The sequence below is a fragment of the Pedobacter sp. R-06 genome (genome assembly GCF_049913135.1).
Classification (GTDB): Bacteria; Bacteroidota; Bacteroidia; order Sphingobacteriales; family Sphingobacteriaceae; genus Pedobacter.
In genome coordinates this window covers 346,028-403,698 of the sequence record NZ_CP183977.1, presented here as the reverse complement: position 1 = coordinate 403,698, position 57,671 = coordinate 346,028, and the positions used below count along the sequence as shown (strand labels likewise).

The window sequence follows — 57,671 nt, the reverse complement described above, 5'->3', positions numbered from 1 at the left end:
ACCTTCAGAAAGTGGCGATTTTATTGAGGAATAAGTTTTATCATAGGCCCTTTGCAAATCTGCAGGTGAGGTATAAAACCCGTAGCCCGGATGCAGTTCCCTAACTACCGACCATAAAACAGAAAGATCATCATGCATGCTTTTTACGCTAAGCATATTTTTGCCAGGGATTTCAGTAATTGCACTACTTCTTTTATTTGAAGTGTTGCCTCCACAACCGAAGGCAATGACCATTAGAAAGAAAACAAAGATTTTCACAAGATGCGTTTTCATTGCAGGATGATTATTTACATTGCAAGATACTGTAAGTTAAATAGGAACTGAAATTTTTATCGGATCCTAACTAATTTGTTGATCTAAAGAACAATTCTAAATAGCAGACGCAGCTTAGCTTAACATATACTTTAATTTCCGGAAACATAGCCCATGTAATTTTGCCTCAAACGGAAAACAAAAATTATGAACAAAACATTATTAAAGCAAAAGGCATTAGCCCTTGCTGTTGCCGCATTCGTTACTTCGGCAGTTGTGATCAGTGCCTGTAAAAAGAATAATGAGGCAGAAAATCCAGAAACCACTCCGGTTACGCTTAAAGATTATTCAGTAAACCCTTCATTGGTAAAAACAATGCCAGGTTTCGAAAGCCTGAATATTACCACACTGATCAGCTCAGACGATATACTGGCAGAATCACCGAATTTTATATTTGGTGCACAGCCTGATGGAGCAGGAATTATCAAAAATCCAGCAGGCGAAGGTTTTATCATGATTAATAACCATGAAATTCTTCAATCGGTATCGAGAGTATACTTAGATAAAAATTTCAAACCTGTAAAAGGAGAATATATTGTAGATTCTGATGGCGGTATGACCCGTTTATGTTCTGCTACAATGGTAACTCCCGAAGAACATGGCTTTGCTAAACCAGTTTTCTTAACTGCCGGAGAAAGCGGTGCAGAATCGATGATCCATGCCATCGATCCCCTTGCTGCAGCAGATAAAAAGAACAAACAAAGAACCGTTAGCGCATTGGGCAGATGGAGCGCAGAAAATGCAGTGCCGCTTCCTAAAGCATCATATGCTGGCAAAACTGTTATCATGATTGGTGAGGATGAAACCGATGGACAATTGGCCATGTACGTATCTAACACTCAAGGTGACCTGGAAAACGGAAAGTTATATGTGATGAAACGCAGCAATAACGATCCGATAGAAACCAATATGGACAAAGGACAAAGCTATGATGTGGAATTTGTGGAGCTTGATAACGTAAAAAGCAGTACAGGTGCACAATTACAGCAACAAACAATCGATAAAAAAGCACTAATGTTAGCCCGTGTAGAAGATATCGATTACAGAAAAGGCAGTGCAGCAAACGGACGTGAGGTATATTTTACCGCAACCGGTGTTAGCCAGGGTGATAAAATTACGCCAGTAAGTGGCAAAACCATGTGGGGCCGTGTATATAAACTGGTATTGGATGCAAATAACCCATTAAAAGGCAAATTAGAAGTTGCTGTTGATGGAAATGACAATCCTGGAAAAAGTATTGTAAATCCAGATAACCTTTGTGTAACCGAAAACTATGTGTACATCCAGGAAGATGGAGATTCGTTCTACAAAAATAACGACCATGATGGAACCATCTGGCAATTTGCAATGGCTTCAAAATCGTTAAAACCGATGTTACAAATGAACCACCGCAGAACAGATGCGACCTTTAACGCTAAATACAACCCATCAAACAGTGTACAATTAAGTAGCTGGGAATATGGCGCAATGTACGATATCTCTGCACTGACTGGTATCCCTGATACATTCATCGTTAATTTACACCCACACACCTGGACAAGCGATAAATACAAAAATGCTGATGGTGGTACAACAAGATTGGTAAATAATAACGAAGGTGGACAAGTGGTAATTGTTCGCGGCGTTTCTAAATAACCTATTTTATTTCTTTATCCCTTTCGGCAAACGCTGGAAGGGATTTTTCTATTTATTTCAACCCCTATCCAAGCATGTTTAGCCTAAAAAAAATTATTTTTTTCATTTTACTGATTACCCTTACTACACTATTATCCATTTTCTGCAAAACGGAAAACAGATCAAATGCAGAATTGGTAAAAGCAGATTTTGATAGACAGCTTATTGAATTTCAAAGTATTATTGACAAAAAATTATCGATAGCTGTTCAAAACAGGGATGAAAAAGCAATTAAACAATCTTTTCTACAGGCAAGAATAAAATATAAACAGCTGGAGTATTATATCGAATATTTTTTCCCTTCAACTTCTGTGCTGCTTAACGGTGCACCAATTGATGAAATTGAACTGGGCGAAAATCTCATTGAAAATCCAACAGGCTTTCAGGTAATGGAAGAAATTATCTACGAAGACCCAACAACTGAAAACAGAAAAGAATTAGGCAATGAGGTAAAAAAAATGCAACTCAACCTGCAACGTGTTAGCCGCTTTAATGAACAGTACCAGATTACCGATGCGCAATTATTTGATGCCATCCGTTTAGAAATTTTCAGGATTACCAGTTTAGGCATAACCGGTTTTGATACCCCAAACGCCTTACAATCGATACCTGAAACGGCTTCGGCATTACAAGGAATAGCAAATGTACTGGCAAAGTATGAAAACGATGCGCCAGATAAATTGATACCTTCAGCGATAAGCTACCTGGATAAAAATACCGATTTTGATCATTTCGATCGTTTGACTTTTATAACTGAATATCTTGATCCGATCAGCAAACACATCAATTTACTTCGTTTAGAAAAAAAAATACCAACGGCAGCCAGCGGCAGCGCACTTCGTGACGATGCAACAAGTATGTTCCAAGTAAACGCCTTTAACGTAAACAAATTTGTAGGCAACAGCACGTTATTTATCAACGATGATAAAATTGCACTAGGAAAAATCTTGTTCAATGATGCGGTACTTTCTAATGGAAATAACCGGAGCTGCGCCAGCTGCCATCAGCAATCACTCGCCTTTACCGATGGTTTGCCCAAAGCAACAGGAATATCAAAAGGACAATCGCTACTGAGAAATACACCAACTTTAACTTATGCTGGTTTACAGCGCGGATTTTTTTATGATTTAAAAGCAGGAACCCTGGAGGATCAGGCGCTTGATGTGGTTCATCATAAACAGGAAATGAATGGTTCACTAACACAGGCTGCAACAAGAATTAATTTATCAAAAAATTATCTAACCTTATTTCAAAAAGCTTATCAAGATAAAACGACGAAAGCCGATCCATGGAAAATCCAGCATGCATTGGCATCTTATATCCGTTCGTTATCTCCGTTTAACTCCCGATTTGACCGCTACATGCAGGGAGATAAAAAACAGTTAACTCAAGAAGAAAAAGAAGGTTTTAATCTTTTTATGGGAAAAGCCAAGTGTGGAAGTTGTCATTTTGCGCCCTTATTTAATGGTACCCAGGCACCTCTCTTTATTAAAAGTGAGGCAGAAGTTTTAGGCGTACCTGCTACTACAGATACTTTAAAACCTAAAATAGATGCCGACTTAGGCCGATATGCCCTTTATGCCTACCCGCAATATAAACATGCATTTAAAACTTCGACCGTAAGAAACATCACCAAAACAGGCCCATATATGCACAATGGTGTTTATAAAACCTTAGCGCAGGTGATGGATTTTTATAACCAAGGTGGTGGCGCTGGCATGGGTATCAATATTAAAAACCAGACTTTATCTGCCGATAAGCTGAACTTAAGCAAACCGGAGATCAAACAGATTATTGCATTTTTAGGCACATTGGAAGATCTTCCATAAAATAGCCCTCATTTGTCACAAAGTGATCCCTGTGGAGAAATGAGAATGATAATCGACCTAAAACCCTACTGCATTAAGATTCCCGCCTGCGCGGGAATGACGATCGACTTCGCCCCTCATAACAACTCTGTACCCTCTGCGCCTTTTTCTTTGTGGCCTCTGCGGTTAAAGATGGATGAGGAAATTAACCCTACCCCTTTATGATTAAAACTGTTTAAACTACAACAAATCCTTCAGCACTACCCAAACATTTTCGGCAAGGATCTTATCTCCTTGGGCAGTTGGGTGTATACCATCGGCCTGGTTTAATTCAGGAACACCGCCTACCTTATCCAATAAAAACGGGATCAGGGCCATTTGGTTTTTCTTTGCCAGATCAGGAAACATATTTTTAAAGTCGGCAGCATATTTTGCACCCATATTTGGTGGAACCTGCATACCAGCCAATACCATTTTAGCATCAGGGTATTTAGCTTTAACCCGATCAATAATCGCCTGAAGGTTTTTAACCGTTTGCGATACAGGCAAGCCACGCAATCCATCATTAGCGCCAAGTTCGAGTACAAAAACATCCACACGCTGTTTAAGCAACCAATCAATCCGCCCTTTTCCGCCAGCAGAAGTTTCGCCGCTTAAACCACCATTAATTACTTTGTAAGGCATTTGTAAAGAATCGATCCGATTTTGGATCAATGCCGGGTAAGCTTCAGTTGGATCGAGCCCATAACCTGCGGTTAAACTGGTACCAAAAAAAAGGATATTCTTCTGCTCAGTGGCCACAGCAGCCGTTTTTTGGTCAGTCGAATCTAAAGTTTTATCGGTATTGCTTTTATTTTCGCGGTTTCCGCAGCTTAGTAGTACAAGGCTCAAAACAAATAGCCCCATTAATCGTTTTCGTAACATATCTAAGTAATCTATATCTAATTATCGTTTAAACCATTACCTTAACAGGCAGCGCCTGGTTATGTTTGGCCATAATCTATACGCAAACCCTAAAAATTCAGCTATTGGAAAGCATATTGAACATCCGAAATGTAAGCAAAATTTATCAAAGTGCCGGACGGGAACTCACCGTTTTGGATAACATTAATTTTTCGATAACAGCAGGCTCAACGGTAGCCATAACGGGCCCTTCGGGAAGCGGAAAAACAACCTTACTTGGTTTATGTGCCGGATTGGACAGAGCCAGTAGCGGAACGGTTGAACTGAACGGTATTGCCTTAGAGAAACTGAATGAAGATGAAAGGGCAGCGATCAGAAATCAATATGTGGGTTTCATTTTTCAGAACTTTCAACTGTTGCCCACTCTAACTGCACTCGAAAATGTAATGGTGCCATTGGAATTAAGGGGAGCAAAAAACATCCGTGCACATGCACTGGAATTGCTGGATAAAGTTGGTCTTGCCGACCGCTCCCATCACTATCCTGTACAATTATCAGGTGGTGAGCAACAGCGCGTTTCGCTGGCAAGGGCATTTTCGAACCAACCGGCTATTCTTTTTGCAGATGAACCTACCGGAAACCTTGATGCAGAAACCAGTGAAAAAGTAATCAAATTACTTTTTGATTTAAACAAAGATGCAGGAACCACACTGATCATCGTAACACACGATCTTGAATTGGCTGCCAGAACAGCAAGGAGCATTAAAATTAAAGGCGGCGTAATCATTTCAGACGAAAACCCAACTTATGCCGAATAGCCTCCCAAAACAATCTATTAAGTTTTCGTGGCTGTTTAAAATGGCCTGGCGCGATAGCAGGAAAAACCGTGCGCGCTTACTGCTCTTTATCTCATCTATTGTTTTGGGCATTGCCGCCCTTGTTGCGGTTTACTCGTTTAAAGATAACCTGCAAAAAGATATCGATGCACAGGCAAAAGAACTTACTGGGGCCGATCTGGTTTTAGATAGCCGGAAGGGGGTAAGCAAAGCGATGCAAAAAATGCTCGATACACTTGGCGATGAACGATCGCAGGAGAAAACCTTTGCTTCGATGATCTATTTTCAAAAAGGCGGAGGAAGCCGTTTGGTACAGATGAAAGCCCTTGAAGGGAATTACCCTTATTATGGCACAATAGAAACCATTCCGTTAGCTGCAGCAAAAGATTTTCAATCGGGAAGAAATGCATTGGTAGATCAAACCCTGATGCTACAGTTTAATGCAAAAGTTGGCGATTCGGTAAAAATAGGCGATCTCAATTTCAACATACTGGGCACTTTAACCAAAGCCCCGGGCCAAACCGGTATTGGTGCAAGTATTGCCCCTACGGTTTATATTCCACTACAAATCCTCGATAAAACCAATTTGATTAAAACCGGAAGCCGGATCAACAATAAATTTTATTTCAGGTACAATGATCCATCCAAGATAGATGAATGGGTAAAAAAGCAGGACAGTAAATTAGAAAAAGAAGGCTTTGATGCCGATACGGTTGAATCGAGAAAAGAACAGACCGGAAGATCGTTTAAAGATGTAAACCGTTTTCTGGCTTTATCTGGTTTTATCGCTTTGCTGCTGGGTTGTGTTGGTGTAGGTAGCGCTATCCATGTGTATATCCAGGAAAAGTTAAGCGCGATTGCAACGTTAAGGTGTTTAGGATTAAAATCACGTCATGCATTTTTAATCTACCTTATCCAGGTCTTTTTCATTGGCTTAATTGCCGCTGTTTTAGGGGCAGTTTTAGGCACGGGTATACAATTTTTGCTTCCACTGGTATTAAAAGATTTTCTACCTGTAGAGATCACCATGCAGGTTTCGTGGCCAGCTGTTGGTCAGGGGTTATTACTTGGTCTCATCATCTCAATCCTCTTTGCCCTTCCCTCACTTCTATCCGTTAGAAGGATTTCGCCATTAAATGCCATCCGGATATCTTTCGAAAAAGCAACAGGAAAAAGAGATCCGCTAACCTGGTTGGTATATCTGCTTATGGCGGTATTTATTACGGCTTTTACGCACTTGCAGATGAAAACATGGATACAAACGCTGGCTTTTACCGCAAGTATTGCCATTGCTTTTGTGCTGTTGATCGTACTGTCTAAACTGTTGATGTTCCTGGTGCGAAAACTCTTGCCCAATTCATCCAGTTATTTATGGCGACAGGGCTTTGCTAACCTTTACCGGCCGAATAACCAAACCTTGATGCTTACCGTTTCAATAGGCTTATCAACTGCATTTATCTGCACCTTATTTTTTGTTCAGGGGATATTAATGAGTCGCGTTACACTTTCATCAGGCGCCAACCAGCCCAATATGGTGATGTTCGATATCCAGAATACGCAAAAAGAAGGGCTAGACAGTTTAACCAAAGCTTTCAAATTGCCGCTCATGAACCAGGTGCCTGTTATTACCATGCGCATTGAAGAAATTAATGGGAAGAAAGCCAGTGCAGATACCAATAACAGAAGGGCTTATCGCAACGAAATCAGGGCTACCTACCAGGATACTTTAACCGCAGCGGAGAAAATTACAGCGGGCAAATGGACCGGAAAAATAAAACCCAATGAAACGGTTTATATTTCATTAGATCAGCGTTATGCACAGCAGATTCATGTTGAGCTGAATGACAAAATTCTTTTTAACGTGCAGGGTATGATGATCCCAACTGTTGTTGGAAGTTTGAGGGAAGTAAACTGGAGCCGGATGCAGACCAATTTCAGGGTTGTTTTTCCGGCAGGCGTATTAGAAGAAGCACCACAGTTTCATGTGTTGATGACCAGGGTACCATCTGGCGAAGTTTCAGCCCGTTTTCAGGGAGAAGTAGTGCAAAAATTTCCAAATGTTTCAGTTATCGATTTAGATCTGGTATTAAAACTCTTAGATGAGCTGTTAAGCAAAATCGGTTTTGTGATTCAGTTTATGGCCGGTTTTAGTATGGTTACCGGTTGGATTGTTTTAATATCTTCAGTATTAACCAGTAAAAACCAGCGGATAAAAGAAAGTATTTTATTGCGGACCATGGGTGCAAGTAGAAAGCAGATTTTAGCCATAAACGCCATTGAATATTTCTTTTTAGGAGCCTTTGCAGCAGGCGCCGGATTAATTTTAGCGATAAGCGGAAGCTGGGCATTGGCTAAGTTTACTTTCGATGCAACCTTTGTGCCTCCATTTGTACCAACCTTATTGTTATTTGGCTCAATTGTTCTGCTTGTTGTAATTACCGGTGTATTAAGCACAAGAAGTATCCTGAACCAGCCGCCGTTAAAGATATTGAGAACAGAGAGTTAACTTATGGTAAGGCAATCTAATAAATAGCCCCTATCATTAGGATCGTAAAATATAATCTGTTGGCATAAACCAAGGGCCTATGCTAACAGATTATCCACTAATAACTATACAGCATCAATTGCTTCGCGAAGTGCCTTTGCTGCAGCAGCAGGATCTTCAGCGCCATAAATTGCAGCACCTGCAACGGCAACTATAGCACCTGCCTGTATAACTGCGGCAACATTATCAATATTTACCCCACCAGCAATAGAAACCGGAACTCCAGCTCTTGCAGCCTCATCGATAAGCACCTGAATAGAGTAACCAGCCGTCCACTGTTCATCTAAACCTGCGTGTAGTTCTACAAATTCAACACCTAATGCGGTAACCTCTTGTGCTCTTTTAACACGGTCAGGATAACCAATGGTATCTACCACTACTCCTTTTCCATGTGCTTTTGCCGCTTTAACAGCACCAATAATCGTTGCATTTCCTGCAGCCCCCATTACGGTAACCAAATCAGCTCCTGCTTTAAATGCGATATCAGCTTCTAATTCGCCCGCGTCTGCAGTTTTTAAATCTGCAAAAACCAGTTTATCAGGATGTGCAGCTTTCATTGCAGTAATTACTGTAGAACCCATATTCTTGATCAGCGGAGTGCCCAATTCAATAATATCTACGTATGGGGCTACTTTTGCAGCCAGTGCTAATGCTTCTTCAGTTGTTAATAAATCTATTGCTACTTGTAATTTTGCCATGATTCTATTTTATTTATAATTAATTAATTGTTATTCAAGATTGGCGTGTCTCTTCCATAATGTTTCTGCAGCTTGTCCGCTCAGTTTCCAAAGTGATTGAAAAACGGCATCACTAAGTAAAAGCAAAAATTGCTCGAACAGGCTTCCTGCATACTGGGTAGATATTTTTGCACTGCGGTCTTCTTTTTCTGCTGCTGGTACCAGTACCACATGGCTGGCCAGTTTTGCCAGTAACGATTCTGCATTCGTAGTAATGGCTACAACTTCTGCACCTACTGCTTTTGATTTTTCTGCTGCCCTTACAATCGATCCGGTTGATCCTGAACCCGAGGCAGCGATTAATAAATCGCCAGTTTCAATTGCCGGACTTATGGTATCGCCAACATAATAAACAGTAAGCCCAAGATGCATTAAACGCATTGCTGCTGATTGCATGGCAAAACCGGAACGGCCTGCCGCAGTAATAAAAATCCGTTTTGCCTGCTGAATGTGACATACAAAAGGGATCAACTGGTCTAATTCCATCTGTCTGGCCAATCGGGTATTCTCCTCAATAATCTTATCCAGGTTCATTTGCAGATCCCAGGCCAGCTGCTGGTTATCAAGGCTATCTATCGCTAACTGGCTATCCTTATTTTCTACTGGTGCTTTTAAATCCATTTTACACGCTCTGTTTATTTGCCCAAAGGTATGACGGCTCTTTACAAGCATGGTTATACATTTAGCCACTTATATGGGACAATCAGGAAACATATCGCTGCAAAAGTCATCCATTAGCCATATTAAAAGCACTGTTTCCGAATAGTCCACCATAATTATCCGTTAATCCAACCGGTCAAAAATTAAGTGGTTAACTTTAACCATCATGAGTTTATCACCCGAAGCAACACATCTGGAAAAATCCATTATCTATATCCGCGATCTGAGCAATTGCCCGCCTAGCTATCTTAATGATCCAGGCAGAAAAGAGTTCTTCGAAATCGTTTGGTTAAAAAATGAAGAGCCCTTACACGCACTGCAAGTATCAGAATTCGACAGTAAAGGAGACTGGATTTACCTTATCCCTCCCTACCGCGTACACCAGCTTAACAAAGCTGGTAAAAACGGTGTATTAATGTCTTTTAAAAGATCTGTTCTCGAAGGGGAAGAAAAAGAATTCCTCCTCGATCTGTTTAAGATTTTTAATGTTCAGGGCGAATTTTCCTGTTTAAGGCTAAATCAGGAAACCGCTGCAGAGCTCAGCAATATTTACAAATTAATTGAGGATGAATACCATAAGGCTGGTAATACTTTTATCATTACCAAAGCACTGCTGAAGGTATTTTTATTAAAACTGATCCAGGTAAAAGAACACGAATTTACCAGCCACGATGTACAGCAAAAAAGAGTTTACGAATTTTTGATGTTACTCGAAAGCAATTACCAGCAGGTTAGGAATACCGATTTCTACGCCGGTAAGATCGGCATCAGTTCCAAAAGGTTAAATCAGATTTTAAAAGAAAAACTAAACAAAACAGGAATGCAGATCATCCACGACCGCATCATCCTGGAAGCGAAAAGGAAAATCATCCATAGTGCGCATACCATCAAAGAAATTGCATATGAACTGGGTTTTTCAGACCGACCTTATTTTAGCCGTTTCTTTAAAAAACAGACAGGCCAAACGCCCGAAGAATTTCAAAAAGAGGCAAGAAACCACATCGAATCAAAATTTAATACACTGGTCTAAAATGATAGGTTCTGAATTCGATTTTAATTAAGCAGTTCCTGTTTAAGTTTTTCTTTTATGCAGCTTTTGGCAAATTATAATACTTTTACATTATGATCAGATTAAACAGTGATACGCCGAGCGATATTCTTCAGGATGTGAAAATCGGCGATATGGTAACCGATACCTTTAGCAAAACAGGCCTCGTTGAAAATATAGAAATTAGTGATGATGGCCTGTACCGGGTTTACGAATTTCATCTCGTTACCGGCAGAACCATTACCGTTAAAAAATAAATTACCATAAACCCTAACCAAATGTCATTACTTATCCTGCTCTTCGGTATCCTCTTGCTTTTTGTGCTGATCCTGAAAAAGATCAACCCAATGATTGCCCTAATTGCTGTGGCGATTATTACGGGTCTTTTATTGGGCATGCCTGCCACAAAGGTAATGACATCTATCAGCAATGGTATAGGCAGCACATTGGGCAGCATGGTAATGGTTTTGGCCCTCGGGGCGATGATGGGCAAATTGATTGAAGATAGCGGATCGGCAAAAAAGATCGTTTTCATATTAATCGGGGCTTTTGGCAAAAAGAACATCCAATGGGCCGTGCTGTTAACCGGTTTATTGGTGGGGATTCCTTTATTTTACAATGCAGGTTTCGTGGTGTTAATCCCATTGGTTTTTGCCATTTCGGCCACAACAGGATTATCAAAATTATATATTGGCATCCCAATGGCCACAGCCCTTTCGGTAACACACGGGTTTTTACCGCCTCATCCAGGTCCTGTTGCACTAGCAGGTATCTTCCATGCTGATATTGGTAAAACATTAATTTATGGTTTAACTTTAAGCGTACCTATTGCAATTATTGCCGGAATCTATTTCCCGCGATTGATTCTCAAACGGGATCAATCGGTAACTGTTCAGCACTTCAGTATCAACGCAGAAGAAAACCTTCCTTCTGCTTCAAGGAGTTTCATTACTGCATTGCTGCCGGTATTTTTAATCATCGCCGGAACACTGGGGAGTAGTTTTAAAATCGACTATATCGGTAAACCGCTGTTTATATTTTTAGCCGATCCTACCGCTGCTTTATTAATTTCGGTTATTATTGCTTTAGCGGTTCAAAAAACCTCCATAACAAAAGCAATGGAATCGTGCGCCGAGGGTGTTAAGAGTATTGCCATGATTATCCTCATTATTGCAGCAGGCGGTGCCTTTAAACAGATTTTGATCGATAGTGGTATGGGCGAAACCGTAAAACAACTTACTGGCGGTCTAAATTTATCGCCATTATTACTGGCCTGGTTAATCACCGCATCACTTCGGGTAACCCTGGGTTCAGCAACGGTGGCCGCACTAACCGCTTCGGGTATGGTACTCCCTTTAATTGGGCCCGGAGCACCACCAGAGTTAATGGTTTTATCGGTTGGCGCTGGGAGTTTGATGTTTTCACATGTAAACGATACGGGTTTCTGGATGTTTAAAGAATATTTTAACCTAAGCCTGAAAGAAACCTTTCGCACCTGGACAATGATGGAAAGTTTGGTTTCTGTTTTAGGCCTTGCTGGCGTGTTGTTATTGAACCAGTTTGTATAAGGGAATGATGGAGTTGTCAACTTTTAATAGCCATATCGCTGGTAAGTTGACAACTCTTATCAAGAGCCTATAGATCCATCTAATTTATTCTGCCGCGGTTAGGTAAATACCAGTTGGTAAGATTTTTTTTGGAAAGCAATTGCAGCGGCTTTTAGGCTAAAACAGTCCCGCTCTCCATTCTTTTCGATGAAGAATCGAAACCACTTCGATCGGGTTTAGAAACTTAAAACAGTGCTTCTATTCAGGGTAAAATAAACCCGACCGACAGCGTTATCCTGATTCCTTCTATCAGGATTAAGCAAAGGGCGGGACTGGCGGAACCGAAGCACCACAGGCACTGCTTTCCAAAAAAAATAGTCAACGCTATAGATCCCTCCATTTCGCTGCGCTTTCGGCCGGGATGACAATTCTTGAGCTTCCACTTGAAGGACTGCCTTCACCCATCGTTGTAAGATTGCTTCGTGCCTCGCAATGACGAAACTATCTAAAACCTTAATTCTTCACCCTGTTCTTTTCTGCATCGGCACCAGAAGATTCGTGTTTGGCTGGCGAAGAAAATGCCTTCCCAAAACGATAACTATAACTCAACACAACCGATCTCGAATCCTGACGGTTAACCCAGTTTGCTTCTGTGTTTGCCAGATTGTTGATTATACCATTATAAACACGGGTTCTGAAAATATCGTTAGCAGTTAATTTCAATGTACTTTTTGCTGAAAGTTTTTTCTGCACCGCTGCTCCGAACTCATGTACTTCACCCAATAAAAACTGTACATTAGATAGTTTACTCTGATAACGCATATTTAGCTCTGCATTCCACGTCGGGCTGATTTTGAACTGCAAATTCGGGTTTGCTCTTAAATAACTTCCGTTGGTAACCAAAAAACCTGTGTAGAAATCTGTTTTTGAAACTATTTTTGCATACTCAACATAAGCATTTAGTTTAACCCATTTGGTGAGGTCGATCTCTGCATTTACCGAAACATTGGCCACTCTTGTTTTGCCCACATTTGCTGGCCTGCTGTAATAGGTACCGTTTAAAATTTCGATGGTTTCGTTCACCTCATCCCTCACCCAACTGTAACCAAAAGTGGTGGTAATCTTATTTTTATAAGTGTGAGAAAGTTCGATACTTTGTGTAAAAGAAGGCTTTAAAAAAGGGTTGCCAACATAATAGGTAAATTTATCCAGGGGAGAAAAGAATGGATTGAGGTCCTGATAATACGGCCGATCGATCCTTCTTCCATAATTCAGTCCCAGCTGATTGTTTCCTGCAGTATCGAGTTTATAAGAGAAATAAAGCGTTGGGAACAAACTGTTATAGGTTCTTTTAAAACTCGAATCGGGTTTGATCAGATTCCCTAACTGATGTCCGTTAGAAACCGTGTTTTCATACCTTAAGCCAGCCTGGAGCGAAAACCGCTTCCCTTCCCTGCTCATGTTCAGGTAAACCGCATTGATGTTTTCTTCATATAAAAAGTGATTGCTCTTTTCATAATCAGCGCTGGTTTTCCCGTTCGCCGTATTAAAGTAATCGGCAATGTTATCGGTTTTGGTATAAGCAGTTTTAATACCTGCATCTAGCTTCCACTTATTTTCCAGTGGATGCGAATAATCCATTTTAGCGGTATAAATATCAATATTTGAAGGCAGATTACCTGTTAAAATATCCTGGTATTTTAAAGTTCCGCTAGGCAGATAACTGAAGTTGTAGTAAGTTTGATCGGTTTGATTGCGATAAAGCAGATAATCCGCATCAAAGGTCAATTCCCTTCCTGCCTGCTTAAATTTGTGCCTGTAATTTAAATTTACACCCGCATTCTGATATTTAATCTGATCGATATTTTCAGCCCTGATAACCGAATCTAACTGCATCGAAGCATTAGACAGATTACTGGTATTGTTGTTCACCTGTTTCGAAATCCGGTTCATTCCGGTAAGTACAATACCCCATGTGGTTTTCTCAGAAGCATAATAATCAAGTCCGGTTTTTAAATTAAAAGTATTGCCGTGCCTACGGAAATAAGAATTCTGATTAAAGTAGGATTTGGCACTACCATCGTCATTTTTATATTTTCTGTTCAGATCGAGATCGGTAAAACTGTTGTTCAGATTATAACTCAGGTTACCAAAAACATTGATCTTATCCTTGCGGTAATTAAAGTTGAAACTGTTGTTCGAGCGACTTAACTCCCCCTGGTTCAAACTCAGGTTAATCCCACCATTAAACCCAGCGGTTTTGGTTTTCTTGGTTTTGATATTGATTACCCCTCCATTTCCTGCAGCGTCATATTTGGCAGGCGGATTGGTCATTAGCTCAATCTGATCAAGCGAAGAAGAAGGCAGCGAACGCAGGTAATTATCCAGGTCGGCACCCGATAAATAAGTTGGTTTATCATCAATAAAAATAGCCACTCCACTCTTGCCTTTGAGCGAGATTACCCCATTCTGATCTACATTTACCCCTGGCGATTTACTCAGCACATCCAGTGCAGTTGTACCTGCATTGGAGATCAAAGCATCAACGTTAACCACCGTACGGTCAATCTTTCGTTCTACAAAAGCCTTTTGCCCCGAAATATTTACCTCTTTTAAATTGGTTGCTCCAGCTTTGATCTTAATATCAGCCAAATTGATAACAGCGCTATTGGCAGTTAAAACCAAGGTATCGGTCTGGTAAATAGGCGAACCTACAACCGATACCTTGATGAGGTATTTTCCATAACCAAGCTTATCGAAACTAAACAACCCATCCTTTTCGGTGAAGGTTGTTTTAACCAGTAACGAATCTTTAAGCAGTGCAGCAGTGGCAAATTCTATGTTTTTCCCATCGGCATCCAATACACGACCGTAAATTCTGGATGGAGGAGTTTGGGCTTGAGCAAAGGTAAGGGCAATATTCATCCATACGGCTAAAAAAGCCATGAGCTTAAATTTCATGATGTGAATTGGATTAGCGCTTTTAGAACTTAGTTTTTGTTGTTTTCGATCAGGAAATTATACATTAGCGAATGATTTTCGTTCTTCAAAAACCTTTGCTTGTATTTCTTCTGCACATCAGCATTTTGTTTTACGCCATTTACAATTAAATCGTCTTTATTGAGTTTGTACGACAATTTATTAGTACTGGTAATAATGCCGTCTTTCATCAATTCCTGATTAATTTCGTTGGTATAATCATGTCCATCTCCGTTGGTTACGGTTTTCGAGATAACCGTACGCTGCACACCTGTTCGGGTGCTTGTTTTTTGGTTATATACAGGTGGCGTTGGGGGTGTAGGTGGAGCTGATGGAATACTTGGAGTTGGCGGAACTGGAGGTACCGATGGTACAGCATACGCTGCGCGAGGTGCTCTTGGTGCTCTAGGTGGGCGCGGCGGACGTGGTGCTCTTGGTACACGTGGGCCATCGCCACCTTTATTCTCCTGAACCCATTTAGCGTCTTCCTTTGCCCATTTATCAACTTCCTTTGTCCACTTGGCATCTTCTTTTGCCCATTTTGCGTCTTCCTTAGCTAATTTAGCATCTTCTTTAGCTAATTTCTCGTCAGCGATACGGAGTTTTTCATCGGCTATTCTTGCTTTGGCGTCTTCTTTCCGCATTCTTTCATCCGCTACTGCCTTTTTGGCATCATCTTTTCTGGCTTGCTGATCAGCAATTTCCGCTTTTACATCTTCTGCCGTTTCTCTGCTCTTGTTTTTTTCGTTTAACTGTTTCAATTGACGATCCATTTTCGAATTGATTTCCTTTTCTAATTGATCGGCAGATTTTCCTTCAACAGGTTTAGATTTTTTAGCTGTATCCTGTAAAACTTGTATTGAAGTAGCTATTTTTTTTCTGGTAACTGTTTTTGCATTGCCAATACTTTTAAAGGCGGCGCTGCAAACCACAACCGATACCAGGGCGATGGTTAATATTGTCTTTTCCATTTTGTTTAAAGTTGAATTGGTATTGAATAACATCCTGCTTGCTCTATGCAGCAGGCTACCTTTCCTACCCGTTATCGCCATGGCATAAGCAGGTGCACGCTGCTTAAATTCCTGACAGAATATGAGGGCCTGAACGTAGTTTTTGCGATCGCTTACACAGGTAATGGCCAAATCATCACAGCAATGTTCGCGTTCTGTTTTTATTAATTGTGATACCCAAAGTACCGCTGGGTTAAAGAAGAAAACGATTTCGATAAAACTTTGTAATAGGTTTACCAGGTAATCTTTACGTTTAATATGCGCCAGTTCATGAGAAAGAATAGCCTCAACTTCTGCATTTGACAGACCGGTAAGCAAACCTAATGGAATTAGGATTAAGGGTTTAAAATGCCCTACAACCATTGGTGCCTGTGCAATACCCGACTGCATCATTTTAACCGGTTGACTTAAACCTAATTTTTCGGCCAGCATAGCTAACTTTTCATCCCACTTTTTACCTGCAGCATAGGTTTTATGTTTACGCAAATGATATACACCGTTTAAACCTACCATTAACTGGATGCTTTTTCCGCATATAATTAAAAACCAGATCAGTACAATCTGATAAGCGTATGCATTCCATAAAGAAAGCATTTTGTTCAGTCCCGAATACATATCATGCTGAACGTTTGCAATTACGGGCTGATCGGTGGCCCCATTTGGGAGATTAATTATAACCTGATCAGCTATAGAACCTATAGGCTTTTGCAGTTCTTTGTAAAAGGTAAAAAATATTGCCACAACAAACAACGCTAAACATATGGTAAGAAGGTTATAGCGCATTGCCGCACTTGCTTTTCGGGTAGTAAACATAACCAAACCAGCAAGCAAGGCCAATATTACCCCAAGCCATAGCGAGTGGAACAAAGTAGCCCCGAGGGCATGAAGCCAATTTTCGGGCAAAAGGTTAATTAACTTAAATTCCATCATTGTGGTTCTTTAGAATCTGTTATTATTAATTATTCCATGCTATCCAATAGCCGCTTTATCTCTTCTATTTCCTGTTTAGAGGTTTTTTCGTTACCCAGAAGCTGCATCATCAATTGTGAAGCAGATCCTTTATACAGGGTATTTACAAAACGGTCTAACAACTGAACTTTGGTTTTCTCCTCAGCCTCAACAGGAATATAAATGTGTTTCATTTGGCTTTCATCACGTTTTAATATCCCCTTTTCGGTTAAGATCTGCATCTGCTTTAAAGTTGAGGTATAATTCACCTCTCGCTGTTCGTTCAATTTATCGTTTACAAACCGAACCGTAGATGGACCGAATTCCCATAATACCTGAAGAATTTCTAATTCAGCTTTAGTAGGTTCAGGCAGATTATTTTCAGTTTGATTAAGTTTCATAAACTAAAGGTACGATTTATTTCGTACGATACAAATATTATGTTTATTATTTTTCACTAAAGTAAATAAATATCTGATTTTTAATGAATTAAAAATAATTTACTATTTAAATCATCTGATAGCTATGTAATATATCTTTAGAACCAGGCAATTTTATTACCCAACCAGATCTAAAAAACATAAACAATGTTCGAATAGAATACGGCTTTGACAACAATCATTAATCGCCTTAATTCATATCAATGGAAATAAGGTAACGCTTAAGCAAATTTGGGAATCAAAATCTATCCTATGTCCGCATATTTTTGTTCATGGTTACATTTTATCGCTTATATAAATTAAGATGACAGATAAAATAGATACCATCTATATTCTGTTTATCAGATATTTGATATTAACAGTAATTTACCTCGTGCTCTTGGCCATTTTTGGTGAATATTATTTTTTTATCAGGTTTAATATCGAGATCTTAAACCTTGATAGCTTCGCCGACCTTTTATTATCACAAAGAGGGCTTTCGCATTGGGAAAAATGCGCTTTTTTAGTTTTTCTACCATTTATCATTACTGCAGGGTTTATCATTCACTACTGGATCTACGATATAACCAACCAGCCGTTTACCAGAAATTTTGCCTTTCTGATCGGCATATTGCCATTTACGTTTTTACCATTTCTCATCAGCTTTCAGGATATTAAGCTCTTATTGGTATTGCCCGGCATCGCCCTTTTTCTTTTACTGTTGTTATGGATTATTCTTTTTCATGTTAGGATGTTTCAGTTCAGCTACCTGTCATTTCATTTATTCATCACCTGCTGCCTGATCACAACCTTTGTTGTACTTGGAAGGATCGATCTGGAAGCACAGAATTGTTTAAACAATAAAAAACATACAAACACCCTTAAAAACTTAAACTCACCGCCCGTAGATAACAGTATTATTTTTATCGGTAATACAACATCTTTTGAGTTTTATTACTCACCTACACAACAAAGGAGTATTATCCTTCCTAAAGACTAAAAAACGGTTATTTGAACTAATTTCCAGCATTAACGAAACTTTTTAACCAGTTGTTTTGCCATATTGACCACAATCAAACATATATTTGATAATTATCAAGCCTTTTATCCCTCATAATAACGATTTTTATTGGATATTTGTCTATTAATCCCTATAAAAACCTTTAATAAATGCCTTTTTTAAAAATGCTTGTTAAAAAACTGTATCATTTTTTTAACAAAGCCTGCAGCATTATCTTCACTTCCGTCAGGATAATTTTTCCGCCCAGCGACTGAAGTTTTTTCGCTACCCAATTATTCCAATTGTCTATCTTCTTTTCTCGCAGACCTTAATTTAGTCTATCGAAAAGCTTTAAATAACGTATCAACAAGGTCCGGAAATCAGGCTTAACACCTGTTTTGCCAATCTAAAGGAAACTATTGCCTTCAGGATTAAACATAAAATTTAAATGGAGGGATCTAAAATCTTGATTATACTTGAGGATTTCGATCTAAGGATAAAAATCACCGAAATACTAACAATCGGGAAATACAATGTAAAATCAACAAATAGCGGTAAGCAAGCAATCGACATTCTCAGAAAAAATCCGGTAGATGTAATTATTTCGGAGGTAAATGTAGCTGAAATGGACGGAATTGGGGTATTGCGTGTTGTTAATAAATTTATGGAAACTGCGGGCATCAGTTTTATTATGGTATTGAACAATCAGGATTATGACCTTGCCCGCAGAGTGATGGAATTGGGTGCAGATGGCTACCTCATGGCTCCTTTTGATGATGGCGAACTGCTTAATCATGTGGAGGTAAGGCTCAGAAAAAAAAGGTTTCAACATGAATTATTTTTAAAACGGCATACTCAATTAAAGAATATTCATAAAAGTGGCGATGAATTATCCTGGTTAAGATCAAGATTTGAAGGTTATTTGCCCAGATCTTTTAAAAAAAACCAGGTTCTCTATTATAGGGGGGAGAGAAGATCGCTCGGATTACATTATATTTTATCAGGAAAGATAAAAACCTATGTAGCTGATTCTGCCGGCAACATATTTATTACTGGCATTTATGGCCCGCACGAATATTTCGGACTTCAGGGCGCACTATTAGGTACTGAAAATAAGGAAATTGCAGAAGCCATCGATAGTGTTGAAATACTGACCATCCCTTATACCGATCTCCAGAATTTAATTACAGACTACCCAGACATGTTCAACTTTTTTGCTAAAGCTCTTGCCCATGGCTTGAACAACCGCGATGAAAAGCTGCTGAATATCGCCTATTACTCTGTAAGGAAGAGAATAGCAAAAGCAATTATTGAACTGACTAAACTAAACCACGATTCTGCAGAGAATAATAGAATTATGCTCCCCAGATATGATCTGGCATCTTTGATAGGCATTGCAACCGAAACACTAAGCAGGGTGCTTGGAGATTTCACAAGAGAGGGCTTAATTGAAAAAGACGGCAATAACATTATTATACTGGATATGAACGCTTTGAAAACAATGAAAAATTAGCATACGCTTATCTGGAATATCCAAATGAAAACTTATCATTCTCTTCACATTGTTACCTGGTTGTAGCGATGAGCAAGATCAAGATAAGTATTGATCAAAATCAGAGGAAAATTAATTTTTAATACAGAATTTAGTTGTAGCCGATCTTAAGTGAGGTTACATAATACCAAAAAGCGATCGCCGCACACGAAAATACTAAATCGTTTTAGAGTGTGTAAAGATGTTAAAAAGCTAATGCTTAGGGTGGACAGATAGTTTCTAACTAATTATCCTCCCCACAGCACCGTGCAGTGCCATTGAAACCAGATAAGAAACCATATCCGGTTAATTTGGGCATGAATGTGAGCTTTGGGCATGATCGGTTTGTAAATGTAATTTACTTAATAAAAAACAATCAATATGTTAACCACAAAACTTAATTAATCAACATGGAAGTAGACTACATCAAATATTTTTTAAAGGTATTTCTTCCATTGTTAGATCGGAAGAAAGATAGGGCAGCTATTCGCTTTATGTACAGACATACAGCCTTTCTTAGTATTCGCAAAGGGAAAACGCTTTTTAAGCCTAACAGTTCAGCTGCTAACGGTAGCATTATAATTGTAGCAGATGGCCTGGTTAATGGCTATTTAGTAAATGAAGAGGCCGAACAGGCCAATATATGGTTGGGCACAAAAGGTAGTGTATATATCCCAAATGGTTTTAAACAAACAGACGGCAACTTCAATCTTTTTGCCATAAAGGATACTATCGTTTTTTTGATAGACCAATCTGAGCTGGAGGAAGGCTGCGCATGGTATCCTGTTCTTGATTCGTTATTCAATACTTATCTTCTTCGAACTGCCATAGCTGATGTAAACAATAGAAACATCTTATTTAGAATGCAGAATACTGAAAACAGAATATCGCTATTTAAACGTATTTATCCTGGATTATTTGACCAAATCCCTATTGATCTGCTTCTCTCCTATCTTGATATTGATTTAAGCTTAACACCTAAGCAAAACCTGCAAATAAATAATGTTTATAGTTTGGATGTACTTAATAATTTCTAAGACCTAAGATTAAAAAGAGCAACTTCTCTGTTGGGCAATCACAAAAATGCTGTTGAATAATGCAGGATATAAATCGCATGTATTCAACAGCGGCGCTGATTAAAAATACCATTATTCATTAATCATCGGGAATAATATCTCCTGATGATATTTTCATTAAATACAGATCTGTTTCTTGTTATCGATCTGAAAGTTCGCCAGACGTTTAAAATAAACATCATATGCCGCTTAAAAATGTAGCGACTTACCTCATTTCATAACGTATACATGAAACTTTGTAATATCCCATCAATATATAACCATAGGAAGAGCTCTAAAATCTCCTATGGTTATCAACTTTAGTTTAAAAAGGATTGCCCTATTCTTTAAGCTGTTTAACTACTGCGATAATATCCTCTTCTCCATATTTTGAGGCTGCCGCTTCGAAAGTATTCAGTGCTGTTTTAGCCAATGGCGATGAAATACCTTCTTCTTTTGCCAGGTTCAAATCCTTTACAATATGTTTAAGGGCGAAAGCAGCTTTGTAGTTATCAGCAACAATAGCATCACCCTTAATTTTGGTAAAAATATTGCCGATAGCTGCATTATTGATCAATTCTAACAAATCCCCTGTTTTAATCCCTTGTTCATTAGCAAACAAAACGGTTTCAGCCAAGCCTTGTGCATATAAAGCCAAAAGCGAATTGATGGCAAGCTTTGCGCTGTTGCCTGCGCCATTTCCGCCTACTAGCTTAGCAAGTTTGCCCATTTTTTCGAGGATAGGTTTTACCTGATTAAAAGTAGTTTCTTCGCCACCGACCATAATAACCAACTGACCGGTTTCTGCCTGCTTCACACTTCCTGAGACCGGTGCGTCTAAATAAAAGTTTCCTTTTGCTTTACATTGCCTGGCCATTTCTTTTGAAATTGAAGGAGAAACCGTGCTCATGTTGATAATGATCCTACCTAAAGTTTCTCCACTAAAAAGACCTTCCTCTCCCTTAAAAATCTGTTCTATTGCGGCATCATCAGAAACCATAACCGCTATCACATCAGTAGTTGCAGTTAGCTCTTTAGGGGTTTCGGCAACCCGTGCACCCATTTCTTTCAGTGGAGCTTCTTTGCCCTTGCTCCTGTTATAGACAGTAACCGTATAGCCTGCTTTTATCAATTGTTCTGCCATCGGGATACCCATATTCCCTAACCCGATCCAGCCTATTTTTGTTGTATTCATTTCGCTATTTTTATAATAAGCAAATGTGCCAAAGAAATAGCTGAAATTCTAAATCGCTACGTAAAAATGATAGGATGAAATATTATTTGTTGAACCACTTAAAAATACTAATATTTTTAGTAAATTTACTGCGTTATAATAAAAAACATCTCCGTAATTACCAAAAATATGGCCAGCCCACTTAAAGATTTATATAATCCTGCTTTTTACGATAGATTAACTCATGCATTGGCGATTATCATCCCAGGTTTCGATAAAGCAAAATTTATCAGAAAGATTTTCACACCCGAATTTGAATCAAAAGAATTGAAAGAGCGGATGAAACATACCTCGAAAGTATTACACGATTTTTTACCAGCAGATTATCCTCAAACGATAGCGCTGCTTAAAAAAACAATTGCACAGCTAAGGATTCAGGGTATTGGAGATGATGGCCTCGCCTATATGTTTCTACCTGATTATATTGAAACCTATGGTATTGATGATTTCGAAGACTCTGCTGAAGCGCTCGAATTTGTTACACAATTTGTAAGCTGCGAATTTGCCGTTCGCCCTTTTATTTTAAAATACGAAAATGAGATGATTTTAAAAATGCAGCAATGGTCGCTGCACGAAAGCCATAAAGTGAGAAGGCTCGCCAGCGAAGGCAGCCGTCCACGCTTACCCTGGGCCATGGGTATCCCCTTTCTGAAAAAAGATCCGACATCTATTTTACCTATACTGGAAAATCTTAAAACAGATCCGTCTGAATATGTAAGGCGGAGCGTTGCCAATAGCTTAAACGATATTGCAAAAGATCATCCTCAGGTTGTTTTAAATATTGCGAAGAACTGGTCGGGTTTGGGCGCCGAAACAGATGCCATTATTAAACACGGCAGTCGTACATTACTTAAACAAGGTCATACCGATATCCTTAAGCATTATGGCTTAGATGATGCAGGAATTTTATTAAAAGATTTCAAAATCTTAACACCTCAGATCAAAATTGGCGAAAGCCTGGAGTTTTCGTTTTCTATTCTGAACGAAAATCCTTCCGAAAAGAAAGTGAGATTGGAATATGCCATTTACTATAAAAAGCAAAATGGACAGAACACTAAAAAGGTGTATAAGATTTCGGAGCGGATTTATCCTGCAGGTGCAGCAGTAAACATTATCCGAAAGCAAAAGTTCGTGCTGATTACTACACGTAAATTTCATCTGGGCGATCACCAGATTTCGATGATCATCAATGGTGCCGAAAAGGAAATTTCACACTTCGAATTAATGGCTTAGTTTAGATTTTAATTCATCAAGCAAAGCGCTCTGCTTTTCATTGATGTATTTAACAGCATCGGAGTAAACAAACCATTCAGCTTTATCTATTTCGGCAAAACTTTTCTTTTTACCCGATCGTGGCGGCCATTCTATTTCGAAAGTATTGCTAACAATTGTTGAAGGATCAAGATCTCCTTCCAAAGCCCAGCATAATACTTTTTTACCTCCCTTTTGCACAACTGGAGTTAATTCGATGAAATCGCCGGTTGGGCTTTGACCTGTTTCCTCTTTAAATTCGCGGATTGCAGCCGTTAAAGCTTCTTCACTTTCATCTAATTCTCCTTTGGGCACAGTCCAAAAACCAATATCTTTTTTGGCAAAGAACGGCCCGCCCGGATGAACCAGAAAAAATTCTATCTGCTGATTTTTTCTTCTGAAAAGCAATATTCCGGCACTTTGTTTCATAAGGGTAAGATATGCATTATATTTTGTCTCATCATGTTAGATTGTCATCCTGAGCCTGTCAAAGGACTAAATTAAATAGCCTTGGCACAGCATTTCGATGCTCAACGTGATAATGCCGATAGATTTTAACTTTTTGATCCTTCCTCTTCATATCAAAACAAAAGCAGCCAAGTTTTTTAAATCCTGGCTGCTTTATATAATCTGGTATGATAAGATTTTATTGGAGGCGCTTTTACAACAATCCGTACAAACCATGGGCATAATTCCTTAATGAAGATGATACCGTCTTCATCTTATCAGGAGATGGGCCTTTCACTTTATAGGCTTCTGGATGAAGTTCTAAAGGTTGTTCGTTAATTTGTTCTGATGTGTTTCTATTGCTTAATGTAGCATGCTGTTCTTCGCTTAATTTTAAAGGTGCCATGATCTTGAAATTTATACTAGAACAACAGGATTATCTGAAATTAGTTTGCGGTTTTTTGTAATTTTTTTAAATTATTTTACAAGACTCGAAATCCAGTTTTCTGTACCTGAAATTTTAACCGGCACGGCCGAAGCAACGATTTTCAATACGCCTCCGGCATTAATATCCTCTTGGGTGATATAGTTCTTTTTGAAAGGTTTTCCGTTGAGGAACGCAGCTTTGATATATTTGTTTTTCAAGCTAAAATTTTCCGTTTCGATGGTAAAAGTTTTTCCTTTAGGCAGGTTATAACTTAGTGAAGGAAATAAAGGCACATTTAAATAATAAATCGGCCACCCCACACAGGCAGGAGAAAAACCACTTGCAGCAAACACATACCAGGCACTCATCGCACCGGCATCGTCGTCCATCGTACGCAAATAGGCATGTGGCTGGTTTCTGTAAATTTTACCGATATAACTACCGATTCCGCGGCTGTTATCGTTAAAATAATTCTGGATTACCGTATCAGCCGCTAATTGATGCATCCAATACTGTGATTTATAACCAGACTTGGTGACATTATACATCAATGGTACCTGCAAATCTGGTTCATTGGCATGGTTGTATAAATCGCGCTCAAAAAATTCATCAAGTTTTGCCAGATAAGATTCCTCTCCCCCGTCCAATTCAATCAATCCTTTAAAATCATAAGGTACAAACCATCGATACTGCCAGATGGTGCCCTGGTATAAACCACGGGCCTGCATACGGTCGACATCGTTTTTGGTCATATCTTTAAAGTCCTTGTTCCAATATTTCTTATATTCTAAAGCTTTATTGAGATAAAAATCAGATTTTTCTTTATTCTTTAAAATTTTGAAGATTTCTGCAAGTGCCCAATTATCGTAACTTGATTCTAATGCCTTATCCGGAGATTTATAATCCAGGCCATTTACCTCTTTCACTAACGAATCGGCAATCTTGTTAAAATCTACCGGATAGCCCTTACGATAGGCATCAAGCAAAACCACAATGGCATGCTCAGAACGAACGGTATTTGAGGGCTCGTTTTGTCCGGCGTAATCTTTTTTGCCAGAGTTATACAGATCGGCAATAGAACTCACCATTCCGGCATATCTATCTTGTTCAATTAGCGAAAGTAAAGGTAACTGTGTACGGTAATTGTCCCAAATGGCCCAGCCGTTGTAGCGGATTTCTGTATCTTTCTGAATTTCGCCTTTTGTATTGCGATATGAACCGTCAGCTTCAGAAATCACATAAGGCGACTGCATGGTACGGTATAAAAGCGAGTAGAATAGCTTTGCACTTTCCAGATCGCCATTTACGGCAATTTTAGAAAGATTTACATTCCAATCGGCTTTGCTTTGTTCTTTTACAGTACCAAACGGATTTTTATTGATAGAAGCTTTTGCAGCTTCAACACTTACAGAAGAAAGTGCAATATTGATTCCTACCGAAGTTACCTCCCCTTTGAGCACGGCAATCATTTTATGATCGTCGATTACTTTCCATGATACATTATCACCAATTTCCATATAATAAAACAGCTTGTATTTACCTGCACCACAAGTTGTTTTCGAGGTAATCCATCCACTTATGGTATTGCCGTTTACCTCGTGCGATTCTGCTACAAAAGCACCATTAAAAGCATAACCTAAATCGAGATAAAAACCTTTTGCTCCTTTCGGGAATTGGTAGGCATGCTTCCCCGCTTTGCCCAATACGGTAAAACCAGCTTTGATTTTATTTTCAAAGCCTACTTCATAGTAACCTGGACTTGCTTTTTCAGCAATCTTGATCAGTTCTGACTTCGCCGGATCACTGCCTAAAAATGGTTTGATGAAAATATTACCACCCGAACCCTGACAGCCTACTCCTTCGAAACGGTTGTGTGTAAAGCCTTCAAATTTCTTCGCCAGGTATTCGTAGCCTGTATGCGTTTTAGGATAAGTCTGAGGACCGATGCTCAACATGCTAAAAGGAGCTGATGCTGCTGGCGACATCTGTCCGTGGTCTGCAGAAGATCCTAAAAACACGTTCACCTGATCTACAGGCTTTGCAGTTTTAACGGAAAAATATTGCGCTTTCTGCTGGGCTAAAACGTTTAATGAAAAAAGCGGCAATAAAGCCAATAATTTAATGGAAAACTTCATTATAGGGTGCTTGTTTGTAATGTGGCCTAAAATAACATTTTAACATGAAGTAGGGATTATGTTTTAGCTTCTTTACAAAAGAGCTTTTCTGATCGTCACCCTGAATTTATTTCAGGGTCTTTATGTTATATAAGGATGCTGAAATAATTTAACATTGCGAAGCATTATTGATGAAACTATTTTTCAATATCATTATTAATTCAATCTGAAAAAAAGGCATAAAAAAACCGTCCAAATGTAAAACATGGACGGCTTTAAAATAATTTTATCTAATTATTTAATATTAACCGGAACAGAAATTTTATCCCATTCTAAAGCGAATCCGCTTTTAGTAATTTTATAAACCAAACGTTCTTGCGTAGCTTTTAAAGCTTTGGTTTTAACATCAACACGTAAAGCATCTTTAGCTTCTTCGTATTTGTAAGCACCCCACTGTTTTGGTTCTTTGTTAAAAATAGCTGTCCAGGTTCCGCTTTCTTTAGGTATTAAAAAGAAACTGTATTTTCCAGCTGCCAAGGGTTTACCTTCAACTACAATATCTTTATCGGTTTCGAAAGTAGTAGCCTCATTTGCACCTGCACGCCATACTTTATCGAAGGCTTCTAAACCTCCCCAGATTTTACGTCCTTTAACTGCAGGACTGCTGTAGTTGATGGTAATGGTTGCACCTTTTACTTTCCCTGTTGCTGTAGCTGCAGGACTTGGCTTAGGCTGAGCATCTTGTGCCATTGCACTTACAGAAATGGTAATTGCCGTAAATAGCAACGCGATTGATTTAATCATCGTTTTCATAGTATTATATTTATCTGTTTTTGTTGTTTTTGATTTTACGAATTTATGGCTTTCGGTTGATAAAAACTATAATCTTAGTGTCTAAAAAATTGTGCAAAACTTCACTATTTTTCTGAATTCATTTCTCAGTTATAGACCAGAACCGCTTTATCTCTTTCTTCCAACAAATCTGATTACCGAGCCCCGTCCGTTATGAAACAAACCTTCATTCAGTTCAATTTCCTTTTCTTCCAGCGCCAGAATCTCATAATTTTCGAAATCAGTTCTTATTTCCTCAATTGAGAATAGCATATCGATTTCTTTTGGTCCACCAACTTTTTCGTTTTTGGCAATGTAATCAAGGTGTTTCTTGCTAAACGCTTCGAAGATAAGCAAACCGCCCTTACGTAAATAATTGCTTAGTGTTTTGTGGTAGGCTGATTTAATTGCCGAAGGAAAGTGTGCGTAGATTAAGGCAATGGCATCAAACTGTTCATCTTTATAATCCAGTTCCTGGAGTTCGCCCACCTGGTAATCAATATTAACATTATTGTTCTCTGCGAGTTGGAGTGCTTTATTCATTCCTTCAATACTGATATCAAAGGCTGAAACCTTCCAACCGAGTTTAGCTGCAAAAACAGCATTTCGCCCTTCTCCTTCTGCCGGAAAAAGTATTGTTCCGGTCTCAAGGTGCGTCAACTGCTCTTTTAAATAGTTATTCGGTTGTTCGCCATAAGCAAACTCAGCGGTACTGTATCGGTCATTCCACCTATCTACCCAAGCTTCGTTCATATTTAGTGTTATCTATTTTTTTGAAAATAAAGGTATCAAATTTTATTTTGCACTTGGGAAGCGAATATCTGTTGCACGTAAAAATTAAGTTTATCTGTCCATTACGGTTTTTGGATTAGAAAATAACAGGCCAATTACCGAGAACATCATTACTGCTGCTGCGCCGATTACATTGAGCCAAAGAAATGAAACAATATCGAATTCATATACTGCGACAACAGCAATTTCGGATAAGATGGCCGCAATAAATACGATAGGTCCGTTTATCTTTTTAAAATAAAATGCCACTAAAAAAATACCAAGGATTGGCCCATAAAAAAGCGAGCCCAGTACATTAACAGCTTCGATTAACGAACCCATCTGTGTAGCAAACATAGCAACAGCTATCGAAAAAATACCCCATGCCAAAGTGTGCAAACGGCTATATTTCAATTCAGTCTCGTCGTCTACCTCTTTTTTACCAAAAATGAGATGTACATCTTTTAACGAACAGGCAGCAAGCGAATTCAGCGCTGCAGAAATAGACCCCCAACTGGCCAAAAAGATGACCGCGAAAAGCAAGCCGATCATGCCGACAGGAAGGGTATTCTTTACAAAGTATAGAAAGATATAATTGGTATCGGTTTTCTCTGCATTGTAATTCGACTTGTTGATTGCCTCTTCTACCCTGCCATGCAGTTCTTTCACCTGTTTCTGGGTCGACTTAAAATTTTCTATCGAAGAATTTAAAGATGGTAATTGCTTTTCCTTTTCTACAAGAATATTTTTTGATTGCTGGTTAAATTTCTGTGCCAAAGCGTTATGTTCTTTCTCGAAAGCAGCTGCCTGCTGTGGTTGAGTTTCTTTTAGATACTGATAGGAACGCTCATTGAAATAAATCGGTGCCGGCTTTAATGAGAAGAAAGCAAACAATAATGCGCCGATTAGCAGGATGGCGAACTGCATCGGGATTTTAACCAACCCATTCAACAGTAATCCCATTTTAGCGTTGGTATTATCTTTCGCGGTAATGTATCTTCCAACCTGGCTCTGATCTGTCCCGAAATAAGAAAGCGCAAGGAAAAAGCCTCCGATTAAACCACTCCAGATATTATATTTATCCTTCCAATCGAATTCTGTGGTAATTACATTTAATTTACCTGATTTCCCGGCCAGGTAAAGTGCATCTTTAAACCCGATTCCATTAGGCATATTCTGCACCAAAAGATATCCGGCAAAGGCCATTGTTCCTAAAATGATCAAAAACTGCAGTTTTTGTGTGTGTGCAATTGCTTTTGCACCACCAACATAAGTATAAATCAATAAAATCCCCCCGGTAAGGATATTGGTTAAATAAATATTCCAGTTTAAAACGCTCGATAGGATAATACTTGGTGCATAAATGCTGATCCCCGTTGATAGTCCTCTCGAAAACAGGAACAGCAATGAAGTTAAAACCCTTGTTTTTTTATCGAAACGGTTCTCTAAGTATTCGTAGGCTGTATATACATTCAGCCTTTGAAAAATCGGGATGAAAGTAATACAGATGACAATCATTGCCAGTGGAAGGCCAAAATAATACTGTACGAAACGCATGCCATCAGTATAAGCCTGCCCTGGTGCTGATAAAAAAGTAATGGCACTGGCCTGTGTTGCCATAATACCCAGTAGCACAATATACCAGGGCATTTTATTATCGGCCTTTAAATAAGAAGCATTGCTTTTTTGCCCACGACCAATAAAAACACCGTAGGCCACCACAGCAAACAAAGTAAATATCAATACTGCCCAATCGATATTACTCATGCCCAGAATTTAGTAAACAGGTAATAAAATACAAGCTGAAATACCAAGGCCAAAGCAAGTAAAATATACCAGGTATTCCAGTTTTTGAATTGATTTTTCATCACTTTCCGGCTGATAAAAAGTTAAAAAACAATCTGGCTGCACCAACATTTCCGGCAGGCAATTGCCTGAAAAAAGCTAAAGGTGTATAAATAAAATTCCCTTTACCATATTTCGCATATAAGGTCGATCCTTGAAGCGGCTCTTCATCGGTATCGTGCATCTCGAAAAGCGGTTCGTATTTAGCATCCCATTTATCAGGAAAATAAGCACCGCGTTCCTGCACCCATCCTTTAAAATCTTCAGCGGTAATTTTATTTGGGTAGTTTAACAGTTTATGTTCAGGTTTTAAAAATTTAACTTCTGCATTTTCTTCAGTCACCCTTTTACCACTGATACTAAACGGATAAATACCGAAATCCTGTAATGCCATATCTTGTGTGGTATTGTACTGCATCACAATGGTTCCACCGTTTTCTACATAACCGCGTAAAGCAGTTTGCCAGTTTTTAATTCTTTTTTCAGTATTGATTACTCTTACTCCGGTTACCACTGCATCGTAACTTGCCAGTTTCACTGGGTTTAGGATATCCCCTTCAGTTAGCACATCAACCTGCAAACCTGCCTGCCTTAAAAACTCAGGGATCAGATCTCCAGCCCCTTCAATATACCCAACTTTTTTCGCCAGTACCTTTACATCTCCCTTAATCAACCAGGTTGTGGCCGGAACAAAATACTGTAGGGTTGGCAAATGAGGATACTGAATTAATACCTGACCTTTTGAATATTCATTCGCTTCTGATGAAAAAACAGCTTCTAATTTATTCTGGCTGGTTTTAATTCTGGCTAAATCTTCAACCGGGAGAAGGAAATTCATCGTATTGATCGTATTCTCTGCCAGGTTAATCCCCTGAAAGGTTTTCACTACCTGGTTGCCGATCTTGAAAGTCACCTTACCATAATTAATATTTTTATTGGCTTTTAAGCGAAGGCTAACATTTAAAGCTTCTTTTTCTTTAGCAAAATAAACAGGTTCGCTAAAACTTAAATCGAGCGCAGGGATGATCCTAAGGGCTTCTACAACATCACCTTTAACAGGATCTAATTTTTTATAAGATAAAGGTAATCTGATTTCAAATTTTTCCGATTCTATTTTCAGCGACAACAGCACATTAACTGGCGATTGCATTTCCGGAAGTCCGATTAAAGTATCATTAGCCACACTAAATGTTGCTGCATCTTTTGCAGGCTTAGCTAGCCAGTAAGGTTCAGTAAGTGCCGCATCTGCAGGAATCTGGATCTTGCGTTCAATGGTAATCAGCGAATCGTTAGCAAGCTTTCTATTTAAATTATCTGTCTGGTTTAACCAGTTCACACTTTCAACGGTAACAGGGGTAGCCGATCTTGAAATTAAGTTTAAACGGAAATTATAACTATTGCCGGCAATTGCTTCAGGTTGGTTGGTTACCGCCTCGCCCATAAAACCTACACTGCTTAAAATGATGTTATCAATAGCCGCAAGTTTATCTTTTCTTAAGGCTGCATCCTGCAGTTCGGCAATTTTCTTTCTCAGCATCAACAATCCGTGCAGGCTCTTATCGGGTTGATTATAATTGAAAGATAATAGTATAATATCAATCAGTTCATCAATATCACCAATACCTTTGTCTGACCAGTTAAGGTTTAACCCATCGAACAAAGTTCTTTTAGCAGGATCGCCCAAAACATGGGTAAAATAATCGGAACGTACACCGGCCACTGATTGTGTTCCTGCTCCCTGGCTTTTGTGCAAACTTCGGCTTAATCCCGCCAGTTCACCATAACCCATCCCCAATTGTGCATCGTATTGCCCAACGGTTGCCTTTAACTGATTTTCTGCTGTGGTATTTACCGAACCAAACCTAAAGGTGTTCCATAACAATCTTTTTGGTTGCCAAACAGAAACATATTTAAGCTGGTTTGGAAACATATTTTTATCGGCAGCAGCCTTAAAGGCTTTCTCCGCCACAACAGCAGAAGCCGCGTGCTGACCGTGACCCGCAGCAGCAGTTGGCGGGAAACGACAGATAATCACATCAGGTCTAAATTTTCTGATCACCCAAACCACATCGGCGGTAATGCTGTCGGCATCCCACTGCTTAAAAGTATCGTTGGTGTTTTTAGAGAACCCGAAATCGATTGCCCGGGTGAAAAATTGTTGTGCACCGTCTAATCTGCGGGCTTCTAAAAGCTCGTGCGTTCTGATCAGGCCCAAGGCTGCGCCTTGTTCAGTGCCCAAAAGGTTTTGCCCGCCATCTCCCCTTGTAAGCGACAAATAAGCGGTCTCTACATTTTGATCGTTAATCAACCAGGATAATAAACCAGTATTCTCATCATCGGGATGAGCAGCCAGATATAAAACCTTTGGAAGGTGTTTTAACGTCTTTAACTCTCTATAAATTTCTGAAGATTTGGCTGGGCGCACTTGTTGAGCAGCACAAAAAACAGCCGGAAAGCAAAATATGAATATTGCGGTTAGTCTCTTAAACATAGAATTTGTTTTGCAAAAACCAAATATGCTCAAAAAGCTTTTACTTTAATGCTTCCGAAACGAAAAAGGTACAAAATAAGTCCGGAGTCGGGAGTCCAGAGTCTGAAGTCCAACCCTTGGTCTATGTCCTCACAGACCACTCCTTTCTTTTGCAATATTTATCTTTTCGTTCTGTGGGGACACAGACCGAGGAAGAAGAGCCCAGAGTCGGGAGTCTGAAGTCCAAGGTTTAAAGACTAAAGCCGTTTATTTTATCTGCGTCGTCATCTTTCGATATTTTTATACTTAATATTGCAGCATAAATTTTACCTATGAATGGCATGGTGCTCATCATCGATGATGAAAAGAAAATCTGCAGTTTACTTTCCAGGATTATTGAATTAGAGGGCTTTAAAACCCTGCAGGCCAACACTGGGAAAGAAGGCCTTAAATTGCTTAAAAATAATGATGTAAGCATTGTAATCAGCGATGTTAAGCTACCTGATGTTAACGGAGTTGCATTAGTTAAGGATATTAAAGCTATAAAATCTTATGTCGAAATTATAAATCTTACTGCTTACGGCACCATTGCCGATGGCGTTTTGGCGATTAAAAACGGGGCATTTGATTATCTGGTAAAAGGAGATGATAACGATAAGATTATTCCGCTTTTGTACAAGGCGATGGATAAATCAAATCTGCAACGGCGGGTTTCCGATCTGGAAAACAAAATTGCTAAAAAACACAGCTTCGAAACCATAATCGGTCAATCAAAAGCTTTAAGGGAAGCGATTGATCTGGCTAAAAAAGTAAGTGCAACCGATACTACTGTTTTACTCTTGGGCGAAACTGGAACTGGGAAAGAAGTTTTCGCTCAATCGATCCATTACGAAAGCCCCAGGGCTGCAAAACCATTTGTGGCCTTAAATTGCAGTGGCTTTAGCCCTGATTTACTGGAAAGCGAACTCTTCGGATACAAAGCAGGGGCTTTTACGGGTGCCAACAAAGACAAGAAAGGACTATTGGAAGAGGCTAACGGTGGTACATTATTACTGGATGAAATCGGCGAGATGAACCTCGATTTACAGGCAAAGTTATTGCGTGTACTCGAAAGTCAGACTTTTATCAAAGTAGGCGATACCCAAACGCAACAGGTAAATGTTCGGATTTTAGCCGCCACCAATAAAGATTTAAAGGCCGATGCAGCCTCTGGAAAATTCCGCTCCGATCTTTATTATCGGCTTTCGGTTTTTACCATCATCTTACCTCCGCTACGCGAGCGTAAGGCAGACATCCCTGCATTGGCTAAGTTTTACCTGAAAGAATTTGCAGACAAGGTAAACCGATCAGCACCAAAAATGGATGATAAGATCTTATCAATATTGAGTGATCATAGTTGGAAAGGAAATATCCGGGAACTTAAAAATGTAATCGAACGTTTGGTAATCCTTTCAGATGGAGATACTTTAAGCGCTACCGCTTTACCTCCTGAATTTTTTGAATTTGCACCGATAGAAAACGATTATAACCTACAACAAATAGAAAAGCAGCACATTCAAAAAGTACTCATCCATACCAAAGGCAATAAAACAGAAACCTCGCGATTACTGGGTATCGGCTTAACCACACTTTACCGTAAAATAGAAGAGTACCAGATTAGAGAGGTCTGAAGGCTGGAAGGTAGAGGGTTGAAAGGTTTTCTCGTGCTGTCAGATATTTCTATCTGACAGAAAATGCAATGCTTTAGCTGAGAAGTTGTAAAGTTGCAAATCCTTTCAGCGGATTAAAAATTCAGTCAACACCGTTTCTAAAGATAAAACCGTATTAATACTTATGCACTCATTTGAAAATTAGCGCGAGCATCGAATTTTAGTTTTTCTCATCTGTCTTACATCTCATATCTAATGTCTCAAATCTCACATCTCCTATGCCCCGAACCTAATCCATTTATCACCTTCGTGGCCAAAGATAAAAGACCCCGGGTGTAACATTTCTGCGATATCTTCTATTAGCGAAACGGCATTTTCCGCCGTTCTTTCACGGTTAACATCGTCGTTCAATAAAATGATTCTGTTGTTTTGCACAGCTTGCCAATCGGTATTTAATACCGCAGGTACTTCTCTCATTAAATCGGTTAAAGTTTTACCCGGTTGATAATAAATAATAAATACAGCGTTTAGTACGTCAGTCTCTATCATTCCACCTGCCAGCGAAATTTCTTCTGATAAAAAATATTCCGGATTGTTGCTAGTATCTAAGCAGGCAACGGGCATTTTATCCATAAACTTAATCTTGTGCTCCACTAAATCTAAACGTTCCTGTAATTCCTCCTGGTGAGCAGCATCGAGGCCGATAAATAAATCGTTTAAAAAAGACATCTGCATTAAATTTATTAATTTGTGCAAAAATAACATTCCTAATCGCATGCGAGGCTCATTTAATTATATATTTTGGTTTTTTTGTGTAAGCTTATTCTTTTCATGTAAGGAAAATGCTGATCAACAGGACAAAAAAGTCTTTAATATTAATCTCGATCAGGGTTTAACCTCTATTGATCCAGCCTTTGCACGCAACCAGAATGCCATCTGGATGACCAACCAGATTTTTAATGGTTTGGTACAGATCGATTCATCCTTGCAAACACGACCCTGTATAGCCAAAAGCTGGCAGGTATCGGAAGATGCTTTAACCTACACTTTTAAATTGCGCAACGATGTTTACTTTCATGATGATCCTATTTTTAAGAACGGTAAAGGGCGCAAAGTAACTGCAAGTGATTTTGTATATAGTTTTTATCGTTTAATCGATCCAAAGGTAGCCTCATCAGGCGGGTGGATTTTTAGTGATAAAGTGAAGGATAAGCATAATTTTATCGCGTTAAATGATTCTACTTTCCAGATCAAGCTGGTGCGTCCTTTTCCGCCGTTTATGAGTTTACTCACTACACAATACTGCTCGGTTGTACCCAAGGAAGTTGTAGAACATTATGGTAAAGATTTCAGAAGTCATCCTGTTGGCACCGGTCCTTTTAAATTTAAATACTGGAAAGAAGGTGAAATATTAGTGCTTTTAAAAAACGAGCATTATTTTGAAAAGGATGCCAAAGGGATGCCCCTACCCTACCTTGATGCCGTAAAAGCCAGCTTCATCACCGATAAACAAAGTGGTTTCATGAGTTTCCTGAAAAAGGATCTGGATTTCTACTACAATGTTGACGGTAGTTACCGAGACGATATCCTAACCAAAAGCGGAAAGATGACCTCAAAGTACAAAGGAAAATTTACATTAACCAAAAGCCCATACCTGTGTACCGAGTATGTAGGTATATTGGTTGATACCAATCTCTCGATTGTGAAGAAATCACCATTGCGTTTAAAAAAAATCAGGCAAGCCATTAATTATTCAATAGACCGTGACCGATTGATTAAATACTTAAGAAATGGCATTGGCGTAGCGGCAACATCCGGTTTCATTCCCAAAGGCATGCCAGGTTTTGATAGCTTGACTGTTAGGGGATACGCTTATAACCCAAAACTGGCTGCTAAACTTTTAGAGGAAGCTGGTTTCCCTGAAGGAAAAGGTATGGGAGAAGTAACCCTAAATACAACCACAACTTACAAAGACCTGATCGAATTTATTCAGGGCGAGCTTACTGCTGTAGGTATTAAAGCTAAAATTGATGTAAGCCCAAGTGCTAGCTTAAGGGATTTAATGTCGAAAAACAATGTAAACTTCTTCCGTGGTTCTTGGCTGGCCGATTATGGCGATGGGGAGAATTTCCTTTCGATGTTTTACTCAAAAAACAAAGTCCCTTATGGACCAAATTACACTGCCTTTTATAATAAAGAATTCGATCAGCTGTTTGAGAAAAGCTATTATGAAACCGATAACGAAACACGCTTTGAGCTGTACCGCAAAATGGATCAGATGGTAATGGATTATGCACCTGTTGTTCCGCTGTTCTACGATCAATCTGTAGTGATGCTGCAGAATAACATCTCAGGTTATTCCTTTAATCCATTGAGCCTGATGATTTTGAAGCGGATAAAGAAAAACTAAAAAGCCTCCCGATTTTGATCGGGAGGCCTGAACTATATATTTAGATTGGGTTTTATTGTTGAACGCCGCCCATACCTCCTTGTTGCTGATCTTGCTTCACATCATCGTTTTTGATCTTTTTCTTCTCCGTAAATTTAAGCTTACCGAATGAATAACTAAAGTTTACACCAAAAGAACGTAATGGGTAATAAATGTTAGTGCTCTGATAAAGTGTACTTACCTTATTGCCATTGGTTGTAACCGAGTTATTAACCGTTTTAATATGCAGATCTTTTGTAAAAGGATTCAGGGTATTAATACCGATCGATCCTTTTTTGTTCAGGATATCTTTCTTGAATGATGCACCATAAAATACCATTGCAGCTGTTTTACCTTGATAAGTTCTTCTTGGTGAGTTCACTACGCCAAATAATTCGAAATTATAACCTTTACCAAAACCATAGGCAGAACGGCCAAATATATTGTAGTTTAAAAAGGTGCCTGTACTTAAACCTGTTTGAGTGTTACTCACCTCATAAGTATTCACCCCAAGATTAGTCATCAAAGTCCATTTTGGTTTTGGATTATACGATGCAAAAACGTTCGCACCATAAGTTTGTGCTACCCCCACATTAATGTATGTTGTTAAGGTTTTGTCGATCCCATTTTCGGTGAAGGATTGAATAGAACTCTCAATTACCCCTCCTGTGCGGCGGTAGAACACCGAAGCATTGATTACCGAACCTTTAATAAAGGTTGAATATCCCAGCTCCAGGTTATCACTTAATTCTGGACTTAACCCTGGTCTTCCTTCTCTCACATTAAACTGATCGCTCTCATTACGGAATGGGTTTAAATAAGATAAACTTGGTCTTTGTACCCTACGGTTATAGCTTAATTTCAAGGTTGCATTACCTTTGAGTGTTTGGGAAATAATCGCACTTGGAAACACATTAAAATAATCGTTTTTCTGTATCCCTGCTTTTTCGGTATTAAAACTGATATCTGTATATTCTGACCTCAGCCCTCCCTTAAAATTTAATTTTTTGCTTAGTTTGAAACTGATCACGCCGTAAGCTGATGCCACATTTTGGTCGTAATCGAAATCACCATCACTGTTATCGCTAAATTCACTGCTAATATTTCTAAAAATACCTTTTACGCCCACTTCTAAAATGGTCGATTTGCTAAATGGATAAGTATAATCTGTTTGTGCGGTATATTCTTTGTTTTTACCCGTATTGCTATTATTTATTGGTTTAAATGAAGAACCTACTATCTCATTCTGAAATTCTGTCGTATTTCTTCCTGTTGATAACTGACCTGAAATTGTAAACTCTTCTCCTTCTTTTTTGGTAGTGTGTTTATAATCCACATTCCAATCGAAATTGCTGAAGCCCATATCCATATCACTTTTATTTACCAATGGTAATCCATTAATGATGTAATCTGCACTTCCCGGACCTCCATTAGAAAAACTGTTATATTTTAGGTTAGAGCTTAAATTGTTATAAGCATTAAAATCGTAATCTACACCCACACTACCATTATAACCGTTACGGCTCCATTTCGAGTAACCATCCTGTAGAATGTTATTGAATTTTGTACTTCCCAAACTATCGATACGGGTATTGTTTTCGAACTGCACCCTCGATTTCTGTGCATAAGCCAAATTTGTGCCCAGACTGGTATTCACACTCAAACGACCAGTTTTTGCAGTTAAATTAAATGCACCATTATTTTGGCGTGTGCCAGCAGATGCATTTACTGTACCACTTACGCCCTGTGCATTCGATTTTTTAGTGATAATATTGATGATACCGCCTGAACCTTCAGCATCATATTTTGCTGATGGACTGGTAATTACCTCTACACTTTTAATCTGTTCAGCAGGAATCATTTTTAAGGCGTCAGAAACGCTGCTGGCCATAGTTCCAGATGGTTTACCATTAATCAACACACGAACGGCGCCACCACGTAACTGAACATTTCCATCAACATCAACAGATAGCATCGGCACCTTACGCATTACATCTGTTGCATCGCCGCCGGCATTTGTACCATCAGCCTCTGCATTATATACCATCCTATCGATTTTATTTTCGATAACTGCTTTAGTTCCCTGAACCTGAACATCGGCCAAAGTATTTTCAGTTGATGAAATATAAATTGTACCAATATTATTGTCGGGTTTTGATGGCGTGGTGGTAACCAAAACAGATTTTGTTTTGTAGCCCATAAAACCGATCATTAATTTATAAGAATCAGGCGATACATTTTGTAAGGTTAATTTTCCTTTTTCATCGGTTACACCACCGTTAACAGATTTATTATCCTTCGCATTAATCAACGATACCGTTGCATAATCAATTGGTTTTTTAGTTAATGAATCGAGTATAGTAGCAGTAATACGTCCGGTAACAGTAGATTTTTTCGGACCTCCACCAAGGCCACCCGGAAATTGGGCATGCGCAGTAAAAAATAATCCAAGGATAAAAGTAAGTAGTAGAAGTTTTTTCATGTTAAGAGTTAGTCTTTTGTAATTAGTCTACGCAAATTGCATTTTGTTACAATTATAACCTATACTTTTTACCCTAACTCTTCTAATTAGTCGGCAAACACTATGCTTTCATCGGTAAAAGGAATTATGGATGACAGTATTTCCATTATTGCTCTTTGATTTCACTCAGGGTTACTAATAAAATGAATGTTTCAAGAAACAAAATATATTTCTTAATTAGAAAAGCAGATTCCACTTATATCCACATCGAAGCCCTTCCATTCGCTTCAATTTTTCTGAAATTTGATTGGACTGATAATCAGGATTGCGGCAAGCAAAAAGGATTTTGTGCAGTTGTCAGGTCTAGATGAGATAAAACTGTGCAAAAAACAAATGGTCTGTGAGGACACAGACCATGGAATAAATCCCGAACATTCGGGATAGTATGATGAGCACTTAGCTTTAATCTTCTATTAAACTTTTCTGATTTTAATAATACGCATCCAGTGCAGTACTTTCATTACCGGATAGGTTGGATCAAATTCCCACCATTTGGTAGCAAAGTTAGGACTGTTGGGTTTTTTGTGGTGGTTATTCTGAAAAAGCTCGCCCATTAATAAGAAATCCCATGGTAATGAGTTTTTGCTATGATCATCATTATCATGGTTAGAATAGCCATATTTATGACCACACCAATTTACAATTGCCCCATGCAGAGGGCCCATCAAAAAGTGGATCGGTAACAATAAATACAACCACCAGTGGTTGGCAAACGCAACATAAAAGCCGATATAAAACAGTCCACATGCAATTCTCCAGGCCCATGAATTTCCAATCTTATCAACAATCGGCCATTCGGGATAATTCCCCTGGAAAGCAGGCTCTGGCTGTACTTTAAATTGCAGATAATTCATGTACATATTTTTTGTTGCGATCATCATCCCGAAAACATCTTTAAAAAAATGTGGAGAGTGCGGATCTTTTTCAGTATCGCTATAAGCATGATGCATCCGGTGCAGGATGGCATAAGCCCTGGGGTTTAAAAATGATGAACCTTGCGAGATCAGCAATATCAGATAGAAAAACCGCTCCCAAAAAAGCTCCATTTTAAACATCTTGTGCGACGAGTAACGGTGAAGGAAAAAGGTTTGGCTAAACAGGGATAAAAACCAATGGCAAAGGAAAAAAATGAAGATAATCATGTATGGGGTGTATTCTTTATAAACGTATTTTGAGGGCGTTTAGTTTTTAATCGTGTAGAAAAACCGCTTTAAATTAAGCGTTTAGATAAAAAGAATCCTGTTCCGATGCATAGAACAGGATTCTTTTTTAAATTATTTATTATCTACCGAAATCGTCTTGAACACGTACGATATCGCTTTCATCTGATGGGTTTGAAGCATCGGTATGTTGCCATATTTCTGCCACAACACCCCAATCTTCTAAACCGATTAAACGGTGGCGTTCACCTTGTTGTAATTTTATCTGGTCTTTTGGCGCATATTTTTTCACTTCACCTTCTTCATCAGTTTGGCTGGTTTTAATGCCAACAGTACCTGTTACCACTTGCCAGATTTCGGCTCTGCGGTGATGATATTGCCACGAAAGACGTGTATTTGGCGCAACGATTAAAATTTTTGGGCTTAATTTACCGCCAATTTTAAGGTCTTCAACATTTAATCCATCAAAATAAGTATCGGCAAATTGTTGCGCCTGCGCTTCATCTATTACAAAGAAACCACCCCAAGGGCGTGTTTCATCGCGGTTTACTACATTAAAACCTTCAATTTTTAAACGTTGTGCTACGCTTTCGAATATTTCTTTTTTGTCGTTTGTCATTGATAAAATATTAGTTTTCTAATGATTGTCGAGGTTCACAGGCATTAATTTATCTCCTGTGTGGTTCTATAATTTGCCGCAAAAATAAGCCTAATAAATTAAAAAAGCCTCTTCAAGCTTTTTATTTTTTTAAACTCAATTTACGGATTACCGTAAAATCTGCCCATACAATAGTTAAAGGCTGTAAAATTGCTGATAAAAACCTTTTAGCATGTGAGATACCTCCTTAGCATTAGTATGTTCCGAGCGGTGACGAAGGATTTCTATTCGGTGTGCTTCAGTCGAAACAATGATAAAAAAACGGATGCCTCATATCGGCATCCGTTTTTTATTATTTATGGTCGGTGTAACACCAAGCATTAGAATAATAAAATACTGTTATTTAATAACCTGGATTTGGAGTCAGATTAGGGTTATTTTTGATTTCTGGAGTAGGAATCGGGAACAATAAATGTTTGGTTTGCAAAGCTTGGTTTACACTTTTGTTAATGTGACCAACAAAATTATCGAAACCATTGGTGCTTTCATTGTACACTTTGCGCAAACGTACCATATCAAACCAGGCAATGCCTTCGTAACACAGCTCGTGCCAGCGCTCTCTCCAAACCGCTTCTTCAAACTGTGTCTGGCTCAAACCTGCAAGCTCAGCCAATTGTGCTCTTTTTCGTACTGCATTTACCGCAGCATAAGCAGCAACATTCGGGCTACCATCTGCCCTGTTCTGCGCTTCGGCATAAATTAATAAGGTTTCGGCATAACGGATCTGTGGAATGTTCAGGTCGCTCCTGCTGGTACCTTCTACTCCAAGTGTTCCATTTGCAATCAGATCGAAGTGTTTAAAAACATAAGGCTTACCGCGGTTAATCAGCGGCATTTTAAATCCATCTGTATAATAATCGGTAAAGAAATAACCTTCTCTGTTTTTAGCCCTTAAATCTCCTGCTTCATACGAACCATAAAAACTTGCTGTTGGGATAGCAGTTCCAATCCCATCAATTTTAGAAACCAATGGCTGGTGCAATGGTAGATATGAAGACTGTAAGGGGTTACCAGATCCGGCAGCATCATTGTACTGGATCCCGAATAAATGCTCCACTTTATTATCGTTTTTCGCATCATGCAAGGCCCCATAACTTGGAAATAAGCCAAGTGATGTTGGATTACCTGTTGAATAATCGATTACCTCTTTAGCCTTATCTGCAGCTAATTTATAATAAGCTGCTCCTTTGTTAAGCGGTTGTCCGGCCATGGTTAAATATACTTTCGCCAGTTCAGATTTAATTGCTGCTGTAGAAACACGCCCACTTGCATCCATAAAAGGCAAGCCAGCCGCTTCTGCAGCAACCAGGTCGTCAACAATTAGTTTGTAAACCTGTTCTTGTGGCGTACGGGAAGGAGAAAAATTAGGATCGTTAGGGCTGGTAATCGGTTTAGTAATTAAAGGCACATCGCCCCATAAACGCACCAGGTAAAAATAGGCCCAGGCCCTGATGAAAGCTGCCTCTCCTAAAATCCTTTTTTTCTGTGCATTGTCCATCGGGTTAATGCCCGGAACTTTATCCAGCACCAGGTTGGTTTGTGCAATTACTTTATAAAGTCCGTTCCAGTTTTGGTTAACATGCAGGTTAGTACCATCATAAATTAGTGAATACAAATTGTTCAGATCGGAGTTTTGTGCGGTTTCGGTAGATTGAATGCCGGTTGGCGCATCAAGCATCTGCCAGTTGTTGGAATAAATACCGGCACCGTTTCCAATAAACCTGATCTCTGCATAAACAGCAGCAATACCTGCTTCCGCATGTTCTGGTAAGGTATAAAAATTATCGGGTGAAAGATTGGTGGGATCAGTTTCATCTAAAAATTTCTTACATCCCGAGTTCCCTATTATAGCACCGCTTAGCAACAACAAAGCAGCGATATTTTTTATGTTTATTTTCATGTTGATATCCTTTCTTTAGTTAATGTTTATAATCCAATGTTTAAACCAACCATGAAAGTAGTTGGCTTTGGATAGTCGAAAAATGTTTGACCCTGTGCAAATGCATTTCCATAGGTAGTTACCTCAGGGTCGTTACCTGTATATTTGGTGGCCAGGAAGAAATTCTGAACAGATGCATAAACACGGAGTTTGCTTAAGCGTAATTTTTCGACAAGTGTCTTATCAAAAGTATAACCCAGTAAAAGGTTTTTTCCACGGATGAAAGAACCGTCTTCTAACCAATGGGTATCTACGTTGGTTACATATCCGGCAGATTGATCCCTGATTGCGGCAATTGGTGTATTCTGGTTCTGAGGAGTCCAGGCATTTAATACACTGGCAAAACTATTGGCCTGTACCTGTCTGTCTTCACCTGAGTGATGGGTCATATTCAACACATCGTTACCATAAGAGTATTGAAGTTCTACAATCAGCTCTAAGTTTTTATAACGGAATGAGTTACCAAACGACCCCCAGCCTTTTGGCGTTCCGTTACCGATAATCTGACGGTCGGCATCCGTAATGGCATGATCGCCGTTTACATCTAAATATTTAATATCGCCCGGAAGCAAAGTTTTACCTCCCCGGTAACTTACGTATTTGGCTGCTTCTGCCCTTTCAGCCTCACTCCAGGTGCCTAAACGCACTAGCCCCCAAAATGATCCCACAGGTTCACCAACTCTGATAATCCCCGTTTGATTGGTGAAATTTGGGTTACCTACACCAAAAATATCATCAGGAGTGGCCAAAGAGAGCACCTTGTTACGGTTGAGTGAGATATTGAAGCTGGTTTTCCAGGTAAAATTGTCTGTTTGTACGTTTACCGTATTGATCCCTAAATCTAAACCTTTGTTCTGCATAGACCCGATATTTTTTCTGATCACCGAGTATCCTGTAGTACGCGGAACCGGGGCATCCAATAACATATCGGTTGTTTTTCTGTAATAAAGATCAGCCTCTAAATTAATGCGGTTGTTAAACAAGCCTAATTCTAAACCCGCATCAACCTGTGCTGTTTTTTCCCACACCAGGTCTGGATTCGCCAAACGGCCGATACCGATACCAGTTACCTTACTATCGTTAATAATGGCAGCGTTATTAACCAATGTAGCTAACGACTGATAGGCGGGAAGCTCTGAGTTACCACTTAAACCATAACTTGTTCTTAATTTCAAATTAGAAATGGTTTTGTTTCCTTTAAGAAAGTCTTCGTCTGAAGCTTTCCAGGCCAGTGCTGCCGAAGGGAAAAAGGCGAATTTATGGTTCTCTCCAAATTTGGATGAGCCGTCTACCCTACCTGTAAAAGTAACCAGGTATTTATCTTTAAAGGCATAGTTTAACCTTCCAAAATAAGAGTTAAAAGCCGATCTGTTCCGGCTGGAACCAACTGTAATCGATTTACTGCCAGAGCCCATGTTATTGTTTCCGTAAAAATCGGTTACAAAATTCTCCGCATGGCTGGTATTGCTAAAGAAATTGGTGGCCTGCCAGGAAATACCCAATAACGCATTAATGGCATGCGATTCGGCAAAACGTTTGTTATAGGTTAAATAGTTTTCCAATGACCAGAAGGTTTCGCGATCGTCGGTAACATTCGCCGTTCCATTCTGTCCATCAGATATACCGTATAATTGTTTGGCATTGTACTCGTTAATGTTTCGGCTCACAATATTAGCCCCTAACTGGGTACGGAATTCTAAATCTTTGCTGAAGCTAATGGTAGAATAAATACTCCCCAAAGCAGTTTGGGTGACCATTCCATATTTTTGATCAGTTAAGATGTGCACCGGATTGGAGCCTCCTTCTGCCCACGGAATCAGTTTATTATCGCCCCACTTGCCATCTGCCAGTTTAATTGGCAGAAAAGGGAATGCTTCTGTAATCATACGGACAGAGTTTAAGCCGCCTGTTCCCTGATCAACAATGTTTTCATTCTGATTATTGTAGCTCAAATTACCGCCTACCTTTAACCAGGGTTTAATTTTACTGTCGAAATTAAATCTGCCCGAATAACGTTTTAAATAAGAGTTTAGCAAAAGTCCCTGGTCATCACGATAGCCTGCAAAAACACCATAGGTGCTATTTTCGTTTCCACCTGTAAAACCCAACTGGTGATTTTGCGAAAGTTTGTTCTGTGTAGATTCTTTTAACCAATCGGTATTGTATAATGGATTTCCATTGCTATCGAAAAATTGAGGCAAAGCAATTCTGGCGGCTTTGGGCACAGGTGTGGATGCGTAACTTCCCGCTGCCCAACCTACCGGATCGTAAACTTTAATATTCTCATAAGCCAGATCCTGCACTTTAACATACTCGAAGGCATCGAGCATCTCAACATGGTGTGCGGCCAATGTATTTATACCAAAATCTGCATCATAGGTAATGCGCTGGGCATTTGCTGTTCCTTTTTTGGTGGTGATTAAAATTACCCCATTTGCACCCCTTGCACCATATATAGCCGTCGAAGAAGCATCTTTTAGAACCTCTACTGAAGCGATATCACTTGGGTTAATGTAATCGATAGCGTTACTGTTCTGTGTTTGCGAGCCCACTGGTAAAGCCACGCCGTCTACCACATAAAGCGGATTGTTACTCGTATTGATTGAACTAAATCCACGGATTTTGATATTAGTCTGTCCGCCGGGCCTACCCGAGTTGGTGTTTACCTGCACGCCAGAAATACGGCCAGCCAGTGCCTGGTTTAGGGATGAAGACGGGCGTTCCTGAAGTTCGCTTGCCTTTACCACACCAACAGAACCCGTAAGGTCTGTTTTTTTCACCGATCCATAACCAATTACCACTACTTCATCTAACTTATTGGCTTCGGCAGGCATCATTTTAACACTAATACTCGCTTCATTCCCTACTGTAACATCTTTATTTTGATAGCCAACGTAAGAAAAACGGATCACGTCGTTTGGGTTGGCCTCAATGCTGAACTTACCAGCTTCATCGGTTACAGCAGTTTTGCCTGACGAAATGTTTTTGATGCCAACACCAGGAATAGGCATATTTTTTTCGTCTAATACGGTTCCTGTAATTACTTTTCGGTTTTGGATATGCATTAAAGGCATATTGAGCTCAGAAAATCCATCGGATTTTTCAGCAACCGGATTCATCGAAAAAGCAGGACTATTGAGCAAAAAAAGCACAGAAAGCCCTGAAATCTTTAGTAGATTGATTTTCATTGGTTTAGGTTTAGTAAATGGTTAGTTAATAATATATAATTCAACTGCTAGCAGCTAAAACGTTTTATCAATTATTCAATAAAAAATAATTGACGGCAAATCATTATTTTTAATCAGAAGGCTTTGAGTTAAAAGCAATTGTGTGATGGGAGATCGTATTTTTAAACGTGTTAAAAACTACACACAAATAAACTACACAGACATTTACTGCGCCACAGGGCGCAAATATTCCTAAGCTCATCATCATATTTGGTTATTGATAAATCGATTTATCAATTCAATATTAACTATTTTATCACAAAATCAAGAATATTATTTCGATCATTAGAAATACGTTACCGTATAAATCAGATTACAGTATGATTACTTTTACAGGCGCTGAATTTTTTGATTAAAATCAAAAAATCGCTCAGTCTAAAATTCATTATACCTCACCTACTTAAGTGTATTTTTAAGAATTTGATAAAAAAATTAAGTTTTTTTTATCAAGAGAATGCACGTCAGATTTCTTATAAGTAACGTTGAACCAGCCTAGCAATTACAAATGTTGTGTTGGGCTATTGCGGTAAATAAACGAGAAAGCCCCATATTGCTATGAGGCCAATTATTTTGTCTTATTCGCATCCACCAATAAAACTAAACCAAACAAACTAATGAAATTAAAAGACAAATAAGTTTGAGAATTGTTTTAATAAATAAAATCTTTTAATATTTCTTTATTAGGTTATAAAGAATAAAAATAGATGCTGCAAGTCGAGATCAGACAATAATTAAAACGATAATGCAAAATAAAAGGCTGTATCATAAATATTAGGATTGTCACCCTGAAGATTAATTTATTATATAAAATTAATATAAAAGACAGCAATTAACCTACGCATAAAAATCTCCTCGAGTACCGTCATTTCGAGCGGAGTGCAACGCAGTCGAGAAATCTATCGAGATAGATCTCTCCATTTCGCTGCGCTACAGTCGAGATGACGGCCATTTTATTGGAGTCTGTCAATGTTAGCTTCTCGAATGACCTATTTTAAATATCTTAGGCGTTTCGATAAGCTCGCAAGACAATTACAAGTGAATTACATTTATGATACAGTTTCTTTATAAATCTGATGCATTAAAGCTTAATTTAAATCAAAACGATCTAAATTCATTACTTTATTCCAGGTGGCCACAAAGTCTTTCACGAATTTGCCTTCTCCATCCGAGCTTGCATACACCTCTGCTATTGCTCTTAATTCTGCATTGGAACCAAATACAAGATCTGCCCGGGTTGCGGTCCATTTTGGCTGACCAGTTGAACGGCTGCTTCCGATATAGAGTTCTTTATCTTCTCCAACAGCTTTCCAGGCGGTTTCCATATCCAAGAGGTTTACAAAAAAGTCGTTAGTTAACTGGCCAGGTTTTCCGGTTAAGACACCATTTTTCGAACCATCGAAATTTGTATCCAACGCACGTAAACCACCTACCAACACCGTTAATTCAGGTGCTGTTAAGGTAAGCAACTGGGCTTTATCAATCAGGAATTCCTCTGTAGGAACAGGAGATTTTGAATTACGGTAGTTACGGAAACCATCAGCAGCTGGCTCTAAATAACCAAAAGATTCTATATCGGTTTGTTCTTGCGAAGCATCCATCCGCCCAGGCGCAAAAGGAACCGTAACTGAATGTCCGGCAGCAGCAGCAGCTTTTTCTACCGCAGCATTACCCGCCAATACAATTAAATCGGCTAAGGAAACTTTTTTACCATCAATTTGTGCTGCATTAAATTCACTTTGAATATCCGCTAATACGTCCAATACTTTTTGCAATTGTGGGGGATTGTTAACCGCCCAATCTTTTTGTGGTGCCAAACGGATCCGTGCACCATTGGCACCACCGCGTTTATCAGAACCGCGGAAAGTAGAGGCCGAAGCCCAGGCGGTAGAAACCAGTTCGGCCACGCTCAGTCCTGAAGCCAATACTTTTACTTTTAATGCGGCAATATCACTTTCGTTGATCAATGCATGGTTAACCGCAGGTATTGGATCTTGCCAAAGCAATTCTTCCTGCGGTACATCTGGCCCCAGGTAACGTGCCAAAGGCCCCATATCGCGATGGGTTAATTTAAACCATGCCCTGGCAAATGCATCAGCAAACTGATCTGGGTTTTCTAAGAAGCGTCTTGATATTTTTTCATAAGCCGGATCGAATCTTAAAGACAGATCGGTGGTAAGCATCGTTGGCAGATGTTTTTTCGATCCGTCAAATGCATCAGGAATAATGGCCTCAGCATTTATAGCTTTCCACTGATGTGCACCGGCAGGGCTTTTTGATAATTCCCATTCAAATCCAAACAGGTTTTCGAAAAAATTATTGCTCCACTGCGTTGGTGTTGTGGTCCAGGTTACTTCTAATCCACTCGTAATGGTATCAGCACCTTTGCCAGAAGCGTAACTATTGTTCCATCCTAAACCCTGGCTTTCGATACCCGCGGCTTCAGGCTCTTTGCCTACATGATCTGCTGAAGCAGCACCATGGGTTTTACCAAAAGTGTGTCCACCAGCAATTAATGCTACCGTTTCTTCATCATCCATCGCCATGCGGCCAAAAGTATCGCGGATATCTTTCGCAGCAAGGATTGGGTCTGGGTTTCCATCCGGGCCTTCAGGGTTTACATAAATTAATCCCATTTGCACGGCAGCAAGTGGTTTTTCTAAATTACGTGAGTGAACATCTCCATCGGCATCGTCATCCGTAACCACTACGCCATGTGCTTTATGTGCGCCATCAGAACCGTGTGCATAACGGAGATCGCCACCCAGCCAGGTTGTTTCCGAACCCCAGTATACCGATTCATCTGCTTCCCAAACATCCTCACGGCCGCCTGCAAAACCAAAGGTTTTAAAACCCATCGATTCTAAGGCGATATTTCCTGTTAAAATCATTAAATCTGCCCACGAAATTTTGCGCCCGTATTTTTGTTTAATCGGCCAAAGTAGTCTGCGGGCTTTATCAAGACTCACATTATCCGGCCAACTGTTCAGCGGTGCAAAACGTTGTAATCCGGCACCTGCACCACCACGGCCATCGCCTACTCTGTAGGTTCCTGCACTGTGCCATGCCATGCGGATAAATAGACCTCCATAGTGACCAAAATCTGCCGGCCACCAATCTTGCGAATCGGTCATCAGTGCATGAAGGTCTGCCTTTAATGCTGCTAGATCTAAACTTTTAAAAGCTTCTGCATAACTAAATTCGCCGTCCATTGGATTGGATAAGTTAGAATGTTGACGCAAAATACTCAGTTTTAACTGCTTTGGCCACCAGTCGCCATTTCTCGTACCGCCACCACCTACATTACTTTTCATGCTGCCATTATGAAACGGGCACTTGCTAATATCGTTCGATTCTTTTTCCATATATATTCTATTTTGTTAGTGAAATCCGATCCGCTATTAAAACTTAACCAGATTATTATAAATTTAGAGAATTGAAAGAACTAATCACAATCATTTAATTCTATAATGGAATAGTTAGAATCTATTACTATGCTATATCAGCAATTTAGGAGGATGCCAGGGCTTAGATTCATAAAATTTAACCTTATGTTAATCTTTCCATAAAATAAAAGGCCCACTAAGTATTTAATTTTCGGAGGATTGATGTAACCGGCTTTCTCAGAATATACCCAGAAACTTCTTCTTCTTTTTACCATTCTGTTTCCTGGCTTTTTCGGTTGCTTTTACTTGCTGGGCCCATTGCATTTTTGCTTTCCGGATGCTGTCTTCCCTCGCTGTTTGCAGCGCTTGTCTGTACTGTTCATTTGCAATTTCAAATGGTGACCGGTATGAGGTTGCCGGTAAGGCCGTAATATCATTGTTTTCTGTCTTAGTTAAGCTATAAACTACAAAGACAACAACTAAGGTGCAGGCGGCAGCGTAGCCTAAAAAAGCCTTTCTTGGCGCATGGATGTAATTTTCCTGGTGATATTCACCGGTCGAACCATTGTATTTTATTCCGGCCTTCAGGGCGATAGGTTTTAGTATTGCGAGCTCTTTTTCAAGCTTTTCGTTCTTTAGCTGTGCCTCACCGTATAAGGCGGCATAATGCAAGACTTCGTTGGGTATGGTATTTTTCGTGTCCCTGGTATCTTGTGGTGCCGACAATAGCCCAGCAGTAACTGCTTTCTGCAGTTCCATTCCATTGGCATACCGGTCATCTGGATTTTTTTGCAGGCATCGCCCGATCAGCTCGATTAACCAGTGGGGTACCTGCATTTCTGCATGCAGAATATCGTCCTGAAACATATTTTCCAGATTGCTTTTACGCAGTGACATGGCATCCGGGATTTCCTTTTCAAGATGCGCGATCATGACCGTGTTGCGGGCGGTATCGCCCCCTCCTTCGAGTGGAAAAGGAACCTGCCCGGCCAGGAGTTCATACAGGATAATACCGTAACTGTAAACGTCTGTCTGTAACAGCATTTTTCCCTCATGCTGTTCTGGTGCCATAAATTCTACTGCCCCGGCATGGCGAATGCTTGTCCTTCGCTGCTCTTCACTCATAATAGCCAAACCAAAATCCAATAGCACGTAATTGGCAGTCTGCGTATTGTACTTCACATTATTGCTTTTAACATCGCCATGTTTGACCCCAAACTGATGACAATGTGCAAGTGCCGCAGCCAATTGTTCAGCTACTTTCAATAGTTCTTTAACGGTGAAAACTTTTTGATGCGGAGGCAATAGCAGTTCGCTAAGTTCAGGGCCTTCGATGTATTCCATTTCTATATAAGGAAAGGAACCGCTATCGGTGATCCCTGAACTGAGTATCTTCACCACATTCGGGCTGGAATGAATGTTTACCTGCTGTAGCTTATTCACTTCATTGAGAAAATTCCGGTAGTTTTTATCGCTTTCGTCTTCCACGTAAATTGGTGTGGGGATAAGTTTAATGGCAGAATAAACCGGTCCCATGCGCATCCCTTTGTAAACAGATCCCTGCCCACCGGTTTTTAACGCGCCAAGGTTTTGTAATCCTTCTGCAATGGTAAAAATTTTACTCATGGTGTTGCGGCTTAAAACTAAATTCCAATACGACCGATTCTCCTAAGATAATCTGATCTCCCTCAGCTAATTCCTGGCCGATGTGCGTAGCATGGAGTTTTACCGTTTTTTCGGTTAGTGCTGAACGCAGTTTAACCTTATTGCGGGGCGGTATCCCACCTTCATCTGCGAAGATTAAAAATTTGGCTGTGTTTGTGTCCCATTCAATATGCGCGTGTTGCCTGCTGATGTACTTATTTCGTTCATCATCACTTTCCGATGGAAATGCAATGTGGTTGGTACGGAAATAACCTTCGTCAGACTGTGCCTTTTCATCTCTGCCGATATTGTATTTTCCACCCGCGGAAGTTATCTCATAGCTTGGCTGTAAAGTTTTGCCGCTAAGTGCTTTCAGGTAGGCTTTAGCCTCCTGCTTAACAAAATGACTTTTGGTTTTAACCAATAGGGCTACGGGCAGATTTTGCATTTCGACCGCATCGTCCGGAATAGCTTCATCGAAAGCAACTGTGAGTGACCAGCCCGAAGGCAGATCCAGGGAATAGTCATCGCTGATGCGTTGTATCTCATTTTTCAACTGATCGGGATCCTCAGCAAACACGGCAGCTTCATATACATGGCGCGTTGCAGGGCTGCAGTGAATAAAAATACCCAAACCTTTGATATTTGCACCTTCTCCACCCTCTGCTTTTTGTAATTCCTGTTTTACAAACTGTAGTAAGGCGTGCCTGATTCCTTTCACATCATCGGGATGTTCCCCACTTGCGCTTTTGAAGAGGTCGAATATCATTTTCATCTGTATATTTTGTTAGTGCTTTGCTACTGTGTTATAAAAAATATCGAACAAAAAAACATGCGCCATTCCCCAATGAGGTGATGCTACATGAGCTATTGACTGATGGTTCGAGTTAAAATGTTTCACCTATTCCATTAAGTTCCGGTATAGCTGCATTTTGATCAGTTTTGGCTGAAGGCACAATGCTTTTAATATAACCGCCCGTTTTCAAAAACGGGATCACATGCCTGCCGGCCAACCGTACAGCGTCTGATGATCCTTTGGTGGCCTCAATGCGTATACAGACTACAATATGGCCTTTGCCCGTTGCAGTCGGTGCAAAAAACACATACCAGCCATCATTAATCTGCTGTTTCTTCCAGATCCGCTCCGGTGTACCTGTTTTACCGGCAACAGCCAATCCAAGCGTTTGCGTTTTTGGACTGCTTTGTTTGATCATATACTCCTGCATCAGCCTGGCGTATACCGGATTGTTCACCAATTTCGTACCAGTTTTTATCGCCTGTGGCTGATCACTTACTTTAAGCACAAACCTGTTTGCAATCATGTTTCCATTATTTGCAATCCCTGCAGCCATTCTTGCCACTGCCGCCGGGGTTGCAATCAGTGCGCCCTGTCCCCAAGACATCCCTGAAATTCCCTTTGCCCTGGTCCTTCGGATGTTGTTGGGATCATACTTCGGTTTGGTGTTAAATTCGGTCCTGCGCCAAAGCTGTTTCCATTTTTCTTCCTGTGCTTTGTTTTCGCTGGGCTTATTGTAATAATACCCTCCGGCACCATGCAGGAACATGCCTGTTTTTAAGTACAGATCGCCCATATTTTCCTGCAGCTGCTCCTGGTTTGCAAGTTTGATGAAATAGACGTTGTTGGATTTTACCACCGCCCGTTCCAGATCAATCCATCCCGTTTCATCCGGCTCGATACCTTTTGTTCGGATACGCTCCCAGGAGGCTACCTGGTATTTTTTTTCAGCAGCGGCCATACCCAGTTTATTGAAGGATGCCATGGCGGTAATCAGCTTGGCGGTCGAACCTGGCTGTGTAAAATTGGTAAAGCCAAGGTCAGCGGTAGTAGTCCACCCCGAAAGCTGGTTCTGCTCTGCATTGGTCATGGTTAACCGTTCCCAATCATGAATGGGTGGCAGGGGATATACGGCCGAAGTAAGAACATCACCAGAATTTGCTTCCATGATCACTACAGAAACCCGGTTATCCGATAATGAAGTGTCGCTGGCAATTGACTTTTGGATCCTGGTTTGCAGGCCGGCATCAATTGTTAACTGTACATCCCGGTTTTTATTTTTAAAATCTTCCACCTCTTTGCTGCTGATGCCGGCAAGGAGCAATGGAGAAAGTGCGGCGTAATCTTTTTTCACTACCGTCATTTCCTTTACGCCCCGTGCCAGGAAACGGTTTTCACTGTATCTCTTGGCAAGTACAGTAAAGCTTGTTACAGGCAGTTTAAAGCCGCGGAGTTCGGCCGCATGTTCATAATCTGCAAAGTAGCCATTAACACTTCCGTTAAATACACCTGAATTTGCATCACCTGTCCAAAAAAACAATTGTTCTTCGAAAGGATAATACCGGTCTAAGCGCTGATGTACCGCAGAATCGAGATTATAATCCGGAATACCCGCACCAATAAGTTTGAAATGTTGCGCCCGCACACTATCAACATTGCTGGTTGCCATTAAAACCCCCTTACGGTCGTGTATGGTTCCGGCTTTTAAACGGCTCATCAATATTGCGATACGGGGATTGTAACTGAACATTCTAGCGCCGCTACGGTCTGCTACAAGGGCCGGCTGTACTACCCATTTCCGGTTGTTCAGCACATAGCCTGCTACATTAGCACCCAAGAGCAGGATGCCCAAACAAGCTGCAATCAAGGCCGGCACAAGGTTTTTGTCCTGCGCCCTGGCGATGTACTGCATCTGTACTTCGCTGCCCCTGACAGCAGATACCGACATCAAAAATCCGGCGGCTAAAAAATTGAGTACAAGTGATGATCCCCCGTAACTTTGAAAGGGCAGGGATACCCCTGATAGCGGTAGCGCTCCAGTAGAACCACCCGCTATGAGCAGGAACTGTACAAAGGTGGATACGCCGACCCCTGCACTTAGATAAAAGAGAAATGGTGATCCGGTCCTCCTCCCGATAATAATGGATCGGTGAAGGTACAACAGGAACAGCAGGAAGATGCACAATATGCCCGTTAATCCAAATTCTTCACCTATCGAAGGTAAGATCATATCGGTATGTGCTTCGGGAATGGTTTTGGCAAAGCCCTGCCCCACACCCTGGCCGGTTGCGCCACCTGTAGACATGGCCCACAAACCGTTGGCCACTTGGTCGCCGCCATAAACCTCATTGTTCCAGGCATCCTGCCAGATTGCTTTGCGATCTCCCAGACGCTGCACGGGCCCCGGGAAGATGCGGTCCAGGTATGGAATCTGATCAATCGTTAAAAACGCAGACATGATTACCAGCACCATGATGGCTGACTCACTGAGCTGCCTGCGCCCGAAAAACATCAGCGTACCTACCAAAAGCAAGGTAATCGCGGTGGATATCCATATGTTTTCAAAAATCCATGAGGCCAGTACGTACAACACGATGGCACCTGCCATAAACATAAAATCGCCCCGGGAGAATGAAAATAGTATAATAAAGGTGAAACAAACTACCATTGCCGGACCAAGGTCTCCCAATATCAGAAATAACATGAGGGTTAACAGTATCGCCAATAGGGCAAAGGAGAAAAATGACCATCGTTTTTTCCAGCTCATGTATTCACTGATCAGTTTCTCGTTTACGGCAAAAAATCCCGCAAGAAAAAAAATGATCAGGTACTTCACCACTTCACTGGGCTGAAATCCGAACAGGTTTACCTTTACTCCACTTCCTTCTGGTCCGGTTCCGAATAAGATAGTGAGTGCCAGCAATCCAATGGCAGCCAGGGCCCAGGGCCAGCCGTTTGCAGCTGAACGGATATTCTTAAATAAAAGCAGGCGATAAACCCAGGTATCGGTATTGAAACGACGCAATTTAATGCACAGCATCAATAAAATGCCCCCAAAACCCATGAGCAGGTATAAGAGCGAATCTTTAGCCAAAAAACGATCCCGCAGCGGATCCTGCAAACTCAGCAACATCAGGAATGATATGCCTGTGAGCATCATCACTACGGGCAATATAACCTGATCGACAGTGCTGAATTTCCATGACAAGATGAGGTGGACAAGTAAAAATCCACCGATCAGGCTTCCGCAGATGATCATAAACCACTTGTTGAATTCTTCAGGTGTTCTGATGATCAGTGATTTTTCCTTTTTGAGGATATTGAAGTCCCTGGTGGAGAAAAGCTTTATCGTATGTGGACGCTGTTCAAATGTGAAGGTGGTATTTTCATCAAGATTTTGTACGCCCTTTGAGGCGCCAAACTGAAAACCTGGCTTTAAAGGCAAAATCTTAAATGCCTGGTTGGCAGGCAACTTATCAAAAGTAAATTCCCCGGTAGCACCAGTACGGGTATAAGCGGTAAGCTGTATTAGTTTCCGTTTACCGGCAGTATCCAAAGTATAGACCTTTGTAATGCCACTTGCTTTTTCGGTTATATTTTTAATGGTTTCTGTTGGCTCGTCGTTATAAATACTGTCCTGCGGCAAGATCATTTCCAAGCGGACCAAAACACCTGGCACAGCTTTTTTATTTTCTACGATTATTCCACTGATATCATGCTCGCCCATGCCGAGATTAACCTGTGAGGGGTACGGCTGGGGATGAATTCGCTCCTGGTCGAATTTAAGCGAATCATCGCCCGTATAACCGAGCAATGCCCGTGATGCCAGCACCCTAGCTTTAAATGATTTCCCCCCTTTAGCATAGGCTTCGTCTGCAGGTAAAAAGTACCTGCTTTTGTTCAATCCGCCGATATTGTCCAGTTCTGGGGCATTTGGCATTGCAGATGCAACGGTTTTTTCGATCAGGTCAATGTCCCGCTGATCTTCAAAATAGTAACCTTTTTTAAGCAGGTTACGGATATGTTCGGCAGGTTTCTCTGCATTCAGGTTAACCATGGTACCCGCTTTCAAACGTGGTGCAACCTCTGCAAACCTGGGCTGAATGATTGCGTATAACTGGTAGAAGAAGAGCACAAGAACGGTAGCGGTGACTAATATGAAGATCCGTTCCTGAGCCCGGCTCGCTTTGACTGCTCCTTTATTCTGCTCCATTTTTCGAATCTGCGGTTTTAGGGGTATTACCTTTTAACGGACTAATCTTCATCAATTCTGCATTTGCCGGTTTCCCGTCAGGGAAATGGATGTTATTCTGAACAGGGATTAAACAATTGGTGAAGGTGACATTTTTGAGTAACAATGCCTGGTCTGAAATGGCGATAGCGGTAGCGAAGCCTTTAAACTGCAGGCTGTCCAACTTCAATAGCCTGGATGGAGACCGCATGGTGATGGCTGCACCTCTGTATCCGCTATCAGCTTGCAGCACAATGCCTTTTGCGATAACATACAGGGTATCTTTCCGAAAACGTAAAGTATCGCTGATTAATACCGGACTTTTAAAAATCGAGTCGGATAATACCAGGGTGTCACCCACGGCATGGTCAAATGCATCCTGAAGTAACTGCTCCTGGCTGTTTCGCACTTTTTGCTTAGGTAATGAATTAAGGGTAGAGACAGTATCTGTAACTTCCTGGTTCTGCAGGTACAAAAATACGGTACTGCCAAGCAGGATGAGGCATAAAATAACCAGCGCAGTGAACCAATAATTTCTTTTAGGTGCTGCATGAGTGGCTGGTTCCGGATTTTCAGGCAACCGTATGCCCCCATTATTTTCTGTTCCTGCTACCTGTACCTTTTGTGTAAAGTCTGGTCTGGTAGCTGTTACCTGTTGAGGCTTTTTGTTGTTCTGCACCAGTACAACGGTGATGTTGTCGCGGCCGCCATTTTCGTTGGCAAGCGCGATGAGATTACCTGCTTTTTTAGCAAGTGTATCGCCCTGGAGAAGCAGAGAGGTAATATCCTGCCTGTTTACCATATCGGTCAGTCCATCACTGCATAATACAAGCAGGTCGCCCGGAAGGAAAGGAGACTGACCGGTCTCAATATAGCTCTCATCGGTAGCAATCTGGTCACTAAATCCTATTGCCTTATTAATTTCATTGCGTTTTGGATGCTGCATCGCAGCAGCCTCATCTAATCTGCCCGAATCTTCCAGAAAACCCACAAATGAATGATCTTTAGAGATTTTGATCAACGATCCGTCCCGAAGCAGGTATAACCGGGTATCGCCAACGTGTGCATAATAAAATTGATTGTGCTCAATATCCGCAACGACCATAGTGGCCACGCAAGCCATTTCAGAAAGATCTGCCTCTTTTTGCTTTTTGGCAATGATCATTTCATTTGTATTCCTGAATGCCATGATCATCTGCGAGATTGGATCGGCCGGACGATCTGAGAATTGCATCGAAATCTGCTCGGTTGCAATACCTGCTGCTACCTCGCCGCCATGATAGCCACCCACACCATCTATTACAGCCGCCAAAATCAACTGATCGTTGGTAAGGGGCTTAACAATAAAGCTATCCTCGTTGTTGTCTCTGGATTTGCCGGTGTCTGTAAGGCCAAAAAAGTGTTTATCCATTTTTATTACGGGAATTTTTAATGTCTTTAAAATGAACGATCATCAGCGCAACGACCAGTAATAACAGTGAAATTGATAGCAGTTGCGACATAAGTTAGGATTTAAATAGGTTTATACCGATTATGCCGTTGAGCAACATCCTGGAGTTTAGCGGCAAAGCAACCCATTGTGGTGAATTAATTTCGCTGCGTTGTACCAAAACCTCGTTCAAAGTAGTAAGTT

General features: G+C 40.1%; 40 protein-coding genes (2 of these 40 running past the window's edge). 13 read left to right on the top strand and 27 right to left on the bottom strand.

The features are described from left to right. Positions 1–273, bottom strand: partial view of a S41 family peptidase gene (locus tag ACN9MR_RS01620; RefSeq protein ID WP_426327937.1) — the 5' end (the start) only. Its footprint begins 1,230 nt before the window's first position; the window shows 273 of its 1,503 coding nt (coding positions 1–273); its start codon is at positions 271–273; its stop codon lies beyond the left edge, outside the window. Between the two features lie 186 nt (positions 274–459). Between ACN9MR_RS01620 and ACN9MR_RS01615 the strand changes: the two genes are divergently transcribed. Next, complete coding sequence (locus tag ACN9MR_RS01615; RefSeq protein WP_426327936.1) at positions 460–1,947, top strand: hypothetical protein; 1,488 nt, start codon at positions 460–462, stop codon at positions 1,945–1,947. Positions 1,948–2,021: 74 nt separating this feature from the next. Next, on the top strand, positions 2,022–3,815 hold the full coding sequence (locus ACN9MR_RS01610; protein ID WP_426327935.1) for a cytochrome-c peroxidase: 1,794 nt from the start codon (positions 2,022–2,024) through the stop codon (positions 3,813–3,815). A 219-nt stretch (positions 3,816–4,034) separates the two neighbouring features. Here the strand turns inward: ACN9MR_RS01610 and ACN9MR_RS01605 are convergent, their stop codons facing one another. Next, the gene (locus ACN9MR_RS01605) at positions 4,035–4,718 is read right to left on the bottom strand and encodes an arylesterase (RefSeq protein WP_426327934.1); all 684 of its coding nucleotides are present in this window, start codon (positions 4,716–4,718) and stop codon (positions 4,035–4,037) included. A gap of 104 nt (positions 4,719–4,822) precedes the next feature. Here ACN9MR_RS01605 and ACN9MR_RS01600 point away from each other — a divergent pair, with 104 nt between their 5' ends. Beyond that, the gene (locus ACN9MR_RS01600) at positions 4,823–5,515 is read left to right on the top strand and encodes an ABC transporter ATP-binding protein (RefSeq protein ID WP_426327933.1); all 693 of its coding nucleotides are present in this window, start codon (positions 4,823–4,825) and stop codon (positions 5,513–5,515) included. After that, the gene (locus ACN9MR_RS01595; RefSeq protein ID WP_426327932.1) at positions 5,505–8,039 is read left to right on the top strand and encodes an ABC transporter permease; all 2,535 of its coding nucleotides are present in this window, start codon (positions 5,505–5,507) and stop codon (positions 8,037–8,039) included. Before ACN9MR_RS01600 ends, ACN9MR_RS01595 begins: the two co-directional genes overlap by 11 nt. Before the next feature lie 104 nt (positions 8,040–8,143). Here ACN9MR_RS01595 and hxlA read toward each other — a convergent pair whose 3' ends face one another. After that, on the bottom strand, positions 8,144–8,776 hold the full coding sequence (gene hxlA / locus ACN9MR_RS01590; RefSeq protein ID WP_426327931.1) for a 3-hexulose-6-phosphate synthase: 633 nt from the start codon (positions 8,774–8,776) through the stop codon (positions 8,144–8,146). A 30-nt stretch (positions 8,777–8,806) separates the two neighbouring features. Further along, the gene (gene hxlB, locus ACN9MR_RS01585) at positions 8,807–9,436 is read right to left on the bottom strand and encodes a 6-phospho-3-hexuloisomerase (protein WP_426327930.1); all 630 of its coding nucleotides are present in this window, start codon (positions 9,434–9,436) and stop codon (positions 8,807–8,809) included. A gap of 205 nt (positions 9,437–9,641) precedes the next feature. On the opposite strand from hxlB, the gene ACN9MR_RS01580 reads away from it, so the two are divergent. The 3 genes from ACN9MR_RS01580 (at position 9,642) to ACN9MR_RS01570 (ending at position 12,091) form a co-directional block, all read left to right on the top strand. Further along, a complete protein-coding gene (locus tag ACN9MR_RS01580; protein WP_426327929.1) occupies positions 9,642–10,505 on the top strand; it encodes a helix-turn-helix domain-containing protein in 864 nt (287 codons plus the stop codon). Between the two features lie 92 nt (positions 10,506–10,597). Next, a complete protein-coding gene (locus tag ACN9MR_RS01575) occupies positions 10,598–10,780 on the top strand; it encodes a hypothetical protein (protein ID WP_057934142.1) in 183 nt (60 codons plus the stop codon). A 21-nt stretch (positions 10,781–10,801) separates the two neighbouring features. After that, positions 10,802–12,091: a gluconate:H+ symporter gene (locus ACN9MR_RS01570; protein ID WP_426327928.1), complete on the top strand. Its 1,290-nt coding sequence runs from the start codon at positions 10,802–10,804 to the stop codon at positions 12,089–12,091. 492 nt (positions 12,092–12,583) lie between these two features. Here ACN9MR_RS01570 and ACN9MR_RS01565 read toward each other — a convergent pair whose 3' ends face one another. The 3 genes from ACN9MR_RS01565 to ACN9MR_RS01555 are packed head-to-tail and all read right to left on the bottom strand — an operon-like array spanning position 12,584 to position 17,408. Continuing rightward, positions 12,584–15,031 (bottom strand): TonB-dependent receptor domain-containing protein, encoded by a 2,448-nt coding sequence (locus ACN9MR_RS01565; RefSeq protein ID WP_426327927.1) that lies wholly within the window; start codon positions 15,029–15,031, stop codon positions 12,584–12,586. Between the two features lie 29 nt (positions 15,032–15,060). Then, positions 15,061–16,989, bottom strand: coding sequence for a M56 family metallopeptidase (locus tag ACN9MR_RS01560; RefSeq protein WP_426327926.1), 1,929 nt, complete (start codon positions 16,987–16,989; stop codon positions 15,061–15,063). A 29-nt stretch (positions 16,990–17,018) separates the two neighbouring features. Then, positions 17,019–17,408 (bottom strand): BlaI/MecI/CopY family transcriptional regulator, encoded by a 390-nt coding sequence (locus ACN9MR_RS01555; RefSeq protein ID WP_215131694.1) that lies wholly within the window; start codon positions 17,406–17,408, stop codon positions 17,019–17,021. Between the two features lie 343 nt (positions 17,409–17,751). Here ACN9MR_RS01555 and ACN9MR_RS01550 point away from each other — a divergent pair, with 343 nt between their 5' ends. The 3 genes from ACN9MR_RS01550 (at position 17,752) to ACN9MR_RS01540 (ending at position 20,994) form a co-directional block, all read left to right on the top strand. Then, positions 17,752–18,426 carry a hypothetical protein gene (locus tag ACN9MR_RS01550; RefSeq protein ID WP_426327925.1) on the top strand — a complete coding sequence of 225 codons (675 nt, stop codon included), beginning with the start codon at positions 17,752–17,754 and terminating at the stop codon, positions 18,424–18,426. 448 nt (positions 18,427–18,874) lie between these two features. Further along, complete coding sequence (locus tag ACN9MR_RS01545) at positions 18,875–19,939, top strand: response regulator (protein WP_426327924.1); 1,065 nt, start codon at positions 18,875–18,877, stop codon at positions 19,937–19,939. 428 nt (positions 19,940–20,367) lie between these two features. Continuing rightward, positions 20,368–20,994, top strand: coding sequence for a hypothetical protein (locus ACN9MR_RS01540; protein WP_426327923.1), 627 nt, complete (start codon positions 20,368–20,370; stop codon positions 20,992–20,994). 358 nt (positions 20,995–21,352) lie between these two features. Here ACN9MR_RS01540 and ACN9MR_RS01535 read toward each other — a convergent pair whose 3' ends face one another. Beyond that, positions 21,353–22,207, bottom strand: coding sequence for an NAD(P)-dependent oxidoreductase (locus tag ACN9MR_RS01535; RefSeq protein WP_426327922.1), 855 nt, complete (start codon positions 22,205–22,207; stop codon positions 21,353–21,355). Between the two features lie 168 nt (positions 22,208–22,375). Here ACN9MR_RS01535 and ACN9MR_RS01530 point away from each other — a divergent pair, with 168 nt between their 5' ends. Further along, the gene (locus tag ACN9MR_RS01530; protein ID WP_426327921.1) at positions 22,376–23,479 is read left to right on the top strand and encodes a DNA alkylation repair protein; all 1,104 of its coding nucleotides are present in this window, start codon (positions 22,376–22,378) and stop codon (positions 23,477–23,479) included. Here ACN9MR_RS01530 and ACN9MR_RS01525 read toward each other — a convergent pair. From ACN9MR_RS01525 to ACN9MR_RS01495, 7 genes are all read right to left on the bottom strand, one after another. Next, a complete protein-coding gene (locus ACN9MR_RS01525) occupies positions 23,468–23,926 on the bottom strand; it encodes an NUDIX domain-containing protein (protein ID WP_426327920.1) in 459 nt (152 codons plus the stop codon). The two genes, ACN9MR_RS01530 and ACN9MR_RS01525, sit on opposite strands and share 12 nt — an antisense overlap. 232 nt (positions 23,927–24,158) lie before the next feature. Beyond that, on the bottom strand, positions 24,159–24,350 hold the full coding sequence (locus ACN9MR_RS01520) for a hypothetical protein (RefSeq protein ID WP_230145617.1): 192 nt from the start codon (positions 24,348–24,350) through the stop codon (positions 24,159–24,161). A 71-nt stretch (positions 24,351–24,421) separates the two neighbouring features. Beyond that, complete coding sequence (locus ACN9MR_RS01515; protein ID WP_426327919.1) at positions 24,422–26,506, bottom strand: glycoside hydrolase domain-containing protein; 2,085 nt, start codon at positions 26,504–26,506, stop codon at positions 24,422–24,424. A 273-nt stretch (positions 26,507–26,779) separates the two neighbouring features. Continuing rightward, positions 26,780–27,298, bottom strand: a complete 519-nt coding sequence (locus ACN9MR_RS01510; protein ID WP_426327918.1) for a DUF2911 domain-containing protein — start codon at positions 27,296–27,298, stop codon at positions 26,780–26,782. A 147-nt stretch (positions 27,299–27,445) separates the two neighbouring features. Next, positions 27,446–28,069 carry a class I SAM-dependent methyltransferase gene (locus ACN9MR_RS01505; RefSeq protein WP_426327917.1) on the bottom strand — a complete coding sequence of 208 codons (624 nt, stop codon included), beginning with the start codon at positions 28,067–28,069 and terminating at the stop codon, positions 27,446–27,448. A gap of 90 nt (positions 28,070–28,159) precedes the next feature. Continuing rightward, positions 28,160–29,854 carry a sodium:solute symporter family transporter gene (locus ACN9MR_RS01500; RefSeq protein WP_426327916.1) on the bottom strand — a complete coding sequence of 565 codons (1,695 nt, stop codon included), beginning with the start codon at positions 29,852–29,854 and terminating at the stop codon, positions 28,160–28,162. A 100-nt stretch (positions 29,855–29,954) separates the two neighbouring features. Next, positions 29,955–32,423, bottom strand: coding sequence for a PIG-L family deacetylase (locus ACN9MR_RS01495; RefSeq protein WP_426327915.1), 2,469 nt, complete (start codon positions 32,421–32,423; stop codon positions 29,955–29,957). A gap of 311 nt (positions 32,424–32,734) precedes the next feature. On the opposite strand from ACN9MR_RS01495, the gene ACN9MR_RS01490 reads away from it, so the two are divergent. Further along, entirely contained in the window at positions 32,735–34,072 is a 1,338-nt protein-coding gene (locus ACN9MR_RS01490; protein WP_426327914.1) for a sigma-54-dependent transcriptional regulator, read from the top strand. A gap of 255 nt (positions 34,073–34,327) precedes the next feature. Here the strand turns inward: ACN9MR_RS01490 and ACN9MR_RS01485 are convergent, their stop codons facing one another. After that, the gene (locus ACN9MR_RS01485; RefSeq protein ID WP_426327913.1) at positions 34,328–34,780 is read right to left on the bottom strand and encodes a hypothetical protein; all 453 of its coding nucleotides are present in this window, start codon (positions 34,778–34,780) and stop codon (positions 34,328–34,330) included. Between the two features lie 46 nt (positions 34,781–34,826). On the opposite strand from ACN9MR_RS01485, the gene ACN9MR_RS01480 reads away from it, so the two are divergent. Continuing rightward, positions 34,827–36,461 (top strand): ABC transporter substrate-binding protein, encoded by a 1,635-nt coding sequence (locus ACN9MR_RS01480; protein ID WP_426327912.1) that lies wholly within the window; start codon positions 34,827–34,829, stop codon positions 36,459–36,461. Between the two features lie 52 nt (positions 36,462–36,513). Here ACN9MR_RS01480 and ACN9MR_RS01475 read toward each other — a convergent pair whose 3' ends face one another. From ACN9MR_RS01475 to ACN9MR_RS01425, 11 genes are all read right to left on the bottom strand, one after another. Then, positions 36,514–38,961 carry a TonB-dependent receptor domain-containing protein gene (locus ACN9MR_RS01475; protein WP_426327911.1) on the bottom strand — a complete coding sequence of 816 codons (2,448 nt, stop codon included), beginning with the start codon at positions 38,959–38,961 and terminating at the stop codon, positions 36,514–36,516. Positions 38,962–39,413: 452 nt separating this feature from the next. Continuing rightward, complete coding sequence (locus ACN9MR_RS01470) at positions 39,414–40,142, bottom strand: acyl-CoA desaturase (RefSeq protein ID WP_426327910.1); 729 nt, start codon at positions 40,140–40,142, stop codon at positions 39,414–39,416. 139 nt (positions 40,143–40,281) lie between these two features. Then, positions 40,282–40,779 (bottom strand): phosphoheptose isomerase, encoded by a 498-nt coding sequence (locus ACN9MR_RS01465; RefSeq protein ID WP_025142534.1) that lies wholly within the window; start codon positions 40,777–40,779, stop codon positions 40,282–40,284. A gap of 382 nt (positions 40,780–41,161) precedes the next feature. Continuing rightward, on the bottom strand, positions 41,162–42,718 hold the full coding sequence (locus ACN9MR_RS01460; RefSeq protein WP_426327909.1) for a RagB/SusD family nutrient uptake outer membrane protein: 1,557 nt from the start codon (positions 42,716–42,718) through the stop codon (positions 41,162–41,164). 26 nt (positions 42,719–42,744) lie between these two features. Then, positions 42,745–45,945, bottom strand: a complete 3,201-nt coding sequence (locus ACN9MR_RS01455; protein WP_426327908.1) for a SusC/RagA family TonB-linked outer membrane protein — start codon at positions 45,943–45,945, stop codon at positions 42,745–42,747. A gap of 1,124 nt (positions 45,946–47,069) precedes the next feature. Next, complete coding sequence (katG, locus tag ACN9MR_RS01450) at positions 47,070–49,346, bottom strand: catalase/peroxidase HPI (RefSeq protein WP_426327907.1); 2,277 nt, start codon at positions 49,344–49,346, stop codon at positions 47,070–47,072. A 258-nt stretch (positions 49,347–49,604) separates the two neighbouring features. Then, positions 49,605–50,993 (bottom strand): serine/threonine protein kinase, encoded by a 1,389-nt coding sequence (locus tag ACN9MR_RS01445; RefSeq protein WP_426327906.1) that lies wholly within the window; start codon positions 50,991–50,993, stop codon positions 49,605–49,607. Next, entirely contained in the window at positions 50,986–51,786 is an 801-nt protein-coding gene (locus tag ACN9MR_RS01440; RefSeq protein ID WP_426327905.1) for an FHA domain-containing protein, read from the bottom strand. The genes ACN9MR_RS01445 and ACN9MR_RS01440 overlap by 8 nt, the downstream gene beginning before the upstream one ends. A gap of 112 nt (positions 51,787–51,898) precedes the next feature. Then, entirely contained in the window at positions 51,899–56,020 is a 4,122-nt protein-coding gene (locus ACN9MR_RS01435) for an FtsW/RodA/SpoVE family cell cycle protein (RefSeq protein ID WP_426327904.1), read from the bottom strand. Continuing rightward, on the bottom strand, positions 56,007–57,449 hold the full coding sequence (locus ACN9MR_RS01430) for a PP2C family protein-serine/threonine phosphatase (RefSeq protein ID WP_426327903.1): 1,443 nt from the start codon (positions 57,447–57,449) through the stop codon (positions 56,007–56,009). The genes ACN9MR_RS01435 and ACN9MR_RS01430 overlap by 14 nt, the downstream gene beginning before the upstream one ends. Before the next feature lie 94 nt (positions 57,450–57,543). After that, positions 57,544–57,671: the 3' end of a hypothetical protein gene (locus ACN9MR_RS01425; RefSeq protein WP_426327902.1), read on the bottom strand. Its footprint extends 826 nt past the window's final position; 128 of the gene's 954 nt are visible here — the last part of the coding sequence; its start codon lies off the right edge, out of view; the stop codon is at positions 57,544–57,546.

Bases quoted from the DNA above. Each gene is read 5' to 3' on its own strand.
- ACN9MR_RS01615 (WP_426327936.1), top strand. From the start codon at position 460: ATGAACAAAACATTATTAAAGCAAAAGGCATTAGCCCTTGCTGTTGCC.
- ACN9MR_RS01480 (WP_426327912.1), top strand. From the start codon at position 34,827: ATGCGAGGCTCATTTAATTATATATTTTGGTTTTTTTGTGTAAGCTTA.
- ACN9MR_RS01490 (WP_426327914.1), top strand. From the start codon at position 32,735: ATGAATGGCATGGTGCTCATCATCGATGATGAAAAGAAAATCTGCAGT.
- ACN9MR_RS01570 (WP_426327928.1), top strand. From the start codon at position 10,802: ATGTCATTACTTATCCTGCTCTTCGGTATCCTCTTGCTTTTTGTGCTG.
- ACN9MR_RS01550 (WP_426327925.1), top strand. From the start codon at position 17,752: ATGACAGATAAAATAGATACCATCTATATTCTGTTTATCAGATATTTG.
- hxlB (WP_426327930.1), bottom strand. From the start codon at position 9,436: ATGGATTTAAAAGCACCAGTAGAAAATAAGGATAGCCAGTTAGCGATA.
- ACN9MR_RS01580 (WP_426327929.1), top strand. From the start codon at position 9,642: ATGAGTTTATCACCCGAAGCAACACATCTGGAAAAATCCATTATCTAT.
- ACN9MR_RS01465 (WP_025142534.1), bottom strand. From the start codon at position 40,779: ATGACAAACGACAAAAAAGAAATATTCGAAAGCGTAGCACAACGTTTA.
- ACN9MR_RS01455 (WP_426327908.1), bottom strand. From the start codon at position 45,945: ATGAAAATCAATCTACTAAAGATTTCAGGGCTTTCTGTGCTTTTTTTG.
- ACN9MR_RS01605 (WP_426327934.1), bottom strand. From the start codon at position 4,718: ATGTTACGAAAACGATTAATGGGGCTATTTGTTTTGAGCCTTGTACTA.
- ACN9MR_RS01545 (WP_426327924.1), top strand. From the start codon at position 18,875: ATGGAGGGATCTAAAATCTTGATTATACTTGAGGATTTCGATCTAAGG.
- ACN9MR_RS01595 (WP_426327932.1), top strand. From the start codon at position 5,505: ATGCCGAATAGCCTCCCAAAACAATCTATTAAGTTTTCGTGGCTGTTT.
- ACN9MR_RS01495 (WP_426327915.1), bottom strand. From the start codon at position 32,423: ATGTTTAAGAGACTAACCGCAATATTCATATTTTGCTTTCCGGCTGTT.
- ACN9MR_RS01485 (WP_426327913.1), bottom strand. From the start codon at position 34,780: ATGTCTTTTTTAAACGATTTATTTATCGGCCTCGATGCTGCTCACCAG.
- ACN9MR_RS01435 (WP_426327904.1), bottom strand. From the start codon at position 56,020: ATGGAGCAGAATAAAGGAGCAGTCAAAGCGAGCCGGGCTCAGGAACGG.
- ACN9MR_RS01535 (WP_426327922.1), bottom strand. From the start codon at position 22,207: ATGAATACAACAAAAATAGGCTGGATCGGGTTAGGGAATATGGGTATC.
- ACN9MR_RS01445 (WP_426327906.1), bottom strand. From the start codon at position 50,993: ATGAGTAAAATTTTTACCATTGCAGAAGGATTACAAAACCTTGGCGCG.
- ACN9MR_RS01575 (WP_057934142.1), top strand. From the start codon at position 10,598: ATGATCAGATTAAACAGTGATACGCCGAGCGATATTCTTCAGGATGTG.
- ACN9MR_RS01515 (WP_426327919.1), bottom strand. From the start codon at position 26,506: ATGAAGTTTTCCATTAAATTATTGGCTTTATTGCCGCTTTTTTCATTA.
- ACN9MR_RS01525 (WP_426327920.1), bottom strand. From the start codon at position 23,926: ATGAAACAAAGTGCCGGAATATTGCTTTTCAGAAGAAAAAATCAGCAG.
- katG (WP_426327907.1), bottom strand. From the start codon at position 49,346: ATGGAAAAAGAATCGAACGATATTAGCAAGTGCCCGTTTCATAATGGC.
- ACN9MR_RS01475 (WP_426327911.1), bottom strand. From the start codon at position 38,961: ATGAAAAAACTTCTACTACTTACTTTTATCCTTGGATTATTTTTTACT.
- ACN9MR_RS01520 (WP_230145617.1), bottom strand. From the start codon at position 24,350: ATGGCACCTTTAAAATTAAGCGAAGAACAGCATGCTACATTAAGCAAT.
- ACN9MR_RS01505 (WP_426327917.1), bottom strand. From the start codon at position 28,069: ATGAACGAAGCTTGGGTAGATAGGTGGAATGACCGATACAGTACCGCT.
- ACN9MR_RS01560 (WP_426327926.1), bottom strand. From the start codon at position 16,989: ATGATGGAATTTAAGTTAATTAACCTTTTGCCCGAAAATTGGCTTCAT.
- ACN9MR_RS01460 (WP_426327909.1), bottom strand. From the start codon at position 42,718: ATGAAAATAAACATAAAAAATATCGCTGCTTTGTTGTTGCTAAGCGGT.
- ACN9MR_RS01470 (WP_426327910.1), bottom strand. From the start codon at position 40,142: ATGATTATCTTCATTTTTTTCCTTTGCCATTGGTTTTTATCCCTGTTT.
- ACN9MR_RS01500 (WP_426327916.1), bottom strand. From the start codon at position 29,854: ATGAGTAATATCGATTGGGCAGTATTGATATTTACTTTGTTTGCTGTG.
- ACN9MR_RS01540 (WP_426327923.1), top strand. From the start codon at position 20,368: ATGGAAGTAGACTACATCAAATATTTTTTAAAGGTATTTCTTCCATTG.
- ACN9MR_RS01555 (WP_215131694.1), bottom strand. From the start codon at position 17,408: ATGAAACTTAATCAAACTGAAAATAATCTGCCTGAACCTACTAAAGCT.
- ACN9MR_RS01510 (WP_426327918.1), bottom strand. From the start codon at position 27,298: ATGAAAACGATGATTAAATCAATCGCGTTGCTATTTACGGCAATTACC.
- ACN9MR_RS01530 (WP_426327921.1), top strand. From the start codon at position 22,376: ATGGCCAGCCCACTTAAAGATTTATATAATCCTGCTTTTTACGATAGA.
- ACN9MR_RS01565 (WP_426327927.1), bottom strand. From the start codon at position 15,031: ATGAAATTTAAGCTCATGGCTTTTTTAGCCGTATGGATGAATATTGCC.
- ACN9MR_RS01610 (WP_426327935.1), top strand. From the start codon at position 2,022: ATGTTTAGCCTAAAAAAAATTATTTTTTTCATTTTACTGATTACCCTT.
- ACN9MR_RS01430 (WP_426327903.1), bottom strand. From the start codon at position 57,449: ATGGATAAACACTTTTTTGGCCTTACAGACACCGGCAAATCCAGAGAC.
- ACN9MR_RS01440 (WP_426327905.1), bottom strand. From the start codon at position 51,786: ATGAAAATGATATTCGACCTCTTCAAAAGCGCAAGTGGGGAACATCCC.
- hxlA (WP_426327931.1), bottom strand. From the start codon at position 8,776: ATGGCAAAATTACAAGTAGCAATAGATTTATTAACAACTGAAGAAGCA.